Annotated in this window: 48 protein-coding genes, 5 pseudogenes and 1 riboswitch (1 of these 54 running past the window's edge); of the genes and pseudogenes, 27 read left to right on the top strand and 26 right to left on the bottom strand. The window is 68.1% G+C overall.

Features of this window, described 5'->3' with window-relative positions; all coding sequences use genetic code 11:
* The first annotated feature begins 258 nt into the window (after positions 1 to 258).
* From AB0J72_RS47655 to AB0J72_RS47665, 3 genes and pseudogenes are all read left to right on the top strand, one after another.
* On the top strand, positions 259 to 984 hold the full coding sequence (locus AB0J72_RS47655) for a hypothetical protein (RefSeq protein ID WP_363412436.1): 726 nt from the start codon (positions 259 to 261) through the stop codon (positions 982 to 984).
* A 429-nt stretch (positions 985 to 1,413) separates the two neighbouring features.
* A pseudogene (locus AB0J72_RS47660) lies at positions 1,414 to 1,485 on the top strand (NADP oxidoreductase); the annotation flags it as partial.
* A gap of 53 nt (positions 1,486 to 1,538) precedes the next feature.
* The gene (locus tag AB0J72_RS47665; RefSeq protein WP_363412544.1) at positions 1,539 to 1,814 is read left to right on the top strand and encodes a hypothetical protein; all 276 of its coding nucleotides are present in this window, start codon (positions 1,539 to 1,541) and stop codon (positions 1,812 to 1,814) included.
* A 60-nt stretch (positions 1,815 to 1,874) separates the two neighbouring features.
* Here AB0J72_RS47665 and AB0J72_RS47670 read toward each other — a convergent pair whose 3' ends face one another.
* The 3 genes from AB0J72_RS47670 to AB0J72_RS47680 form a co-directional block, all read right to left on the bottom strand.
* Positions 1,875 to 3,830, bottom strand: a complete 1,956-nt coding sequence (locus AB0J72_RS47670) for a DUF4173 domain-containing protein (RefSeq protein ID WP_363412438.1) — start codon at positions 3,828 to 3,830, stop codon at positions 1,875 to 1,877.
* Positions 3,831 to 4,285: 455 nt separating this feature from the next.
* Positions 4,286 to 4,516, bottom strand: coding sequence for a hypothetical protein (locus AB0J72_RS47675; protein WP_363412440.1), 231 nt, complete (start codon positions 4,514 to 4,516; stop codon positions 4,286 to 4,288).
* A gap of 623 nt (positions 4,517 to 5,139) precedes the next feature.
* Positions 5,140 to 5,625 (bottom strand): carboxymuconolactone decarboxylase family protein, encoded by a 486-nt coding sequence (locus AB0J72_RS47680; protein ID WP_363412442.1) that lies wholly within the window; start codon positions 5,623 to 5,625, stop codon positions 5,140 to 5,142.
* A 168-nt stretch (positions 5,626 to 5,793) separates the two neighbouring features.
* Between AB0J72_RS47680 and AB0J72_RS47685 the strand changes: the two genes are divergently transcribed.
* The 4 genes from AB0J72_RS47685 to AB0J72_RS47700 all read left to right on the top strand — a co-directional run bounded on the left by AB0J72_RS47685 (position 5,794) and on the right by AB0J72_RS47700 (position 9,005).
* A complete protein-coding gene (locus AB0J72_RS47685) occupies positions 5,794 to 6,702 on the top strand; it encodes an RNA polymerase sigma-70 factor (RefSeq protein WP_363412444.1) in 909 nt (302 codons plus the stop codon).
* A 148-nt stretch (positions 6,703 to 6,850) separates the two neighbouring features.
* Entirely contained in the window at positions 6,851 to 7,198 is a 348-nt protein-coding gene (locus tag AB0J72_RS47690; RefSeq protein ID WP_363412446.1) for a hypothetical protein, read from the top strand.
* Positions 7,199 to 7,292: 94 nt separating this feature from the next.
* A complete protein-coding gene (locus AB0J72_RS47695; protein ID WP_363412448.1) occupies positions 7,293 to 8,312 on the top strand; it encodes an integrase core domain-containing protein in 1,020 nt (339 codons plus the stop codon).
* Between the two features lie 246 nt (positions 8,313 to 8,558).
* Entirely contained in the window at positions 8,559 to 9,005 is a 447-nt protein-coding gene (locus AB0J72_RS47700) for a four-helix bundle copper-binding protein (protein ID WP_363412546.1), read from the top strand.
* 379 nt (positions 9,006 to 9,384) lie between these two features.
* On the opposite strand, the pseudogene AB0J72_RS47705 reads toward AB0J72_RS47700, so the two are convergent.
* The 3 genes and pseudogenes from AB0J72_RS47705 to AB0J72_RS47715 all read right to left on the bottom strand — a co-directional run.
* Positions 9,385 to 9,552 (bottom strand): annotated as a pseudogene (locus AB0J72_RS47705) (hypothetical protein); the annotation flags it as partial.
* A gap of 17 nt (positions 9,553 to 9,569) precedes the next feature.
* Positions 9,570 to 9,758: pseudogene (locus AB0J72_RS47710) on the bottom strand (GH25 family lysozyme); the annotation flags it as partial.
* Positions 9,733 to 10,047, bottom strand: a complete 315-nt coding sequence (locus AB0J72_RS47715; protein ID WP_363412450.1) for a GH25 family lysozyme — start codon at positions 10,045 to 10,047, stop codon at positions 9,733 to 9,735. The pseudogene AB0J72_RS47710 and the gene AB0J72_RS47715, both read right to left, overlap by 26 nt.
* A gap of 275 nt (positions 10,048 to 10,322) precedes the next feature.
* Between AB0J72_RS47715 and AB0J72_RS47720 the strand changes: the two genes are divergently transcribed.
* Complete coding sequence (locus AB0J72_RS47720) at positions 10,323 to 11,057, top strand: hypothetical protein (RefSeq protein WP_363412452.1); 735 nt, start codon at positions 10,323 to 10,325, stop codon at positions 11,055 to 11,057.
* A gap of 88 nt (positions 11,058 to 11,145) precedes the next feature.
* Here AB0J72_RS47720 and AB0J72_RS47725 read toward each other — a convergent pair whose 3' ends face one another.
* Entirely contained in the window at positions 11,146 to 11,457 is a 312-nt protein-coding gene (locus AB0J72_RS47725; protein ID WP_363412538.1) for a VOC family protein, read from the bottom strand.
* A gap of 183 nt (positions 11,458 to 11,640) precedes the next feature.
* Positions 11,641 to 12,480 (bottom strand): M15 family metallopeptidase, encoded by an 840-nt coding sequence (locus tag AB0J72_RS47730; RefSeq protein WP_363412454.1) that lies wholly within the window; start codon positions 12,478 to 12,480, stop codon positions 11,641 to 11,643.
* Between the two features lie 136 nt (positions 12,481 to 12,616).
* Here AB0J72_RS47730 and AB0J72_RS47735 point away from each other — a divergent pair, with 136 nt between their 5' ends.
* The 9 genes and pseudogenes from AB0J72_RS47735 to AB0J72_RS47775 all read left to right on the top strand — a co-directional run bounded on the left by AB0J72_RS47735 (position 12,617) and on the right by AB0J72_RS47775 (position 19,683).
* A complete protein-coding gene (locus AB0J72_RS47735) occupies positions 12,617 to 12,982 on the top strand; it encodes a hypothetical protein (protein ID WP_363412456.1) in 366 nt (121 codons plus the stop codon).
* Between the two features lie 122 nt (positions 12,983 to 13,104).
* Positions 13,105 to 13,521, top strand: a complete 417-nt coding sequence (locus tag AB0J72_RS47740; protein WP_363412548.1) for a hypothetical protein — start codon at positions 13,105 to 13,107, stop codon at positions 13,519 to 13,521.
* Positions 13,522 to 13,569: 48 nt separating this feature from the next.
* Positions 13,570 to 14,931, top strand: a complete 1,362-nt coding sequence (locus AB0J72_RS47745; protein ID WP_363412458.1) for a recombinase family protein — start codon at positions 13,570 to 13,572, stop codon at positions 14,929 to 14,931.
* Positions 14,932 to 15,369: 438 nt separating this feature from the next.
* Positions 15,370 to 16,398, top strand: coding sequence for an ISAs1 family transposase (locus tag AB0J72_RS47750; RefSeq protein ID WP_363412460.1), 1,029 nt, complete (start codon positions 15,370 to 15,372; stop codon positions 16,396 to 16,398).
* Positions 16,379 to 16,594 (top strand): hypothetical protein, encoded by a 216-nt coding sequence (locus AB0J72_RS47755; RefSeq protein ID WP_363412462.1) that lies wholly within the window; start codon positions 16,379 to 16,381, stop codon positions 16,592 to 16,594. The genes AB0J72_RS47750 and AB0J72_RS47755 overlap by 20 nt, the downstream gene beginning before the upstream one ends.
* Before the next feature lie 230 nt (positions 16,595 to 16,824).
* Positions 16,825 to 17,148, top strand: a pseudogene (locus tag AB0J72_RS47760) (nitroreductase); the annotation flags it as partial.
* 510 nt (positions 17,149 to 17,658) lie between these two features.
* Positions 17,659 to 17,973 carry a hypothetical protein gene (locus AB0J72_RS47765; RefSeq protein ID WP_360559734.1) on the top strand — a complete coding sequence of 105 codons (315 nt, stop codon included), beginning with the start codon at positions 17,659 to 17,661 and terminating at the stop codon, positions 17,971 to 17,973.
* A gap of 322 nt (positions 17,974 to 18,295) precedes the next feature.
* Positions 18,296 to 19,120: a sigma-70 family RNA polymerase sigma factor gene (locus AB0J72_RS47770; protein ID WP_363412464.1), complete on the top strand. Its 825-nt coding sequence runs from the start codon at positions 18,296 to 18,298 to the stop codon at positions 19,118 to 19,120.
* Positions 19,117 to 19,683, top strand: coding sequence for a fatty acid desaturase (locus tag AB0J72_RS47775; protein WP_363412466.1), 567 nt, complete (start codon positions 19,117 to 19,119; stop codon positions 19,681 to 19,683). The genes AB0J72_RS47770 and AB0J72_RS47775 overlap by 4 nt, the downstream gene beginning before the upstream one ends.
* A 102-nt stretch (positions 19,684 to 19,785) precedes the next feature.
* Here AB0J72_RS47775 and AB0J72_RS47780 read toward each other — a convergent pair whose 3' ends face one another.
* Positions 19,786 to 20,352, bottom strand: coding sequence for a DUF5994 family protein (locus tag AB0J72_RS47780; protein ID WP_360559736.1), 567 nt, complete (start codon positions 20,350 to 20,352; stop codon positions 19,786 to 19,788).
* Between the two features lie 372 nt (positions 20,353 to 20,724).
* Between AB0J72_RS47780 and AB0J72_RS47785 the strand changes: the two genes are divergently transcribed.
* Entirely contained in the window at positions 20,725 to 21,264 is a 540-nt protein-coding gene (locus tag AB0J72_RS47785; protein WP_363412469.1) for an inorganic diphosphatase, read from the top strand.
* A 74-nt stretch (positions 21,265 to 21,338) separates the two neighbouring features.
* On the opposite strand, the gene AB0J72_RS47790 is transcribed toward AB0J72_RS47785, so the two are convergent.
* The gene (locus AB0J72_RS47790) at positions 21,339 to 22,007 is read right to left on the bottom strand and encodes a BON domain-containing protein (RefSeq protein WP_360559737.1); all 669 of its coding nucleotides are present in this window, start codon (positions 22,005 to 22,007) and stop codon (positions 21,339 to 21,341) included.
* Between the two features lie 545 nt (positions 22,008 to 22,552).
* On the opposite strand from AB0J72_RS47790, the gene AB0J72_RS47795 reads away from it, so the two are divergent.
* The 3 genes from AB0J72_RS47795 (at position 22,553) to AB0J72_RS47805 (ending at position 25,614) form a co-directional block, all read left to right on the top strand.
* On the top strand, positions 22,553 to 23,470 hold the full coding sequence (locus tag AB0J72_RS47795) for a hypothetical protein (protein WP_363412540.1): 918 nt from the start codon (positions 22,553 to 22,555) through the stop codon (positions 23,468 to 23,470).
* Between the two features lie 226 nt (positions 23,471 to 23,696).
* Complete coding sequence (locus tag AB0J72_RS47800) at positions 23,697 to 24,044, top strand: DUF6401 family natural product biosynthesis protein (RefSeq protein ID WP_360559738.1); 348 nt, start codon at positions 23,697 to 23,699, stop codon at positions 24,042 to 24,044.
* Between the two features lie 382 nt (positions 24,045 to 24,426).
* A riboswitch (TPP riboswitch) is annotated at positions 24,427 to 24,556 on the top strand.
* 203 nt (positions 24,557 to 24,759) lie between these two features.
* Positions 24,760 to 25,614 (top strand): fumarylacetoacetate hydrolase family protein, encoded by an 855-nt coding sequence (locus tag AB0J72_RS47805; RefSeq protein ID WP_363412542.1) that lies wholly within the window; start codon positions 24,760 to 24,762, stop codon positions 25,612 to 25,614.
* A 76-nt stretch (positions 25,615 to 25,690) separates the two neighbouring features.
* On the opposite strand, the gene AB0J72_RS47810 is transcribed toward AB0J72_RS47805, so the two are convergent.
* From AB0J72_RS47810 to AB0J72_RS47845, 8 genes and pseudogenes are all read right to left on the bottom strand, one after another.
* On the bottom strand, positions 25,691 to 25,885 hold the full coding sequence (locus AB0J72_RS47810) for a universal stress protein (RefSeq protein WP_360559739.1): 195 nt from the start codon (positions 25,883 to 25,885) through the stop codon (positions 25,691 to 25,693).
* 181 nt (positions 25,886 to 26,066) lie between these two features.
* Positions 26,067 to 26,795: a GAF and ANTAR domain-containing protein gene (locus tag AB0J72_RS47815; protein ID WP_363412472.1), complete on the bottom strand. Its 729-nt coding sequence runs from the start codon at positions 26,793 to 26,795 to the stop codon at positions 26,067 to 26,069.
* Between the two features lie 40 nt (positions 26,796 to 26,835).
* Positions 26,836 to 27,468, bottom strand: coding sequence for a GAF and ANTAR domain-containing protein (locus AB0J72_RS47820; RefSeq protein WP_363412474.1), 633 nt, complete (start codon positions 27,466 to 27,468; stop codon positions 26,836 to 26,838).
* Positions 27,469 to 27,678: 210 nt separating this feature from the next.
* Positions 27,679 to 27,939, bottom strand: a complete 261-nt coding sequence (locus AB0J72_RS47825) for a hypothetical protein (RefSeq protein ID WP_363412476.1) — start codon at positions 27,937 to 27,939, stop codon at positions 27,679 to 27,681.
* Between the two features lie 152 nt (positions 27,940 to 28,091).
* Positions 28,092 to 29,165 (bottom strand): acyl-CoA desaturase, encoded by a 1,074-nt coding sequence (locus AB0J72_RS47830; protein ID WP_360559743.1) that lies wholly within the window; start codon positions 29,163 to 29,165, stop codon positions 28,092 to 28,094.
* 11 nt (positions 29,166 to 29,176) lie between these two features.
* Positions 29,177 to 30,291: pseudogene (locus AB0J72_RS47835) on the bottom strand (ferredoxin reductase).
* 98 nt (positions 30,292 to 30,389) lie between these two features.
* Positions 30,390 to 31,118 (bottom strand): GAF and ANTAR domain-containing protein, encoded by a 729-nt coding sequence (locus tag AB0J72_RS47840; RefSeq protein WP_360559744.1) that lies wholly within the window; start codon positions 31,116 to 31,118, stop codon positions 30,390 to 30,392.
* 28 nt (positions 31,119 to 31,146) lie between these two features.
* On the bottom strand, positions 31,147 to 31,842 hold the full coding sequence (locus AB0J72_RS47845; RefSeq protein WP_360559745.1) for a GAF and ANTAR domain-containing protein: 696 nt from the start codon (positions 31,840 to 31,842) through the stop codon (positions 31,147 to 31,149).
* Between the two features lie 632 nt (positions 31,843 to 32,474).
* Here AB0J72_RS47845 and AB0J72_RS47850 point away from each other — a divergent pair.
* Positions 32,475 to 32,783, top strand: a complete 309-nt coding sequence (locus AB0J72_RS47850; RefSeq protein ID WP_363412479.1) for a hypothetical protein — start codon at positions 32,475 to 32,477, stop codon at positions 32,781 to 32,783.
* A gap of 388 nt (positions 32,784 to 33,171) precedes the next feature.
* Here AB0J72_RS47850 and AB0J72_RS47855 read toward each other — a convergent pair whose 3' ends face one another.
* The 3 genes from AB0J72_RS47855 to AB0J72_RS47865 all read right to left on the bottom strand — a co-directional run bounded on the left by AB0J72_RS47855 (position 33,172) and on the right by AB0J72_RS47865 (position 39,244).
* A complete protein-coding gene (locus AB0J72_RS47855) occupies positions 33,172 to 34,200 on the bottom strand; it encodes a site-specific integrase (RefSeq protein ID WP_363412481.1) in 1,029 nt (342 codons plus the stop codon).
* Positions 34,190 to 34,687 carry a hypothetical protein gene (locus AB0J72_RS47860; protein ID WP_363412483.1) on the bottom strand — a complete coding sequence of 166 codons (498 nt, stop codon included), beginning with the start codon at positions 34,685 to 34,687 and terminating at the stop codon, positions 34,190 to 34,192. Before AB0J72_RS47860 ends, AB0J72_RS47855 begins: the two co-directional genes overlap by 11 nt.
* A gap of 378 nt (positions 34,688 to 35,065) precedes the next feature.
* Positions 35,066 to 39,244 (bottom strand): AAA domain-containing protein, encoded by a 4,179-nt coding sequence (locus AB0J72_RS47865; RefSeq protein WP_363412485.1) that lies wholly within the window; start codon positions 39,242 to 39,244, stop codon positions 35,066 to 35,068.
* A 243-nt stretch (positions 39,245 to 39,487) separates the two neighbouring features.
* On the opposite strand from AB0J72_RS47865, the gene AB0J72_RS47870 reads away from it, so the two are divergent.
* The 3 genes from AB0J72_RS47870 to AB0J72_RS47880 all read left to right on the top strand — a co-directional run bounded on the left by AB0J72_RS47870 (position 39,488) and on the right by AB0J72_RS47880 (position 45,275).
* Positions 39,488 to 40,309: a TIGR02391 family protein gene (locus tag AB0J72_RS47870; protein ID WP_363412487.1), complete on the top strand. Its 822-nt coding sequence runs from the start codon at positions 39,488 to 39,490 to the stop codon at positions 40,307 to 40,309.
* A gap of 25 nt (positions 40,310 to 40,334) precedes the next feature.
* Entirely contained in the window at positions 40,335 to 43,391 is a 3,057-nt protein-coding gene (locus AB0J72_RS47875; protein ID WP_363412489.1) for a CHAT domain-containing tetratricopeptide repeat protein, read from the top strand.
* Between the two features lie 162 nt (positions 43,392 to 43,553).
* Positions 43,554 to 45,275 carry a hypothetical protein gene (locus tag AB0J72_RS47880; protein ID WP_363412491.1) on the top strand — a complete coding sequence of 574 codons (1,722 nt, stop codon included), beginning with the start codon at positions 43,554 to 43,556 and terminating at the stop codon, positions 45,273 to 45,275.
* Between the two features lie 67 nt (positions 45,276 to 45,342).
* Here the strand turns inward: AB0J72_RS47880 and AB0J72_RS47885 are convergent, their stop codons facing one another.
* Entirely contained in the window at positions 45,343 to 45,849 is a 507-nt protein-coding gene (locus tag AB0J72_RS47885; RefSeq protein WP_363412493.1) for an integrase core domain-containing protein, read from the bottom strand.
* Between AB0J72_RS47885 and AB0J72_RS47890 the strand changes: the two genes are divergently transcribed.
* Positions 45,730 to 46,329, top strand: a complete 600-nt coding sequence (locus AB0J72_RS47890) for a Dyp-type peroxidase domain-containing protein (RefSeq protein WP_363412495.1) — start codon at positions 45,730 to 45,732, stop codon at positions 46,327 to 46,329. The two genes, AB0J72_RS47885 and AB0J72_RS47890, sit on opposite strands and share 120 nt — an antisense overlap.
* On the opposite strand, the gene AB0J72_RS47895 is transcribed toward AB0J72_RS47890, so the two are convergent.
* Together AB0J72_RS47895 and AB0J72_RS47900 are read right to left on the bottom strand one after the other, a co-directional pair.
* Entirely contained in the window at positions 46,265 to 51,070 is a 4,806-nt protein-coding gene (locus tag AB0J72_RS47895) for a hypothetical protein (RefSeq protein WP_363412497.1), read from the bottom strand. The genes AB0J72_RS47890 and AB0J72_RS47895 overlap by 65 nt on opposite strands.
* A 420-nt stretch (positions 51,071 to 51,490) precedes the next feature.
* Positions 51,491 to 55,777 (bottom strand): hypothetical protein, encoded by a 4,287-nt coding sequence (locus tag AB0J72_RS47900; RefSeq protein WP_363412499.1) that lies wholly within the window; start codon positions 55,775 to 55,777, stop codon positions 51,491 to 51,493.
* Positions 55,778 to 56,477: 700 nt separating this feature from the next.
* Between AB0J72_RS47900 and AB0J72_RS47905 the strand changes: the two genes are divergently transcribed.
* The gene (locus AB0J72_RS47905) at positions 56,478 to 56,894 is read left to right on the top strand and encodes a hypothetical protein (protein ID WP_363412501.1); all 417 of its coding nucleotides are present in this window, start codon (positions 56,478 to 56,480) and stop codon (positions 56,892 to 56,894) included.
* Between the two features lie 19 nt (positions 56,895 to 56,913).
* Here AB0J72_RS47905 and AB0J72_RS47910 read toward each other — a convergent pair whose 3' ends face one another.
* A complete protein-coding gene (locus AB0J72_RS47910) occupies positions 56,914 to 57,174 on the bottom strand; it encodes a helix-turn-helix domain-containing protein (RefSeq protein WP_363412503.1) in 261 nt (86 codons plus the stop codon).
* 131 nt (positions 57,175 to 57,305) lie between these two features.
* Positions 57,306 to 57,671 carry the 3' end of a site-specific integrase gene (locus AB0J72_RS47915; RefSeq protein WP_363412505.1) on the bottom strand. Its footprint extends 633 nt past the window's final position, so 366 of the gene's 999 nt are visible here — the last part of the coding sequence; its start codon lies beyond the right edge, outside the window — the gene reads right to left on this strand; the stop codon is at positions 57,306 to 57,308.

A 57,671-nucleotide genomic window follows, 5' to 3' on the forward strand; every position in this document is an offset into this window, starting at 1 on the left:
CCCACCGGGGCCGCGTCTGCGGGCGCCCGCCCGGCGGTGTTTACAGACCGCCTGGGGGGGGGCCGGCAGGTTGGGGGGTCGGGGGGCCGGGCCCCCCGGCGACGGTGACCGGATGCGAAACGGGGGCATCCGGTCACCGTCCGTCTCGAGCGCGGCATCGACGGGTTTGCACGTGAAATGCACGGGTGCTGAAACCGGAGGCGGCCACGCTGGCGGCGCAAGCTGCAGTGTGCGTCCGAGACTTCGAGGACCATCATTTTGCGACAATTTCTGCACGCCGCCGTCGCGGCGCTGCTGCTGGCCCTCGGCGCGGGGCTGGTGGTGCCGGCGGTCCCGGCACATGCGGCGCTGAACTGCAACGTCCCCGACCCGCCGCCGAAGTGCGAGGACCCGCCCGAGCCGATCGACCCGTCAGGCGCGCTGACCGGGGCGACCCGGGTGCCCGCCGGGGTGAGGGTCGTCGGGTGGGCCACCCACCCGGACCGGCGTCCGGTGACGATCAGTGTCCTGGTCGTCGGCGCCTTCGTCGGCACGGTGACCACCGGTACGAGTGGGGGCTTCACCGGGACGGTGCCGGCGCGGGCCGGAGACCGGGTGTGCGCCGTCGCGCACAACACGGGCCCGATCGTCGGGAGCGCCGACATCGGCTGCATCGCGCACGCCGTCGCGGTCGACCCGGTCGTCGCGGTCGACCAGTTCGACCGGTCCGGGACCGACCTGGTCCTGAAGGGCTGGGCGGTCGACGGCGACACGACCGGCGCGCTGGATCTGCACGTGTACCAGGACGGCGCCTTCACCGGTTCGGCCCGGGCCGACGGTCCGCTGGCCGTGCCGCCGGCCGGGTACCCGGAGTACGGCACCGCACACGGGTACACGATCCGGATCCCGGAGCGGGGGGACGGGCGCACACGATCTGCGTCTACGCCCTCAACGTCGGCGCGGGCAGCGTCAACACGCAGCTGGGGTGCCGGCAGTACACCGTGAAGCACGAGCCGTTCGGCGCGCTGGACGGCGTGACGCGGACCGGCGACAAGCTGCGCGTGTGGGGCTGGTCGGTCGACCCGGACGAGCCGCGGACCCCGACCGACGTGCACCTGTACGACAGCGGCGTGTACGTCGGTGCCTTCACCGCGAAACGGGAACCGGCCCGACCTGCCCGCCGAGTACGGCGCGGCGCACGGCTACGACCTGACCCTGCCGGCGAACATGGCGACGGGCGACCACTCGTTCTGCGCGTACGCGATCAACCGCTCGTACGGCAGCACCAACACCCTGCGCGGGTGCCGGCCCTACAACGTGCCGGCGCCGGTCGTCGCCCCGACGATCCTGGCGCTTCAGGACTGGGACCTGACCTCCAAGGCGGTCGACCTGGAGTGGACGGACAACTCGGGCAGCGAGACCGGCTACCGCGTGGTGATCGCGAACTCGCGGGGGCCGGAGACGCTGTCGGCGCTCGTCGAGGATCTCGGCCCGGCCGCCCGGGCGGCGACCGCGCAGGAGGCTGGAGCAGCCGGCGACGTCGTGGTCGTCACGGTGCCGTGGTCAAGGCCTTCAACCACATCGGCGCCGCCGACATCACGACCGACGGTTCCCCGTCCGGCACGCCGGGCCGGCGCGCCCTGGTGGTGTCCTCGGACCATCCCGACGCGGCCGACTTCGCCAGGGACCTCTACGACCGGATCGGCTTCGACACGGTCGACGTCAGCCCGCTGAGCGAGTCGTGGCGCGTCGAGCGCGACCGGCCGGCGTATGTCGTCAAGCAGACGAAGGCCGAGCTGGAGGCGAACCTCGCGAAGGCGACCCGCACGGTCTGAACGCAGCCGAACGGCCCGGACCGGGCCGCCGCCGTGCTGGGGCGGCCCGGGGGCGGCGCGTCAGCGTGTCTTCGGCAGGTCGAACTGGTCGGCCCGTTGGCAGTCGCTCGAGCCGCCGATGCCGGACGAGCCCACGCGGTCCAGGGCGTCGCGGGCGTTTTCGCGGCCGAGGTTCCAGCCGTACCACGGGTCCGGCTCGTCCAGGTCGTCGACGATCCAGCTCAGCACGCAGCGGCGGACCGAGTCCGGGAGGGTCGACAGGGCCGGGGTGGCGTCGGAGGACAGGGCGCGCAGGTACCAGGCGTCGATCTTGTCGGTCTCCTGGTAGCGCGCGATGTTGCGGCGGGCCGCGTAGTCCTCCGGGTTGAGCACCGCGAGGGTGAGCAGCATGACGACCGCGAGACCGACGGTCGTCGACGGGATCCAGGCGCCGCGCCACCGGATGCCGGCCACCATGATCATGATGAACACGGTGCCGAGGAGCAGCTCGAACGCCATCACGAAGATGCGCTCGCCGGTGAAGCTGTAGACCTTCTGGTAGGTGTACATGCGGGACAGTGCCGACACCACGATCACGATGCTCAGCGACGAGAGCAGGCCGAGCAGCGTGCGCAGCAGGATGCGGTCGACCCGGTCCTCGCGGCTGGCCCAGCGGGTCACGCCGCCCAGCACGGCGATCGTCAGTACGGTGACGGTCGCCAGCTGCCAGAAGCCGCTGCGGGCGTATTCGGCGTAGCTGAGGCCGGCGGTCTGCAGCACGTGGTGCTGGCCGCCGAACAGGACGGTGGCCTGCACGACGACGAATCCGCTGTACAGCAGGACCAGCGCCCCGATCGGCAGCCCCCACTCCAGGCGGCGCAGCCGCGCGGTGCCCGGCTTGTCGATGGTGGACAGGTCCGGCGGCGCGGCGACGGTGTAGACGGCCGCGACGGCGATCAGCGCGCACAGGATGAACAGGAACACGCGGCCGACGCTGACCGTCGGCACGACGGCGGACAGTACCTGCGAGAACGCGGCGTCGGCGGAGGAGAGCAGCGCGCCGAAGACCAGCACGAACAGGACCGTGATGACGACCGACCAGACGACGCGCTGGGTGTGGCGGGGCTTGCCCTGCCGGTCGCCGGTGGCGCTGAGGTGCTTGGCCACCCACGGGATGCCGCGCAAGGCCGCGAACGGCGCCGCCACGAGGCTGAACAGTATGGAGCGGACGCGTTGGCCGCCGACGATGGCCAGGGCGGCGCAGCCGAGCGCGCCCAGCACACAGAACGTGACGAGCCACCAGGCGTTGCGGAACGCCAGCACCGACAGCAGGACGACCGCGGAGCCGGCCCAGACAGCCCGCATCGCACGGTCGGCCTTCGGCAGCGCTGCGGCGGCCGGCCAGATGCCGGCGATGACGGCGGCGACGAGCGCGAACCCGCCGAGGAGCCAGCCGATGCCGACCCGCGTGCCGGGCAGGACGATCGCGGCGGCGAGTCCGCCGGCGAGCACGGCGACCGGTACGCGCCAGCCGCTCGCGGGCTCCGGCCCGGGCCAACGTGCTTTCAGGAACCCGGGCGGCAGCGGTCGCGGCGGCCCCATGACCCGCGGAACGGTCTGATAGGGCCGGAACGGGGGCACCGCAGGATGCGGCGGGAAGGGCGCGCCAGACGGCGGCGCGAAGGGCCGTGTTCCCGACTGGTGCTGCACCAGCGGCGGTGCGACAGCCTCCTCCTCCTCGTCCTCTTGTTCCTCGGCCTCTTCGAGCTCGTCGTCCGGCAGCTCCTCAACAGGCGCGGCGGCTGTGGCCACAACGGGCGTGACTGGCTCGGGCTCAACGGGCGCGGCGGTCATGCCCTCGACAGGCTTGACCGCCGCGCCCGGGACCAGCGGCACGAACACGGCGAATCCCGGGGTTCCCGCGGGAATCGTCACCGGAATCGCCCACGTCGTCTGCCCCTCGGCGGTGCCGGGCCAGGCGACCGGCTGCGGCCGTCCATCGCCGCCGGGCATGACCAGCAGATACGGTACGGCCACGGGCGGTTGGACGGTTGGATCGATTTCGTCGGGTACGGCATCGGTCATTGGGTAGCTCCACGTGTCGGTGGACAGTTGCCGGACCACGCCCGTGCTCACCGTCCGTCGCCGTCCCGCCGATGAGCCCAGATCGGCGGGTTGTCACGAATAGTGACGGCGCGTAAGACGGCAGTGCGGAGATGGCGGGGCGTGGCGCCAACTGGCGCTTTGGTCCGGACCGGATTTTCCCTGCATGGCCCGGCGGCAGGGATCATGGCACGGCGGCGCGGCCGCGGACCAGCCCGTGGCGCACACCTGGGACGGTGGGACGTTGCACCACCGTCCACCTGCGAAAACGCGGCTTCCCGGGACGAGGCGCCGGGCAGTCCAGTGCGGAGAACCGGCGGTGTGCGCCAGCAGCCCGACGATGCTCCGCTGTGAGGCGGGCAGGGTGAGGCGCTGGAAGAACTGCCACATCAGGGTGTTGGCGCCGATCTCCTGGGTGGTGGTGCCGTTGCCGGGGAAGGCGGCCGGGCGCAGGCGGCGGCCGACGTCATCCGGCCGCCGCCGGAGTACCAGGTGCCGTAGACGCGGGTCGGGACGGCGCACGGCGCGGAGGTCGCGGTGGTGAGAACTGCCTCCAGGAAGCCGACGTTGTCGCGGGCGCCCGCCGGTGGGGTGCCGACGCCGGGCACGTTCGCGAGCATCGGTGCGGGCCGCCCGGGCGGCGGAGTGCACGGCGTCGGCTTACCAGCCCACACCACTGGCGGCGACGACTGCTACATCGGCCCAACCGTCGATCAGGTGCCGACCGAGGGCGGAACCTGGCGCGGCGGCACGATGTGCCGAACAAGGGACGGCGAGTGGAGGGATCCCGAACCTCGCATTCGACCCGAACAACGCCGGCAACGCCGACGCCGCCTTCAGATCGCAGACGGCTCTGGACCTTCGGCCGCGACTCATCGCGCAGCTCCCGTCCACCCACCACGACCCGCGGCTCACGGCAGCGGGCCGGCGGCAGCTCACCGCTGAACCAGCCAAGCCGGAAATTGTTGCCGTCGACAGTGAGCGTGAGTCCGACCTCGTGAACGGCGTGCCCGGCAGTTGCCGGGACTGGCCGCCGGAGCTGCTGGTGCGATGGCACCAGGCGCTCGCCCAGCTGCGTCCCGACCGATCGGTCATTCGGCAGTAGGGCAAGGAGCCGCCGGCGCTGGCGGCCGAGTTGGCGTGGGTCGACGAGCGGGGGGTTTGGTATAGCCGACCGGGCCCGCGCGGACCTGGGCGGGCCCGGCCCGGATCGCGTGATCCTGGGCCGGGCTCCGCGTGGCGGTCAGGCCGAGGCGGTGTCGAACGTGCCGTGCTGGTAGGCGCCGCCCTTCAGGTGGAGGATCACGCCGAGCCGGTTGGCAGCGTTGATCATGGCGACCAGGTACACCAGCGCGGCGATCTGGTCGTCGTCGTAGTGTTTGCGGACCTGGGCCCAGGTGTCGTCGGACACGCCGCGGTGGGCGTCGGCGAGGCGGGTGCCCTCCTCGGCGAGCGCGAGCGCGGCCTGCTCGGCCTCGGTGTACACGGTGGACTCGCGCCAGGCGGCGACCAGGTTGATCCGGACCGCGGGCTCGCCCGCCGCCGCGAGCTCCTTGGTGTGCGCGTCGGTGCAGTAGCCGCAGCCGTTGATCTGGCTGGCGCGCAGCTCCACCAGCTCGATCGTGGCCTTCGGCAGCGACGACTGCAGGATCGCCAGGCTGGTGTTCGCAAACCGCTTGCCGATCTTCGCGCCGAGCGCGTTGTCGTTCAGGTTGAAACGGGGCTCCATGACGTCGTCCTCCTCGTGGTGCTGTCTCGAACGACCACAAGACGGCGGCGTCGCGATCCGCATAACGGCGGCGCACACGTGACGTGAACCACTACGTTGCTGGTGTTACGCAACGGCGGGATCCGGCGTCTGGTGGGCGACCGAGTTGAGCGCAACCAGGAGTCACCCATGGACGACACGACGCAGAGCACCCCCGACAGGCACCAGGACGCCACCGAGGCGTTTGTCGCGCACCGCAACCTGCTGTTCACCGTCGCCTACGAGATGCTCGGCTCGGCCGCCGACGCCGAAGACGTCCTGCAGGAGACCTGGCTGCGCTGGGCGGGCGTCGACCTGGCGACGGTACGGGATCAGCGGGCGTATCTGGTCCGGATCACGACCCGCCAGTCCCTGGATCGGTTGCGGGCGCTCGGGCGCCGCAAGGAGTCCTATGTCGGCCCCTGGCTGCCCGAGCCGCTGTTGACGGCGCCCGACGTCGCCGCGGACGTCGAGCTGGCCGACAGCGTCTCGATGGCGATGCTGCTGGTCCTGGAGACGCTCGTACCGATCGAGCGGGCGGTGTTCGTGCTGCGCGAGGTGTTCGACCTGGGGTACGAGGAGATCGCCGAGGCGGTCGACAAGAGCCCGGCCGCTGTCCGTCAGCTCGCCTACCGGGCGCGGTCACATGTCGCCGCGCGCCGGCCGCGCGGGGTCGTGTCCGCGGCCGAGACCCGCAGCGCGCTCGAGGCGTTCCAGCGGGCGGTCGAGACCGGCGAGCTCCAGAGCCTGCTCGACATCCTTGCCCCGGACGTCGTCTTCCTCGGCGACGGCGGCGGCGTCGCCCAGGCCGCCCTGACGCCCATCGTCGGGGCCGACGCGGTGGGCGGCGTGCTCGCCGCCGGGCTGGCCAACCTGGTCGCGCGGTCGCCGCAGCTGGCCCACGTCAACGGCTACCCGGCACTGATCCTGCGGCTCGACGGCGACATCGACACCGTCTTGGCCGTACGCATCGACGAAGGCATCATCACCGGGCTGTACTCGGTACGCAACCCCCAGAAGCTGTCACGCCTGCAGCACGAGACCACGCTGCGACGCTGAGCCCGGACCTCTCCATCGTCTCGCGGAGATCAGGGCCGGGACAGTGCGCGGAAGACGTCGACGGTTTCCTGTTCATCCTGTTCGGTGCCGTAGTCGCTGAGTTCGACGATCACGGTGTGGGTGGCCGGGTTGACGTAGATGTATGGCCGTGGATACCGACGGCCGAGTAGTCGGTGCCGATACCGCCCGGCGGGTGCCACCACTGGCCGGAGTAGCCCCACGCGCCGATCTCGTGCGCGGCCGGGGTGGCGATGCGGGTGATCCAGGCGGTGGGGATGACCTGTTGGTCGCCGGCTCTGCCGTTGTCGAGGACGAGTTGGCCGATGCGGGCGAAGTCGCGGGTGGCGGCGTTGATGCAGCAGAACGCCTTCTCGACGCCGTCCGGCTGGTCGAGGTTCCAGGTGGCGGTGTGTTCGGCGCCGATGGGCTGCCAGATGCGTTCGGTGAGCAGGTCGGTCAGCGTGTGCAGCTCGTAAATTCGGTTCGGTGGCTGTGACGTGCGGATTCGTCTGTGGCTCAGCTACCGGTAGCGGGATGATTCAGGGCGTGGCAGCCTCGCTGGTGTACCGCTCCTACGTCAGATCTTGCAGATGCTCACGCAACTCGCCCGCGACGGCGGCGCGAAGGACGTCGAATTGCTCGTGTTGCGACATCAGGTGGCGGTACTGCGTCGGCAGGTGCGTCGACCCGACCTGCAGCCCGCGGATCGGGTGGTGCTGGCGGTGTTGTCCCGGTTCCTGCCCCGACGGCAGTGGTCGGCGTTCTTCGTCACTCCGGCCACGCTGTTGCGCTGGCATCGGCAGCTGATCGCCCGGCACTGGACGTATCCGCATGCGCGTCCCGGCCGGCCGCCAGTCGACCGGGAGCTCCGTGATCTGGTGCTGCGTCTGGCCGCGGAGAACCCGGCCCGGGGTCATCGCCGCGTGCAGGGTGAGCTGGCGCGTCTGGGTTACCGGATCGCGGCCAGCACGGTCTGGAGGATCCTGCACCGGGCCGGCGTCGACCCGGCACCACGCCGGACCGGACCCACCTGGCAGCAGTTCCTGACCGCCCAGGCCCACACGATCGTGGCGTGCGACTTCTTCACCGTCGACACCATGCTGCTGCAACGGATCTATGTACTGTTCTTCATCGAACTCGCCACCCGACAGGTCCACATCGCCGGGGTCACCGCCCACCCGACCGGCGACTGGGTCACGCAACAGGCCCGGAATCTGCTCATGAACCTCGACCAGCACGCCAGCAGGCTGCGCTTCCTGCTACGAGCCCGAGACACGAAGTTCACCGCCGCGTTCGACGTGGTCTTCACCGCCGCGGGTATCGACGTGCTGCGCACACCGCCACAGGCACCGAAGGCGAACGCCTTCGTAGAGCGCTGGGTCGGCACCGTCTGCCGGGAATGCACCGACCGGATCCTGATCGCTGGCGAACGGCATCTCTTGAGGGTGCTGACCGAGTACACCGAGCACTACAACCGCCACCGCCCACACCAGTCACTGGACCAGCAACCGCCGAATCCACCACCGCCGGTCGCCGATCTCGGCGCTGCGCGGGTCCGACGACGCCCGGTCCTGGACGGGCTGATCAACGAATACTCGCAGGCAGCGTAAGCCAAACCCAATTTACGAGCCGCACAGGTCAACGGGCTGCATGTGCTTGTGCCTGGCCGGACACGAAGTGCGCCGTGAGGCCGTGGATCGGTGGTCGGCGGCCTTGCCATGTCGGGGCGGAAGGCGTTCGTGGTACCTTGCCGCGTCGCTGGCTGCGGTTGATGGCTGGTCAGCCGGCGGTTCGTGTGCAGATGCACGTCGTAATGGCTGTCGTGGAGCGGGTTTGAGGCGTCGCTGCCGTGGTAGGTGCGGGTGGTCGTCGAATCTGACATCGGGAGGGTTGCCATGTCGCAGACCAGGGATCTGCTCGACACCGTTGCCGTGCGTGTTCGTCCGCAGGTGAGCAGCGAGCGGCTGGCGGCCGTGATCGACGCGATGGCGGCGTGCGACGAGGCGGTCACCGCCTGCGCCGCCGCCATGGTCGCCGAGGACGACGTGCGGGGGCTCCGAGACGCGATCATCCAGGATCTCAACTGCGCGGACGTGGTGGCGGCGGCCCGCCGGGTGGTCAGTCGCGGCGCAGATGCCGCGTCGCTGGGTCCGCTGCTGGAGGCGTGTGTGACGGCCTGCGAGCACAGCGCCGAGCTGTGTGGCGCGCATGCTCACCACCACGAGCACTGCCGGCTGTGCTCGCAGGCGACGTCGCGGTGTGCGGAGATGTGCCGAGCGGTGCTGGACGGGCTGCACGGCTGACCACGCTCGGATCTGCCGCAGCGACGGGCCCCGGGCTGTGGATCTGACCGCGGTCCTGCTGTTGGGACTGACCACGGGTGGCGCGTCGTGCGCGGTCGTCCAGGGCGGTCTGCTCGCCGCGGTCGCCACCCGACACACCGGGTGCGGTTCGCCGGAGCCTGCGTGCACCGGCACGCGGCCGGCGGCGGCGGGCTCGGGTGCCATACCGGTGGCCGCCCCGCACGATCCGGACCGCGCCCGCGCGGAACTCCGGATCGAATCGGCGTCTCGTCTCAGCCATGAACCTCAATCCCTCAAGTCCTGGCCTCCACGTTACGAGGGGAACCACATCCTCATATCCCTGCTGATTGCGGAGCACCCACCGCCAGGCGGAGGTCATGCCGAGCAGACCGGCATAGTGCTGATCCGTTCGGCTTGGCACCGAATCCGACACCCAATGGCGAAGCGGCGGCCGTTGCCGCGGATCGAAGGAAACCTCGACCGTGCCGTCGTCCGGGTCAACCTCCACGTGGAGGTATCCCTCGTCGAAGCGGAACCGTCCGTGCACGGATTCCAACAGTACGTGTTGGTGTAGATCATCGGTTTCCGGTCGATCCCGGCTTGGATCCGGTCGATGAACGTACGGATCCAGGCGCGCATCTGTTGCGGGTTCAGGTTGTAGCAGTCGTCGATGCGTATGCCGGCGTAGGGCCATTCCAGGTCGACGAACGGCACCAGGGTCTGCGCGTCACGAGTGAATCCGGCGTGGCGCAGGAAGTGCTCGGCCTGACCGACGGGGTTGCCGCGATCGGGGCGGGGCGTAGACGTAGGCGCCGACGTACCGGCCGACGGCCCGGGCGGCCGCGTAGTCGGCGACGAAGTGCGGGTTCATGTACGTTGTGCCCTCCGTGGGCTTGACATAGACGAACTGGCTCCCCGCGGCCACTTCGGTACGCCAGTGCACGGTGAAGCGCCGGTGGTCGTGGCTGGAGAGGTCGATGCCGCCGACCGGGTAGCGGGCCGGGCGCCCGGCCCGGATCTCGGCCACCGCCTGCGGCGACACCGGCTTCAGGGGCGGCAGCGTGGTCTGTCTCAGTGGTGCGGAGTTGACCGCCCACTCGGCGCTGGTGAGCAGGGTGAGTGTGATCGCGACGTCGCGCGGCGCCGGCGGGGCGGCATCGTCGCGCGACGTCGCACAGTCGTTGCCACATGGCGATCAGGCGCTCCGGCATCATCTCAGTGTGCATGCCGGGCCGAGCACGGAAGGAGCGCGCAAGACTGGTAGATGAGTCGAACACGCCGAGTTACTGGCGCGGGGCGCGGGGAAGAGAACAGGGGATGGTGTCGGCCACGGTGGTGTCGGCGGTGGTGTCGGCCAGGAGGTGTTCCGTGCTGATGAAGGATGTCCGGGCGCCGGACGCGGTTCCGATGTTGTCGCGAGGCAAGCATCGCCATCCGGGCAAGGGTGCCTGCTTCATGGAACTGGCGTCGTTTCTGGCCGGTGGGCGGTGGAGCGACCATCCGGTCTGCACCCACCCGTTGCTCGCCGGGGTGGCCCGTCTCGTCAACGACAACACCTCCGATGCCGGCCGTCAGCAGCTGGCCGGCCTGGTCCCGTCGGTGATCGGGTTGGTCAGTGCCGACCTGCGTGTCGACGCGCGGATCGCGCTCCGGCTGGCGACGGCGGCGCTGCCGGTCGTGGCCGCGGAGCGGCAGTGCGCCATGGCGGTCTCCGTGCTGGCCTGTGATCACATGCTCGCCGTTCTCGACGGGCGGTCGCCGGACACGCTGGAGAAGCGCTCTCAGGAGGCGCTGGCGCAGGCCCCCAGGGCCACCCGGTGGGCCGGGAAGTTCACCCATGGCGTGCCTGCGGCATCGGCGGCGGCCTTCCGCCGGCGGGTCGCGCCGCACGCCGTCCGCTCGGCGGTGGAAGGGGTCGCCGCGACCTGCACGCCGCATCGGGACCGCCTGCTGCGCGCGCTGCTCGTGGACGCGATCGAGGAGTGCGCCGCCTGGGTCGGGCGGGAGGAGGAGCGTCGCGACGCGCGGTCGTCCGGAGCCGGCCGCAGCTGAGCCGATCAGCTGCGCCGGCAGGTGGCGGCAGCGGCAGCGGTGGCTCGCGTTGCGGTGCTGCGGCCGTCCGGAGCGCCGGCGCCGACGTTCATCGCGGGTCGCGCCGCAGCGGGTGGTCGGCAGGGACCTCGACGAGCACGATCGGCACGCGGTCCGGGTCCTCGATCCACACCTCGACCAGCCCCCACGACTCCCGCCGGGGATCCCGGAGGACCGTCACCCCCGCGGCCCGCAGGCGCTCGTACTCGGCCCGGACGTCACGGACCTGCAGCCACAACCGCAGCGGTCCGCCGGGCTCATCGTGCGAACCGGACACTTCGAGGAGCCCCTGGCCGAGGAAGAAGACCACGCCCGGGTGCTCGGCCGGTCCGAATTCACGGTAGCTCGCCAGGCCGAGGATGTCGCGGTAGAAGCTCCGGCTGCGCCCGAATCGGCCGGGCGCAGCAGAATGCGGCTGCTCAGTACCTCCACGGCTCGATCATCCCCGCCCTCCGGCCACTCCGCAGCGGATCCACGTGGTGCACGCGGCGACCGGTCGGTCGGCGAACGGGCATGGATGCTCCTCGCCGGTGCGAGGGTGTCGCTACGCCACCGGGAAGTCAAAATATGTGCTTGGATACGGCTCGTTGTCGAGCGTGTAGTGCCACCATTCCTTCGGGTAGTTGGTGAACCCGCCTTGTGCCATCAGGCCGGTGAGCAGCGCCCGGTTGTTCCTCGCCAAGCCGCTCAGGCCCGCGGTGATCGTGTGTGCGAGTGGGTCGAAGCAGTCGAAGCCGGTTCCCATGTCGATGCTGTTGTCGGGAAACCGCTGCGCCGCCGGCGCGGTGCAGGGCAGGAGCGGTTCGCCCGTCCGGTAGGAGGGTTCCGCGCGCGAGGGGGTGGCGACCAGTGTCAGGTCCATCGTGCTGCCCCGGCTGTGCGCGGTGGGCCCGCCGATGTATCCGTCGTCGAACAGCACGGACTTGTCGACCTCGGGGTAGAACTCCGCCTTCATCCGCTGGTCGGCTGTCGTCGCCCAGTGCACGAAGTCGTCGACGCCCTGCTGGGGCCGGTAGCAGTCGTACACCTTGAGGCTGTACCCCTTGCTGAGCGCGGTTGTCTGCACCCGGTGCAGCGCCTCGGCGGCCTGGCGGGTGAGCAGGCAGCGTGGCCGCTGGTAGCCGGTGATCGGCCGGCCGACGAAGTTGTGGGCGGTGGCGTAACGGATGTCGGTCAGGATGCTGGGATCGATGTCGGGCAGCGAGACGAATCCCGGCGGGAGCTGAGCCGCGGCGGCCGTGGACGGGCTCGGCGGTGCCGGCGGGGACGTGTCGCCCGCGGCGGCCGGGGACGACTCGCGGGCCGGCGCCGGGATCGTCGGGTCGGGCGGCGGTTGCGTCGGCCGGGCAGGTCCGCCGCACGCGGCGATCAGTGTGCAGGCCACAGCGGCGGCCAGAACGCGGACGCAGCGCCCGGCACGCCGGCCTGCGCCGGCCCCGGTCGCCGCCGCCCGACCGGACGCTATGGGCCCGCCTGTCGTGAGGTACATGCGCAGATTATTGTGCTTTGTACGGTGGTCGATGCCCGCGAGCCGCGCGGTCGGCGCCCCTCCCACCTGCCGCAGGGCGGTGCTGCCACCTGGTCGCTCCGGGCCGCAGCGGCTCGGGCGCTCGCCTGCGGTTCGTCCGGAGACCACGTTCAAGGCCCTGCGCGGAGTCGGCTGGCATCGGATAGACGATCACGGCGTCGAGGTCGGGACGCGCCACCACCAGGACACGGTCTCCGTCGAGCAACCCCACGGCGTGCCGGGCCTCGGCCGGCACGCGGACATGTCCCTGCTTCGTGACGGCAAGGCCGGCTCCTACGGCTCGAACCTGGGCACGACAAACTTCATCGGGTTCGTGTCCGGCCCACTGAACTACGGCGGAAAGTCGCCGTGCCCGTGATCGGCTGACCGCACGAGAGCCATGTGGGCCCCGGATCGTCGCATCGCCGGACGATCCGGGGCCCACTTCGATAACGACCTGGGGGATCGATAGTGGCGGGTTTACATAGGGGTGGCATCCTGTTGCCGCTGCTGGCCAACATTGCGCTGTTGGTACTCGACGAGTATCTGATGGCGCCGTGGAAGCCGGGGCGGGACGATGTCCACCAGCGTTCGTCGCAACTACCGGCGCAGCACGGCAGCTTCGCGGTGGCGGTGGCGGACCGCACGCCGCCGATCCTGGTGCTGCCGGCCGCCGTCTCCGCCGACGCGCCCTCGCCGCGCGGCGCCGTCGTGAACTACGGCGCGAGCGCCGTCGACGCGGTCGACGGTCCAGTGACCGCGTCGTGCACACCGGTCGCGCGGACGTGCATCGTGCGTTCCGCGGTCTTCGCCATCCCACCCGGCTGCCCCGACGGCGGATGGATCGGCCAGACCTTGCTGGGATGGCGACGGCAGACCGCGCTTCAGATCGGACTCGATGTGCGTCGGTGTAGGTAGGGCCGGGCGTCAATGAAGTCATCGGCTTCCCGTAGAGCGAGGATCGCGATGGACGTCGTCGTGGGGCGGACGGGCGGTGATCTGCTGTCGGCGTGGATCGGCCAGGTGACGGCGCCGGGATCACTGGTGGCACCCGCGGAAGGGCTACGGTTCGCGTTCTACGGACGGGTGTCGACGGCGGACTTTCAGGAGCGGGAGTCGTCGCGTCGGTGGCAGCGTGATGTGGCCGAAGATCTGATCGACGGGCATGGCGGGATCGTGGCGGAGTTCTTCGACGTCTCCCGCAGCCGGCGGCAGTCCTGGCGGAATAGGCCGCAGGCATCCGCCCTGTTGGACGCCATCGCCGACCCGGACCGCGGGTTCGACGCAGTAGTGGTGGGGGAGTACGAGCGGGCCTTCTGTGGCAACCAACTGCTGACCCTCGTGCCCGTGTTCGAAGCGCACGGCGTGCAGCTGTGGCTGCCCGAGGTGCACGGCCGGCTTGACCTGGCCGACGCCGCGCACCAGGCGCTGATCATGCTGCTCGGGGCGCAGTCGCGGCGCGAGGTGTTGCGGGCACGGTGGCGTGCCTTGCGCGCGATGCAGGCGCAGACCCGCGACGAACGTAGGTTTCTGGGCGGCCGCCCGCCGTACGGCTATCGCCTGGTGGATGCCGGTCCGCACCCGAATCCGATGCATGCGATGTGGGGTCGGCGGTTGCAGCGGCTGGACCCGGATCCGGTGACATCTCCGATCGTCCGGTGGATCTTTGCGGAGCGGCTGGCTGGTCGGAGCGTGGCCGGGATCGCGGCGGCGTTGAACGAGCGGGGCGTGTCGTGTCCATCGGAGACGGAGGGGTCCCGATATCGGCATCGGGCGACGGCCGGCTGGGCGACGACGACGGTGCGGTCGATGCTCGGCAACGCGAAGTACACCGGCCGGCAGGTGTGGAACCGGCAGCCGGCCCGGTACGCGCCGCCGCAGCTGCCGGGGCCGTTCCGGACGCAGTGCTGGGTGGGTCCGGATCAATGGGTGGTGTCGGTGCAGGTGGCGCATCCGCCGCTGGTATCGGAAGCCGACTTTGTTGCGGTGCAACAGCTCGCCGCTGGCTCTTCAGCTGGGCGCGGTGTCGCCCACTGCTATCAGCTGGCGGGTCGCCTGCGGTGCGGGCGTTGCGGTCGTGCGTTCGAGTCGTGTTGGTCGCATGGGCGGCCTGCCTATCGCTGCCGTCACGGGCAGACGAGCGCACGACCGAGGCACAACCGGACGAGGAACCTCTATGTCCGCGAAGATCGGATCATCACGATGCTTCGAGGCCTAATTCCCGAATGTGGTGACGACCAATCCGGGTTGCGGCTCGCCGAGCACCTGCGCCAGCGGGGCATCGTCATGCTCTGCACCGAGGCGGTATGCACGCTCGCACCAGAGTGACCCATTTGCGCAAAATGTCTGCGCGTGGGGTTTGTGTCGAAGGGGGGATGTGAACCCCCACCCATGCATCCCTGCAAGAAGCAGGGATGCATGCGTTCGACCATATCGACGAAGAGTCGTTCCTTCAAGCGTGTGGACGGTGACTCATTCTGTGGTCGTGGTTCGACTCGTGGATTGGATCGGCGCTGGCGTGGTCGCCCCGATCGTCGCGAGCCGCACAAACGGGGCGCAGTTGCGCGGTAGGGGTGTCGGTGGGTCCGAGGAAAACCGATGGCGTGCGAGGTGAACCAGGGCGATTCTGTAGTCTGAGGGCGGGCCTTTGAGCTGGGGTTTCGCCGGGGTGGGTGGCCTCTTTGGAGACGAAGGGGGCGGGTGGGATCACGTCGGTGATCATGAAGTTCTCTACGCCACACGAAGCCCCGAGGACCTCACCCGCCGATGGCATCATCGCTCATTGCCGCACTGACCGTCACGACACCCCACGCCGCCGTTCCGCCCGCTCCGATCACTGATGGTGAGCGCAACGGCCTGCTGGCGGTGCTGTCGAAGGTTCCGGATCCGCGCGACCCACGCGGGATCCGGTACCCGCTGTCCGCGGTGCTCACCGTCGCGGTGTGCGCGGTCATGGCAGGGGCCTCAACGTTCGCGGCGATCACCGACTGGCTCCATGACCTCGACGAACACGCCCGTACCCGCCTCGGTTTCGTCGGCGGCGTGCCCGCCGGCACGACGGTGTGGCGGCTGTTGATCCGGCTCGATGCCGAGATCCTGTCGAGGGTCCTGGCCGGCTGGCTGCACGCCCGGACCGACCCACCGGACCCGCCGAGTTCGTGGTCTGTTCGCCGGTACCGCAGAGTGATCGCGGTGGACGGCAAGGCGCTGTGCGGCGCCCGCCGCGAGGACGGCCGTCACGTCCATCTGCTGTCCGCGCTGGACACCGGCACCGGCGTCGTGCTCGCCCAGGTCGCCGTGGACGCGAAGTCGAACGAGATCCCCGCGTTCGCGCCGCTGCTGGACGCCGTCGAGACGGTGCTCGGCACCCTCGCCGGAGTGCTGTTCATCGCCGATACCCTGCACACCCAGACCCGTCACGCCGACGAGGTCACCGCCCGCCAAGCACACCTCATGGTCCAGGTGAAAGCCAACCAGCCGACCCTGTTCAACCAGCTCAAACGACTGCCCTGGGCGCAGATTCCCGTCGGGGACCGCACCCGCGACCGCGGTCACGGCCGCCGCGAGACCCGCACCGTCAAAGCCGTCACCGTTCGCACGCCCGGCGGCATCGCGTTCCCACACGCGCAGCAGGCCGTCCGGATCACCCGCACCCGTATCGTCGCTGGCAAGACCAGCCGCGAAACCGCCTACCTGACCGTGTCACTACCCACCGGTCAAGCCCTGCCCCGCGACCTGCAGACCTGGATCCGCAGGCACTGGCACATCGAGGAACATGATCCACCACGTCCGTGACGTGACGTTCCGTGAAGACCTGCACCAAGCCCGAACCAGCAACGGACCGGCCGTCATGGCCACCCTGCGTAACACCGCGATCGGCTGGCACCGCACCACCGGCGCGACCAACATCGCCCGCGCCATCCGCCAGGCCAATCGCCGCTCACACGACCTGATTACCACCGTGACCAGCGGTTACCCGAGAACGCAATGACCCTGAACCGGGACGGAGCCACGCCCCGGTCGCGATCACCACCGTCGACGGCGACCGGGACAACGGGGCTCGTGGACCTGCGGGCGCCGGTAGCCGAATTGACGAGGCCCCCGAACGACCAGTTGGTCAATACGCCTCCGCTGACCGTACAGGCGTCGATGAGATCGGATGGTGCTGCCCATGCCGGAAGTTCTCAACACCCCGCAACGCGAGGGCCTGGAGACACAACCATGAGTGAGATGCAGCGGCAGGCGTCGTTGTCGGCCGGGGATGTGTTGTACGAGGCGGCCCGCGTGGCGTGTCTGGCCCCGTCGATCGAGAACTCCCAGCCGTGGCGCTGGCGCATCCGCGGCAACACCCTCGAACCGCACGCGGATCGCTCCAGCCAGTTGACCGCCACCGACCCGGAGGGTCGGTTGATGATCGTCAGCTGCGGTGCGGTCCTGCACCATGCCACCGTCGTGCTCGCCGCCCTCGGGGCCGCCGCCACCGTCGAACGGATCGACGATCCAGCCGATCCGGACCTGCTCGCCAGGCTGACACTCATCGGCCGCCACCAGGTGACAGCCGAGGACATGCGCCTGCATCATGCGTTGCGCACTCGTTGCACGACGAGACCTAGCGTGTCGCCGGCGCCCAGTAGCGCGAGGCGATCAGGACGGCGGCGTGGGGGAGGTGCTCGCTCGTCTCCGGGTCGTGTGCGATCGGGTGAACAGGCGTAGGGTGAAGACGCTGCTCCGGACCCCGGTGGCCGACAGTCCGTCGTTGATGGACGCGTTCCACTGATCGAGGTCGTCTCTTGTGCGATGTGCATGAATTGTCATCCTGGCGCGGGAGGCCACCGCTGCCGCGCCGTCTGCGTCGGCCGGCTCGGACCCATTGGAACTGCCCGCGGTACCGAATGGAAAGCCGGTCCCGTCGGCCAGGGCGTAGTCGCCCGTCCGTGTTCGAACCTCGACCTTCCAAGAGACCCAACCGGCCCGCCGCACACGCCGGCGAGTGAGAGCCATGACCGCGTGAGCCGACGTTTCGCCGTCGGCGGTCCACTGATCGGAAGGTGCGAGATGGCTGTCCGGTACGGGTTTCTCGGCCCCGGCGTGCTCACCGAGACGGTCGTCGGCAGCATCCTGGTCCTCGCCACCACTTTCCCGCACGCCGTCGAACCGCTCAGTGACGGGCGCGGAGTGCTTGTGCCGCATCGGAACCCGGCCGCCTTGGCGACCGCCATCCGTCGGATCCTCATCGATCCCGCCACGGCCGCTCGCCTGTCCCGGCCTCGTGGGCCAGTCGTGCGCTCGCCTGCGGGCGCTGCACAGTACGAGGTGCTCGCGGGCCGGCTCATCGCCACACCGGCAGCCACCCGCGGCTCTGAACCGTAGCCCGTACGGTCCCGGCCGTGAGCGACTCGGTCTTGGTGTCGCGGCATGATCCTGGGCCTGACCCCAGATCCGCGACCGGTCATCATCAAGCTCTTCATGCCCGGCGAGCACGCCGTGCTGGTCCGCCGCCGTACGCACGCCTTGGTCGATCCTGCAGCGGTCCCGTCCACGACGGTGTCCTGTGACTGTCCCTACGGAGCCAGCAACATCCGCGTCGGCTTCGCCGCTGTCACCCCCACCGCACTCATCGCGGCGATGAAGCGTCCCAAACGCTCGCTGCGACCTGACCCCGAAGGGGGCGTTGATCCCTATGGCTCTTCTCATGGCACCGACCGTCCACATTGCTGCTCCCGCAGAAAGAGGTCTTCGGGCCGACCGGGAGGTGACCACGGAACAGCTGCTCCGTGCCCTCAGGAATCTACCGGCCGGTCATCCTGATCGGGAACCGCTGCGTGCACGGGCGATCGAAGCGAACCTGCCGCTGGCCAACCGGCTGGCGCAGCGCTACGCCGGCCGAGGCGAGCGCCCCGACGACCTCGCGCAGGTCGCCGCGCTGGCACTGGTCAAAGCGGTCGACGGCTACGACCCGGACCGGCTCGCACCGTTCGCCAGCTACGCCGTCCCGACGATCGTCGGCGCGCTCAAACGGCATTTCCGGGACACCGCGTGGGGCATGCGTGTCCCGCGCACCACGCAGGAACTGGTGCTCGGCGTGCGAGAGGCGACCGGCGACCTCGAGCAACTGCGTGGTCGCACCCCGACGGCCATCGAGCTCGCCGCACACCTGCGCGTCGATGTCGATGTACTCTCGGACGCGATCATCGCCTCGCAGGTGTACCGCCTGCAGTCGCTCAACGGGCCCTGCACCGGCAACGACGGCACCGAACCTGTCGATCTGATCGGCCGTGTCGACCCACGCTTTGCCCGCATCGATGAGCGGCTGTCACATGGGGAGCTCGGCCGGCTCGTCGCGGCGCTGCCGCTGCGCGAGCGACGCATCCTCGCCATGCGGTTCTCCGACGAGATGACCCAGGCCGCCATCGCCGCCGAGCTCGGCATCTCGCAGATGCATGTCTCCCGGCTGTTGAGGGGGTCCCTCAACCGACTCCGGGTCGGCCTCCTCACTTCGGTCGAGCCGACGGCATGACCGAGAACAACGAGCACACCGGTCGGCCCGCCAGATCTGGAGCATCACCGCGGCCGTCACGGCGGAGGACACACGGCTGCACACCGTGTCCGCAGACCAGGTCCCCGAACTCGCCACCGCAGCCGACCACGCCCGACGCGCCGAAACCGGCGAACCCGCCTCGCGCGCCGACCTGTCCTACTGGACTGGCGGCGACCGGCATTCCCGACCCCGCGATCCCAGCCCGCGCCACACAGACCACCGTCCCCGGCCACCACGGGGACCTGACCGGCAGCGCCGAGCACGACACAGCGGCAACTTTCGTCATGCTCCACGGCCCCGCCGGCGAACCCGGCGGATGGCTCGTCGACCTCGCCCTCGGCGGCTTGAACTACCAGATCGAGCACCACCTGTTCCCGGGCATGCCCCGGCCGAACCTGCGCCGCGCCCAGCCCCTCGTACGGTCGTTCTGCCAGCAGCACGACGTGTCGTACTGCGAGACCACCCTGCTGCGCTCCTACGCCCAGACCCTCCACCACCTCCACCACGCCGGCCGACCACTACGCACCACAAGCGCAACCTGACCCTCGTCAGGCCGTGACGACGATCTTGCCGGGGGCGAGCTTCCTTGGGGACGAGCATCCGCGGAACCTCGATCAGGCCGAACCGGCGGTTCCGAACGCAGGTCATGAGGCGTTCGCCGGCTGGGCTGGGACATGCCGTCGCGAGGGCTCCCGGGCGCTGTGGCCGCCTTCGTTGTCCCAAACGGTGCTGGGGTCGACGCCTTCATTGCGTTCGGCGGCTGGTGCGGTGCGGGACGCGGCGAGGATGGCCGGAGCGTGCAGTTGGTTGGCCGGGTCGGCGGCCGTGGCCATGGCGATGGCTGCGGCGGCGGCGTTGGCCTCGGGGGGCACGACGAGCAGGTCGATCTGGTCGCCGCGCTCGGTGGTGGCGATGAGCATGCCGGGGTCGACGGTGCTGAACCACCCGGCCCGCACCACGCGGGTGCCGACCGCGAGGCGCCGGAAGTGGCTATCCCAGCTGTGGCTGTTGAGCATCAGTTGACGGATCGGTCCGTACCGTTCGTTCAGGGCCAGGATCAACCCCGGCAGTTCCGCCACCGGGTCCCTGGAGCGGGGCCACCACCCGCCGTCGAGGACGGCTCGTGTGGCCCGCACGGCGGTGAGCGACAGCCGCGGCTGGGTCGGTGGTCCTGGCGCAACGACGGTGACGCGTTGGGCGGCGGTGAACATGACTGGCCCCTCTCCCGACCTGCGGCTGCCTCCGGGAGGTGACCGGTATGGGAAACCTGCCGCTTTGCGTCGGCGTGACTCGGTCCGCGCTGCGCCGACCGTGGTCCGTCGGCGGTGCACATTTCGGTCACCGGGGTCTCGAGTGCCCAGAGCCAACTCTACGCCTGCAGCACGAGAACGACGGGATGCCTCGTCGACGTTCCTGACGACCCCTGCGATCTCAGCGTCACGGGTTTGTCGGGGGAGTGGAGGTGCCGGCCGCTGTACCGTCGGAAGCGCCGTCGCGGCGAGCGATGGTCAACGGATCCGGCCGCAGCGCCGCACGATTCCCCGGTTGAGGCGGTGGCGGAGAGGCATGCGAGGGCGGAGCGTATGGAGTTCGACGTGACGGTCGAGAGTCCCAAGGGAACGCGCAACAAGTACGAGGTGGACCGCCGCACCGGCCGGATCCGGTTGGACCGCACCCTGTTCACCGCCACCCAGTACCCGGAGGACTACGGCTTCATCGAGCACACGCTCGGCGAGGACGCCGAACCCCTCGATGCGCTCGTGCTGGTCCGGGAACCGACCTTTCCGGGCTGCCAGATCCGCTGTCGGGCATTCGGCATGTTCCGCATGCTCGACCCGAAAGGCCCGGACCCGAAGGTGCTCTGCGTCCCGATCGCCGACCCGCGCCTGGCCTACCTGGTGGACCTGCCCGACCTGGAAACGTTCCACAAGCTGGAGATCCAACACTTCTTCGAGATTTACCAGGATCTCGAACCGGGCAAGACCATCGACGCCGAGCACGGCGTCTGGGCCGACCGCGCCGAGGCCGAGACGGAGATCACCCGATCGCGCCACCGTGCCGTCCACGCCGCAGACCGGTCCGGAGACGGGACGGGAACCGAGAGGACCACAGCGCGCCGCTGAGACCAGCGTCGGCGCGTAGAGACAGCGAACGGCCGCGGGCGCGGATGCGCTCGCAGCCGTTGATCACAGCCGGGTCAGGACGCGATGTGCAGTTCGTTCCGAACGCTGGTCACGCCGGCGGCACTCCAGGCGGATCGCTCCGCCTCGCGCAGCTCCGACCACGACCCGACGCTGCCGTGCAGCGTCAGTTCGGATCCGTCGAGGTCGATCGTGATCCACCGCGGGTTCAGCATGGCGTTGCGTCGCATCGCGGCCTCGGCCGCTGCCTTGGTGTCGGCGGTCGGCGGCTGCGACTCGAGCGAGATCTCGTTGCTGATCTGCGTCACGCCCTTGAGGTACATGACCGCCCGCACTGCGGCGTTGCGCTGGTACTCCCATGTCACCTCACCCGAGAGGGTGACCTTGCGGTCGCAGACATGGGCGGTGACCGCGTTGGGCGGGACGTCGACTGCCCATGCAAGGACCTGCCGGGCGGCTTGGGCGATGTCCTGGTCGTTCATGCCCTGGGCCGTGGGGGCGCGGACGTTGGTCTTGTTCGTGACATTCTTGACGCCGCCGACCCGGATGGCGGCGTGCTTCGCCGCGAGCCGTTCCGGCAGGCTGGCGACCTCGCCGGACAACGTCACCGTTCCGTCGCTGACCTGCACTTCGACGCCGGATGCGTCGACGCTCGGGGTGTATTGCAGTTCCTCGATTACGGCAGTCTTCAGTTCCTGGTCGGTCTTGTGCGGTGTCTGTGCCACAAGCCCCACGATGCCCCACATCCGGAGTGGGCGCCAGCCCAATTCGGTCCATATTGCTGAGATCTTTTATGATCTGCGATAAACGCCCAATTTTATGGCTATATAGGCACTTCATTCGGGCAAGGTATTTGGCCTTGAGTATTGGGCCGGCAACGGTTGCTCCAGGCCCCGGCAGCGTGCTCCGCGCTCAATCGGTGGTTTGCACGCGTTCTGCCTCAGCCGAGGCCCGGCGCACGTGGCGACCAGCCTGGTGGATTCGCACCGAGGGCGCTGCACCACGTGCAGACAGTCGGCCGGGATGACCGGCCAGGCAGGCCAGCCAGCTGGTGGAGTCCAACGGTTCGTGCAGCGCCAGGTGGCACTCCGCCGAAGGCGACACGGCCCCGCGAACAACGTCGCCGACCCTCGGTGATCACCACGACACATCATGTGTGCTGCGGTTCCGGGTGCTCCGGGTGACGGGCTGGTGTGGTGATTTGTGGTTTTCGGGTGATTGATCGGGTATACGGGTTAGCCCAGTCACTGTCCACAAATGAGGAGTCATGATGTCCCAATACCTTGCCGTGCGGAGCGTGGACATCGGCAGCCCGCTCAGCAACATGCTTCGGTCCGCGGCTGCCTTCCTCCCCCGAGCGATCGCGTTCATTGTCGTCCTGATCGTCGGGTATCTGGTGGCTCGCCTGCTGCGCGCGGCGGTCGACAAGTTGCTGGAGCGTGTGGGATTCGACCGGCTCGTGGAGCGCGGCGGTCTCAAGACGGCGCTTGCCCGGTCCCGCTACGACGCCTCCGGCATCGTCGCTCAGCTCGTCTTCTACGCGGTGCTGCTGATCACCCTGCGGATAGCGTTCGACATCTGGGGCCCGAACGCGGTTTCCACGCTCATCACGGCTGTGATCGCCTGGCTGCCGCGGCTCTTTGTCGCAATCCTGATCGTCGTGGTCGCCGCGGCGATCGCCTCCGCGGTGAAAGACATCGTGTCTACAGCATTGGGGGGACTCTCCTACGGTCGCGCGGTGGCGAACATCGCCTTCGTGTTCATCCTCGGTATCGGCGTCATCGCCGCGCTCAACCAGATCGGGGTGGCGACCACTGTCACGACCCCGGTGCTGATCGCGGTTCTCGCCACTGTGGCCGGCATCTTGATCGTCGGCGTCGGCGGCGGGCTGGTGAAGCCGATGCAGGCGCGCTGGGACCGATGGCTGGACCGGGCGGAGACAGAGTCGGCCCGCCGCTCCGAACTCCCGAAGGCGTACGCGGCCGGCCAGAGCGACGCCGAGCGGCTGATGGCAGAAAAGCAGCGGCCCGCCGCCGCGCCGGTCGCCGCCGGCCAGCAAGCGTCTTCGGCGTACCGCGACCAGTCCGTCGGCCAGCGTGCCCGCCCGCCGTCGGCACCGTCCGCGGCGGACGACGACACGCGGGCCGTGCCTCCGCAGACCGGTCAACGGCCGCCGGCGACCCGGTAGCGCCGGTGCTCGACTGCGGCGGTGATTGCGACCCTCCCGGGCCGTGCCACCGCCGTCCCTGGTGAGCGGCAACCCGGCAGTCCCGGCATACCGGGTTGCCGGGTCCGGCGGATCGTCCCGGACTCGCCCGATCGGCCAGTCGGTCGGCAGCCGAACGGTCAGGATGCCGGTAAAGGAGCGGTTGCGGCATTTTCGCCCCGGTACGCCGTCTCTATGGTCGTACTTCATGAACATCCCCGCCTCGAACCTGGGCACCGACCACGCGACCGTGCAGATGCTGCTCGACCGCCTCCACCGCCGCATCGGCGCCGCCGGCCTCGCGGCAGCAGCTATGGTTCCCAGCCTGTCGGCGCGGGTGGACCAGCACGCAGCCGAGGTGCGGGACCTGCTCGGCGTCCGCGGCCGCCGGCCGACGCCCGCAGCGTTGGCGAGCTACGCCGACGGCCTACTGGACGGGGCCACCGACCGCGGATGGCAGCCGCCGCAGCACGATCTGGCCGGCTGGGTCGACGCCGACGGTGTGACGGTCCGGCTCGTGGCCCTGTGCGACTTGGCCTGCAGCGCCATGGCGTAGCGGCAGAAGCAACGTTTCGCCTCCTGCTGCTCAGTGAAGGGGCGCTGTACTCCTCGCGCATCGTCGAGTGGCGGCGGGCCCGCGACGCCAGCGCTCTGGCCGGGGTGGCCGACGAGCCGCGCCTGGTTTACCGACCTCGGCCCAGGCTTCTACGACACCCGCGTCAATCCCGAACGCCGCAAACGCAACCACATCCGCCAGTTCGAAGCTCTCGGCTACACCGTCACTCTCGCCCCAGCCGCCCGACCGGCCCGTAGTAAGCAGCATCCCAGCTGCGCCGGGATGCTGCCGCCTGCCCTCTCACCCTGCATTTTCGGATCAGCTTCACCCGAGCTCTCACCCTGCACCTGCCGGTTTCCGGCGTAGCGTATGTGAGTGCCTGCGGGACAAGCGGGAGAGCGAAGCTATTAGCCCAGCGGAGCTGAGAGGCCGAAAGATCGGAGAGGTTGGACGGCGATCCCCATTCACCTGATCCGGACAATGCCGGCGCAGGAAAATTGCCTCGCAGGTTATTCATCTGCACCGACCACTCGGCGCGCCGTCTTTGATGATGTCAACGGCCATGGCGATGTGGCGTGACGCATGTTGCGTGATCGGGATCAAGACTACTGCCGGTGAGGATCGCCGGGGTGGATGCCGCGCGCGATCCCGTGCAACGCGCCCTGCCGCGTCGTCGCCCAGATGACGAACTTCATCTCGCACGTCGACGAACTTCATCTCGCACGTCAAGGACACGGGCGGCAAGCCCGAGACGGTCCCGTTGACGTTCTTCCGCAAGACGTCGGGCTCGATCAGCGGCCCGTTCGACGACGTGGTCCGCCCCGGCCACGTGCGGCTGCTGGACTACGAGGTGGAGATCGGACTGGTCTTCGGCCGCCAGATGCCGGTCGGCACGACGGTCACCGCGGACAACCTCGCCGACTACGTCGCGGGCATGGTGGTTGCCAACGACATCGCGGCGCGTGACGTCCAGCTTCCGCAGACCCAGCTCTACGAGGCCAAGCCCAGCTCTACGAGGCCAAGTCGTCGAGACCGCCGTCGCCACCGACGACGGCGCGATCGACCTCGGCCGGCAGCGCACGGTCGTGAGGTACGCCCGATGACCGGGGACCTGCTGTGGCCGTACTACGCCGCGCCCGATGACCTGGCCACGATCGAAGCCGTACCGCTCAGGGCGCGGGGCCTGCCCGAATCGACCTACGCACCAAGCGGTCGCCCGCGACGGCCTGCTCGACGCCGTCCTCGTCCTGCGGCCCACCGAGGCAGCAGGCGCGCCCCCAGCCGCTGCCCGCCGTCGAGGGCGCACGGCGATCCTGGCCGAGGGCTACGGGCTGAGCGAGGCGTCCTGCGCGAGCGCGCGCAGCTTCCCGGAAGCGCCGCGGCCGCATTCGGTCGGGCAGTGCCCGCCCTACCAGCAGATGAGGGTGGTGCGTGCCGGCGCCGACGGAACCTGGGAGGACGTGCCCGCTGGGGGGAGAGGGGCTTGCTGGGGATCAGCGGCCCTACCGTCTTCCGGGGTTACGTCACCGGCCGCGGCGAGAACGGCCACGTCCTCAGGTGCCGCCGGTAGCATTGCCCGGGGCCGGGTCAGCCGGCCGGTGATCTGTTCGACCATCCGTAGGTCGCTGCCGCCCCAGGTCGCGGGTTCATGATGCTGCCTTCTCGGCATGAACGCGCGACGGGACGACGACGACCGGGCAGGGTGCGTGTTGCACGCAGTGTTGGCTGACCGAGCCGAGCAGGATCCCGGTGAACGTGCCGTGCCCGCGGCTGCCCACCACGAGGAGTTCGGCGCCGTTCGCGGCGTCCAGTAGGACCTTCGCCGGGTGGCCCTGCACCACCCGGGTGACGACATCGACGGTGGTGGCGTGCTGGGCGTTGACATCCGCGACGGTGTCGGCGAGGGTCTGATCGCCCTCGGCTGAGCCTCGAGAGTGTCACGGCGGGGCACCTGCACGTGGGCACGTACTCGCGGCGGCATTCCACAGTCCGGCGGGCAGGTCGTCGCGCCTGCGCACCGGGTCAATCAGCGGTGAGGTCGGGCAGGCTGGTCACGTCGGTGAGCACGCGAAGGGCGACGTCGCTGAGGCGGCGGTGGGTGCGCCGGGCGTGGGCCCGGATCAGCTCGAAGGCCGCGTCGACGGAGACGTGGTGCGCCTGCGCGACGGCCCCTTTGGCCTGTTCGATGATGATTCGGTTGTTCAACGCGCCCTGCAGCTGCTCGGTGAGCACCTCGCCGTGGTGGATCGCCCGTTCCTGCAGCAGGCCGATCGCGGCGACGTCGGCCAGTGCCTGCACGATCTGCACGTCGGCGTCGTCGAGGTCGTTGCGGCCGGTGCCGAAGACGCCCATCGCGCCGATGACGTCGTCGCGCAGTCGTAGCGGGAACGCGTGCACCGAGCGGAACCCGGCGGAGGTGGCGTAGCGCGCGAACTGCGGCCAGCGGGGGCTTGCGGTGGACAGATCGGCGTTGACGACCGGCGCCGCGCCGCGGAATGCGTCCAGGCATGGCCCGTCCCGCCATTGCAGCTGCAGCAGCTCCAGCAGTGTGGTCGTCTCGTCCGAGGCGGCCATGAAGTGCAACCGGTCCTGCTCGTCGGCAAGCAGCAGGCCGACGGTGGTGTCGGTGACCAGCCCGGCGACGCGGTCGGCGAGCATCTGCATGAACTCGATCAGGTCGAACCCGCCGACCAGGGTGTCGGCCACCTCGACGAAGATCGTCGCCAGACGTTGTTCGGATACGGTGGTCATGACGGCTTCCCGGCCTTTCGTGCGGTGTTCGTGCCACTGTTCATGGATGGTCGGTGTCGAGGCGGAGCCGGTGGGCGAGGATGTCCGCGGCCACCTCGCTCAACGGCCGGTCGGTGGCGTAGGCGTAGGCCCGGATCCGCGCCAGCGCCTCCGCGAGGGAGGTGCGCAACTGAACCATCACCATGCCCTGGGCCTGGAACAGTGCGGCACGGTGCTCGAATGCCTCGTCGAGCTCGTCCGTGCCGGTGGTCCGTTCCTGACCGTCCAACAAGGTCGTCACGACCTGGTCGGCGAGCGTCAGCGCCCGGCCCAGCTCCGGTCTGGACATCGCCCCGGAGCGGGCCCGGAACACGTCGAGGACGCCGAGGCGAGCCGCCCCGACCTGCAGGGGAAACGCGAACACCGCCCGGATCCCCTCGTCCAGGACCGCAGCGGCGTACATCGGCCATCGGCGCATCGCCCCATCGGTCAGGTCCGGCACCAGCACCGGGCGGCCGGCCGCGGCCGCGTCGATGCACGGGCCTTCCCCGAAGGTGAACTGCAGCTCCTCGATCCGCGCGGTGTCCGGGTCGGACGCCGCTGCCATGCCGTGAGTGCCGTCGGAGGCCATCAGGCTCACCCCGACCCCGCAGGCCGACAAGGCCTGCGCAGCGTCGACGCAGACCCGTTCCATCAGCTCCACTGTGCCGCCCACTGTAGAGATGTCCGGTGACGAGCCCGACCGGTACGGCCGCCGCTCGATCGTGACCCACGCCGGTCACGGCGACAGAACAACGTCGCGCGGCCGCAACTCGGCGCGGCAACGTGGGCGGCGGCTGGGGTTTCTGAGGACAGCCGCTTTCGACCGGACGCCGGACCAGCATCACTCCTGGTAAGGCTACCCTCACGCGTTCGGCTGGACAACGATGGCGACGCGGCCGGTGAAGTCCGGCCCCGCTTTGAGGACTGCATGGATCACGAGCGCGGCCTGGCCGAACGTGACGGCGAGGAAGGCGGCCGTCACCGCTGCCACCAGGACGATCCGGATGAGGAAGAACGCCTTCCAGCCGCCGAGGAACATGAGCGTGACGAGGCTCAGCCGGGCGAGGTAGTAGGCGGGCCGGCGCTGCCGCAGCCCCTCGGCGCCGATCCTGCGGGCCAGCACGGCGAAGTCGCTGCCGGGCGTCGTCCGTTGACGGCGTCGACGTGATCGCCGGTGTCATGGTGATTGCATGCTTCTATCGAACCGCCCGAGGCCGGCGTTGTCAGGAGCGCTACGTTCCGGGGCCCCGATGGTGCTGGCACCCCATAAAGCCCTCACTGGCCGGCTGGGCCTCGGCCGGGCAGGGCGAGGCGGACGATGGTTTTCCAGACGCTGGCGGTCTGGTGGGCGAGGGAGCCGGTGTTGTACCGCAGCCCGAACCGTTCGCAGAGGTCGCGGACCATCGGGGCGATCTCCGCGTAGCGATTGCTGGGCAGGTCGGGGAAGAGGTGGTGCTCGATCTGATGGCTGAGGTTGCCGGACAGGAGGTGGAACAGCGGGCCGCCGTCGATGTCGGACGAGCCCAGCAGTTGCCGCACGTACCATTCGCCGCGGGTCTCGCCGTCGAGCTGGTCCTCGGTGAACACCTCGGAGCCCTCGGGGAAGTGGCCGCAGAAGATGATGGTGTGTGACCACACGTTGCGGGCCACGTTCGCGAGGAGGTTGCCGAGCAGGGCCGGCACGAACGACGGTCCGGCCAGCAGCGGGAACGCCACGTAGTCCTTGATGATCTGGCGGCGGGCCTTGCGCAGCACCCCGCGCAGCTGGGTCAGTGCCTCACCCCAGCGTTTCTCGCCGCGCCAGGCACGCTCCAGCTCGACGTCGTAGATGGCGATGCCCCACTCGAAGACGACGGCCAGTGCGGCGTTGTAGAGCGGCTGGGCGAGGTAGATGGGGTGCCAGGGCTGCTCGGGGCTGACCCGCATCGCGCTGTATCCGATGTCGCGGTCCTTGCCCAGCACGTTGGTGTAGGTGTGGTGCACAACGTTGTGCGAGTGTTTCCACATGTCGGCCGGCGCGGCGTGGTCCCATTCCCAGGTGGTGGAGTGGATGTCTGGGTCGCGCATCCAGTCCCACTGACCGTGCAGGACGTTGTGGCCGATCTCCATGTTCTCCAAGATCTTGGCGACGGCCAGTGCCGCGGTGCCGGCCAGCCAGGCCGGCGGCAGGATCGAGATCGCCAGCAGGGTGCGGCCGCCCGCCTCCAGGACCCGCTGGACGGCGATGACCCGGCGGATGTAGCGGGCGTCGTGGTCGCCCAGGCTGGCGGCCACCTCGTCACGGATCCGGTCGAGTTCGCGGCCGATCTCCTTGATGTCGACCTCGGTGAGATGTTCGGGCACAGGCACAGGTGGATCTCCTACACATCGATCTCGACGGGACCGGCCGCCGCGCTGACGCAGGTCTGGATGAGTTCACCCTCGTCGCCGTGCTCGCGTCCGGTGCGCAGGTCGCGGATCCGGCCGGCCCGCAGCCGCACCACGCAGCTGTGGCAGATGCCCATGCGACACCCGCTGGGTATGAGCACACCGGCGTGCTCGCCGACCGCCAGCAGTGGTGTGCCGCCGTCGGCGTCGGCCAGACGTCCGCTCGTGACGAAGCTGACCCGGCCGCCGGCACCCCCGGGCATCCGGGCGGTCCGGAAGCGCTCGATCCGCAGGCGGTCGCCGGCTCCCGCCCGCCGCCAGTGCCGTTGCGCGTCGTCGAGCATCCCGGCCGGGCCGCACGCCCACGTGTGGCGTTCACGCCAGTCGGGGCAGATGTCACGAACCTGCGCCATCGTGATCCGGCCGCCGGTGCGGGTGTGCCGCTCGTACAACCGCAAGCTCTTCCAACCTGCGGCGAGGGCCCGCAGGTCCGGGCCGAGGATGACCTCCTCGGACGTCGGCGCGGACAGCACCAGTACTACGTCCGGCATACGATCCTGGGTGGCCAGGCTGTGCAGCATCGCCGCTACCGGCGTGACCCCGCTACCCGCGGTCAGGAACAACAGTCGTTGGGGCGCCGGGTCGGGTAGCACGAAGTCACCCTCGGCCGGGGTGAGGTGCACGATCGTGCCGGGCGTCACGCGGCGCACCACGTATGGCGCCACCAGCCCGTCCGGGGCGGCCTTGACGGTGATCGTGAGGCGTCCGTCGGGGCCGTGCGGTGGCGAGGACAGCGAGAAGGGCCGCCAGTGCCGGACACCGTCGATGTCGACCCCGACCCGCACGTAATGACCGGCGCGGTGACCTGTCCAGCCGATCCCGGGCGGATCACCAGGCACGCCGCGGAGGTGGTCTCCGGCCGCACCTGCTCGACCCGGCCACGCAGTCGCCGCAGCGACCACAGCGGATTGACCAGCCCGAGATAGTCATCGGGCAGCAGCGGCGTGCTCAGCCAGGACGCCGCGTCCAGCACGCCCCGACGTACCGTCGACCGGAGGCTGTGGTCGCTGCGGCGACTGGCAGAGGCGTAGAACGACGACCGGTGCACGCGTCGCTTCTACCCCTCTGTACCGGCGCTAACCTCGGCAGCCGGAGCGGCCACCACGAAGCACCGTCCGGCTTGCGTGAGTCCGGCCGTGCGTCCGGTCAGTCGGCGGTGAGGTTGTGCAGGGCGCTCAGGTCGGTGATCACGAGGCTAGCGACATCGCTGAGGCGGCTGTTGTTGCGTCGGGCGTAGGCTCGGAGCAGGTCGAAGGCGGCGTCGATCGAGACATGGTGTGCCTGTGCGACGGCCCCCTTGGCCTGCTCGATGACGATGCGGGTGTTCAGGGCGCCCTGGAGCTGTTCGGTGAGGACCTCGCCGCGGTGGATGGTTCGTTCCTGGAGCATGCCGATCGCGGCGACGTCGGCCAGTGCCTGGACGATCTGCACATCGGCCTCGTCGAGGGCCGTGTCGCGGATGCCGAAGACGCCCATGGCGCCGATCACGTCGCTGCGCAGCCGCAGCGGGAACGCGTGTACCGAGCGGAATCCGGCGGTGGCGGCGTAGGGCGCGAACCGCGGCCAGCGGGCGCTCGCCGCGCTCAGGTCGGCGTTGACGACGGGCTCGCCGGAACGGAATGCGTCCAGGCACGGGCCGTCATGCCACTGCAGCTGGAACAGTTCCAGCAGCTTGGTCGTCTCGTCCGAGGCGGCCATGAACCGCAGCCGGTCCTGTTCGTCGGCCAGGAGTAGGCCCACCGTGGCGGCCTCGACGAGGCCGGCCGTGCGGTCAGCGAGCATCTGCAGGAACTCGATCACGTCGAACTCATCGACCAGAGTGTCGGCGACCTCGACAAAGATCCTCGCCAGGCGTTGCTCGGATACGGTGGTCATGACAGTGTCCCGGCCCTTCCATCAGTGGTCATGTGCGGTCGGTGTCGAGCCGGAGGCGACGGGCGACGATGTCCGCGGCCACGTCACTCAGCGAACGGTTCCTGGCGTAGGCATAGGCCCGGATCCGAATCAGGGCATCCGCAAGCGGGATTCCCAGCTGGACCATGACCATGCCCTGGGCCTGGAACAGCTCGGCCCGGCTCTCGAACGCCTCGCCCCAGTCGGCGCCCCATGCCGCCCGGTCGATGTCGGCGGTGCGCGCCTGGTCGTCCAGCAGCGTCATCACCATCAGGTCGGCGAAGGTGAACGCCTGGCCCAGCTCGTCCCTGGACAGCGGCCCGGGACGGGCACGGAACACATCCAGTACCCCGAGGCGGGCCGCACCGATCTGCAACGGGAATGCGAACACCGCCCGCACCCCCACATCCTGGACCGCCGGGGCGTACACAGGCCATCGGCTGGTCGCCCCGTCGGCCAGATCCGAGACGAGGACCGGCCGGCCCGTCGTGTACGCCTCGATGCACGGGCCCTCCCCGAAGGTGAACTGCAGTTCCTCGATCCCCGCCGTGGCCGGGTCCGAGGATGCGCCCATCCCGCGCACACCATTGCCGGCCATCACGCTCATGCCCACCCCGGAGGCGGACAGCGCTCGCATGGCGTCGGCGCAAACCTGCTGCAGAACGTCAGCCACCCTGTCGGCCTCGGGGCCGACGCCGCGGAACACGAAGAGCGTCTCGCGCGCCGACGTTGACCGTGTTGGCGACCGGGACCATGGGCGGCATGCGGTTGCCTGTCGGTGCCGGGCCCTGCTCGTCGGGTCGGTCTCGGTGCTCGATCATCGCCGCATCCTTCCGAGACAGGCATTGCAGGCTTCCGAGACAGGCGTTGCAGGGGCCGGGCAGCCGGACGCCCGGTGAGGCACCGCACCGAGAACGCTACTCCCGGCTGCGCCTTGACGACAGCGCCGCTCGTGTGTATGGGCGTTTGCCCCCGCTACGCGGCGCGACCGGCCGCACCGCTGCGTCCGGCAACCGCGGCCGCCGGCGGACGGGGGTTACGAGCGGAGCTCTCGCAACCGGGCCGGTGAAAGGTCGTCCGTGGGGATGATGCCGAGGGCGAGCGCGACGTGCCACGCGTCGCGCCGGGTGCGTACCGCGAGCTTGCGGCAGATCGACGCGATGTGGGTCTTGACGGGCCAGCACCTTCGTGATGCCGTGGAGGATGTTCAGGGCATCGGCACCGGCGTAGATCTTGCGGTACAGCTGCCGGTAGGCGTCGTCGTAGACGGTCTTGAACGCGGCGCTGGCGAGGAGCGTTCCTTGAGCTTGTGGCCGCCCATCCCGGCGAAGCCGCGCCTTGACATCGACGTGGACCCAGGCCCAGGCCGTCCTGGCCAACGAGGGCCGGCTGGTCCTGGTCGGATTGGCACCCCAACCGCTGGCGATCCACCAGACCACCCTGTTCAGCTTCCTGAAGCAGCAGGTCCGCGGCCACTACGGCAGCGCACCCGAGCACGTCGAGCAGCTCGTCTCCCTGGTGGGCCACCACCGCCTTGACCTTTCCGGGTCGATCAGTGATGTGCTGCCGCTGGCCGAGGCGCCCCGATGCGTCGAACGGATTGTGAAGAAGGAGGGCGGCCCGATCCGGCTGGTCCTCAAGCCCTGATCGCTGTTGCGGGAGGTGAGGTTCAGGCCTCCCGCACGCTGCGGTCGACGCCGGCGTGCCCGCAGGTTGGGCGGTCCGTCGGCTCAGCCTGCCGATCCGCCGCGACATCGGTCGAGGAGGCCGAGCGCGGCGGTTCGCCCGGCGTGCGCGGGCCGGTTCTGCCGCCGCGGTCGACCGGGCCGCGGCTTCTTCACGTCGTCGAGGACCTCGTCGCGCGGGGCACGCGAGACGGGGGCCGTCAGGCTTGACAGCCGCCCGCCGCGGCGATCGAGGCCGGCGACAGCAGCGCCTGCCGGCTGCCGCTCGTCCATGCCGCCCCCGCTGGGTCGGGGGTGCATTCGGCGACGACACACCGCAGCGCTGCGACGCAGGCGTGTTCAAAGCTTCGCTAGACCACCCGATCGTCGTCGATGGGTTGCGCGAGTGGGTGCGGCTGACCGGTCATCGCAGCGAGCGCGGCGGCGACGGCTTGCAGGTTGGCCCGGATGTAGGTCGTGGTGGCCGGCCCGGTGGTGTCGGTGTGGCCGGCGTAGGCGCGGGCGGTGCCGTACCCGAAGTGCCGCTCCACCCAGGTCAGCGTGGTGTGACGCAGCCAGTGTGCGGTGACGCCCTGCGCGGCGACCCACGGCAGGTGCCGGCCGATGCGGCGCCACAGCTCGTCGTAGCGGCGGCTGGTCAAGGCGCGACCGTTCCGGTAGCGCAGCAGCGCGTCGGTAGGCAGGAGCGCGCCGCGGACCGCGGCGTGCTGGACGAGGCTGCCGGCCAGGTCAAGGCTGATCGGCTGCCAGCGCACGGTGCCGCCCTTCTCGCGTAGGAGAAGTAGGCCGCGGCCGGCGTCGAGGTCCTGCAGCCGCAGGCCCAGGGCCCCGGCGCGCCGGCAGGCTGTCTCGGTGTGCAGGCGCAGCAGCAGTGCGTCGAGGACGGTGTCGTTGCCGGTGGTGCGGGCGATCTGGTTGATCTCGGTCAGTTCGTCAGGTGTCAGCGCCCGCCGGGTGCTGGGCAGCCGACGGGGCTTGCGGACCCGGTGGGCTGGGCTGTCCGCGGCCTGGATGAGACCGTCGGCGATGGCCTGGTTGTAGAGGGCGCGGGCGGCGGCGATGAGCAGCTCGCCGGCGTGGCGGCCGCCGCGGTTGTTGCGGCGGGCTCGTGCGTTGGCCACGATGCGCCGCTGAAGCGCCTGGATGTCGCTGGCGGTAACCGTGTCGATGGCGAGGCCGCCCCATGCCGTGGTCATCCGCTGCCAGTAGCTGCGGTAGGCGCGCAGCGCGCCCGGGCCGGCTGCGGCGAGCACCTGCGGCAGGTACTCGTCGAAGGTGGGCACTGCCGGTCGGGCGTCGCGTTGCAGATCGGCGAGGGTGACGCCGAGCTCGGCCAGGGCCGTCCAGGCGGCGTCGAGCCGCTGACGGTCAGCCGGCATTGCCAGCGGCGAACTGGCCGGCGAGGAGCCGGGCGACGGTTCGAGCGGGGTGGATGAGCAGCAGGTCGCGGCCGGGTTGGGCGAGGAGGACGACGAGGTCGCCGGCGGTGAGGTGACACAGCTGCCGGATCGGCGCCGGGGTGGCGAGGAGACCGGTGGCGCCGATGGTGTGTCGTCCGGCCGGGTCGGAGGTCGCGGTGATGACGCCGGCCGTGATGTCGAACTGGATGCGGTGTCCGGGTGGCCAGCCCAGCAGGTGCAGTAATGCGCGGGCCGAGATCCGGCCGGACGGGTCGAGCCGGCCGACGTCAAGGTGCGCCTCGGCCTGGTCGGGCCTGGTGGGAGGGTGGGGCAGGTCGGGCAGCGGTGGCCGTGGCGGGCGCGGGGGAGCGGCGCGGGGATGATCGCCGCGATCACCTGCTCGGCCGGGGCCGGAATGCTGCGCCGCACGCGGGTCATCGTCGCCGCCGGGGCGCGGTCCGGACATGCCGAAACCCGACCGGGTGATCACCCGGTCGGGTCTGATGCAGCGATGCTACGAGATCCACGATCTTGGTAAACATTCACCAAGACCAGTGTCGAAGGGGGGACGCGAGCCTCCATTTGTGGGATACGTGCCCGAAGCACGTGTCCATGCGCAAAGTCTAGCAATGTCGATACGCTGAATCAACTGGGTGTATTAGCAGCTAGAAGGTGGTTCGAGAGGACTTCGCTGCTGATGTAGTCACAGGTCAACCCGTCTGTCGGCGAGGGTGGGTCCAAGCGGCGAGTGAACCCGGATCCATGGATTACATGCGCAAGGCGTACGCCTATTTGTACTCTAACTACGATGGAGTTCAGGTCAACTGTTCCTATTAGATTGCTGTTACGGGGACGTCGTATTGCTCGCTGGCTCGATCGGCGCGGGATCGATTCCTCGGGCGTGTAACTGAGCCCATAGGGCTTCGAGTGCGATGGCCTGGTCGAACCGGAAATCGCTCTCTCGGAGGTGAACGAAGGCCCAGCCGCAGCGGCGGAGCTCTAGCTCGCGGTCGACGTCTGCGGCGAGCGATTCGGGCGTGGTCAGCTCCCGTGGACCGTCGCATACGACGGCCAGCCGCCCGCGGTCGCCGATGACGACCAGGTCGATGTGGCCGTCCCGGACGGCGAACCATGGCTTGACGGTGAATCCGCGCTGCCGGAGCACACCGTAGACGTCCTGGTGGAACTGTGACCGGAACGGCGGGCGGTATCGGCCGGTCGGTAGCCGGTCTAGCTGCGGATCGGTGTCGACGGACGGCCGGGCGTCACGGAAGTAGGTGAGCAACGCTATGCGCATGTCCCGGTCGGACGCCCGCGCGTCGGGCGGGATTGAGCTGAACAGCCAGAGCTGGTCCTTGGCTCGGCTGACTGCGACGTTGTACCGCTGGCGGTGCCGGCGTGCGGCACACACCTCCTTGTCGGCTTCCGCATAGGTCATCGACAGCAGCACGACGCTGCGCTGGTCACCCTGGAACGCGGGTGGTTCGCCCACACGGATCTGCAGGCGTTTGAAGTCCTCGGTACGGATTCGCCGGCGCACTTGAGCTTCCAGTTCGACGGCCTGGGCCTTGCTGTGCAAGGCGATGACACCGATGCTGCGACCGTGGTAGGCGGGGTCCGTCACCATCTTTTCGATCTGCTCGGCGATCGCCGCTGCCTCGGCGTGATTCACCGCGTCTTCGCCGGCGCCCTGCGTCTCGCCCTTGACCGGGAAGAACACCAGCGGTTCCAGCCGGTCGGCTCCGTACTGGCGCAGCGGCATGAGGTTGCCGTCGTAGAACCGTTCGGAGGACCAGCCGATGATCTCGGGCATGGATCGGAAATGTTCGGTCAGGCGGATGACCCGTGGCACGCGGGCGGACATCAGTTCGTACAGGCTCCGGCCTGGGATGAAGCCGCCACCGCGGTGCGACGGCATGCCCTGCAGGTGGTGGTCGATGGCGTCGAGGTCGCCTTGCTTGTCTTTGCCCTCGCCCGGCGTGCATTGCTGCTCGTCGCCGACGATGATCATCCGCGGTGCGAGCCACAACAGCAGCAGCCATTCGATGCCGACCTGGCTGGCCTCGTCAACGATGATGACGTCGAACCCATTCGGCTCTGGCTCGACGTGCTCGGCGATCGCGTCGAGTGGCATCACCCACGCCGGCACGGCTGCCCGGGCGGCGCGCATGGCACTGGCCGCGTCGGCGGCATGCCGTTCGGTGAAGTTTCCGGCTTTGAGCCCCAGCGCTGCCCGGGCGATCTGATAGTCCTGCAGTGCCTGCCGTTGCTCTTCGCCGACTCTGCCGAGGTAGTGCCGGAGTCCTTCGGCGCCGGCCAGCTCGGCGGTCACCTCGCGCAGCGCGTCGTCGAGCTCGTCAATCCGGTCGGCGCCGATGTCGGACGTTTCACCGGATCGAACCGTTTGGTAGTACGCCACGGCACACGCCCAGGTCCACGCATCATCCAGTGCCGGAAGCCGGCTGTCCCATGCGGGATCGGTGGCGGTTTCCAGCATCGTGCCGGCCAGTTCTGGGTGTGTGGCAGCCAACCGGGCGAGCAAATCAGTCTCGCGGCGATGCTCGGCGTGCAGCTGCTGCGCCGCCAGGAGCTTGTCCATGGCAATGCGGTAACGCTCAGAGTCCCCAGCTTCGATCGCCTCAATGAGCTCGGCGGCCTCGGGCGCGGCTGACGCCGTGCGGGTGAATGGGCGGAGGGCGGCGCATGCGCCCATCAGCATCCGGCGAGCCTCTTGTGCCGCGAGTACCACGTCGACGTTGCGCACCACGCGGATGAGGGCGTCCCATCGGTCGACGGTGTTGACCACGTACCGCAGCCCTGCGCGGCTCACGATCTGCTGGACCGCGTCGCGGATCGCCACCAGTCGGCGGACTGCGTCGACGCCGGCGGCGAGGTGGTCAAGTTGCGCTAAACGCATGCCGAGGCTGCCGCGCCTTGTGGGCACATTGGCTGCGGCCCATTCGCCCAGCGTGCTGCTGAGCGCGATCTCGCAGCGCAGCGTCGTGATCACCACGTTCAGGTCACCGGTAGTCCGCGGTGGGCCACCATCGATGGTGCACGTCTGCAGGAGTTCAGCCGCGTTGAGCTGAGCCCGGGCGGGCGGCCACCACCGGCGTATCCGTCCGCCACGGGCCAGGTGCTCCCGCAGCCCCAGCGCCTGGCCGAGCAGCAGGTTCGCGGTGGCGGGAGTGACGATCGGGTCGAACACCACCAACCGGCCGGTGGTTTTGAACTCATCGCGGAGCGCGGCTGCACTGTCCACTGCAGCGAACAGTCCGGTCCACAGACCTCCGTCGCGGCGTGCGAGCAGCGCCTCGACGGCGGTGCGGCGCCAGTCGTCGGGCGGCCAGTCCGCGAGTACCTCGCCCAGACCGACGTCAGCTAAGGCGCCGAACGCTGTGTCGGCCTGGTGGCGCAGGTCGTGCAGGACGGCGTCCGGAAGTTCGGTGAAGCTCGTCATGGTCGCCAGGTCCAGGGAACCGCCGACCAGTGCCTCGTGGGCGGCGATCCGGTCGCAGGCGTCGTGTACCGCCTCGGGCGTTGGCGCGATGTCCGGTGCCGGCACATGCTGACCACCCCGCACGGTACGAAGATCCGTACGGGTGCGGAGCAGTTGCAGCAGTTCGGTCGCCTCCGTAGCGGTGAGCGGCGGAGTCACCTGCGCGCCGGCCGGGAGGTCACCGACCCATCCGTGCAGGTCGCGGCGCTCGGCGATCGCGGCCGCTAGATCGCGGAGAGTGCCTTGGTACGGCAGGCCCAGCGCACGGTGCCGGGAGTGCTCTTGTTCCCGGCCTGCGCGCAGCGCCCCGACCGCCGTGGCGCGGACCTCCAACAGGTGTTCGCGGCGCTGTCGCAATGTGCTGATCTCGTGGTCCAGGCGAGCGGTTGATTGCATCGCTGCCAGCTCTGACAGGGCGCGAATGCTGCGTTCGAGGTCTTTCTCGCCGCGCTCAGTGTTCATCTGCACGCAGAGCCGACGGACCTGCTCAGGCAACTGGTCCCGGATGACGGCTAGAGCGGCGCCGTGCTTGCTGGTCACGAGGACCCGCTGCCCGTTGGCGAGCAGAGCGCTCATCAGGTTGGCGATGGTGTGTGTCTTGCCGGTACCCGGCGGCCCCTGCACGACGACGACGCTGTCCTCGCGCAACGCGCGGAGCACCTCGCGCTGCTCGACGTTGGTACGCAGCGGAAACAGCGGATCCGAGCTTATCGGTGGTGCTCCGGCAGCCGCGAGCCAGCGCTGCCGGTCCGCCGGTTCGATCGGCACGACCAGCTGCGCCAGCCCCAGCGGAACAACCGCGTCGGCCGGCTCCAGGGAGCGCGCCATCCGTTCATAGAACGCGGCCTTGTCGCCGCTGCCCGTTCGTCGCGTCAGCAGCGCCGGGGCGAGCGTCAGCGACGGCAGGTCGACGTCCGTCGGGTCCGGAGCGACCCACTGGGCGGGCTCCGAGCGAACCGGGACCCGCCACGCAGCCTGCACGTACTCGGACAGCCAGGCAACGAGCTCGTCACCGAAGGGATGCACACGGGCCAGACCATGATCGTCATACCGGCCGACAAGGGCATCGTCGGCCTTCTGACGCAGGACACGATCGTCAAGGCGAATCTGGGCGTCTGCCACCAGGGTGACGCGCAGGGTGCCATCACGGTCGCGATGCGCCGACACGGGGACGCTCAGGAGGTGACGCCGCACCGTGACCTTGCCGCGGTGAACCATCGTCACCAGGCCGAACCCGAGCACCAGTGCGGCGCCACGGGCCCGCCTGGCTTCGGCGATCGTCCGCTCGAGATCGCCATACGCGTGTTGCAACTGTTCTGCCCGCACCTCGGCGCGCGCCCACGCCCGCTGTTCGACCAGCCAGTTCTCGAACACGGCGCGGACATCGGCCGGATGGTCGCCAGACCGCAGTTTGGGGGCCGCGCCGCGGGAATCGGCGGCGACGGCAGAATCGAGCCGACCGACGAGAACCTCCGGCGGTGGAGGTGCCGGCACGAACGACGGCTTGGGCAACTCCAGCAGCACGCTCGACCTGGCCGGCCCGAGGACGTCCCGAAGATCACTCAGCCACAACGGACCGCTCATAGCCTCGTCCGACCTGGGACTGGACTCGTCGGTCCGTTCCCGCAGCATGCGAACGAGGCCCCGGGTCAGCCGGACAACCTCCGAGTCGCGGCCAGTGATCGGTCTCGTCACGTTGCCCCCTCCGCACGAGTTCCGACTTAACAGATTGCGGCACGGGCAATACTATGTGCAACAGTGACATCTATGAGTGGACCGCCGCAGTGGCCCGGTGCCAACCTCAAGGCCGTCGTCGATGTGCTGGCCAGCACCGATCCTCCAGGCCTGAGCAACGGCGAGATCGAGCAACTCCTCATGCTGGCCGGCATCGGTGATCCGGCGCCCGGCAAGTCGAAGCGGATCAGGCTCCTGGCTGCGCTGCAGCAACAGCAACAGAGCGAGGGCTCGGCCAACCCGATCGAACGGTTCATGGCCGAAGCCATGTCCGTCGCTCGATATCTCAACGACGAGGCCCGCTTCGACGCGCTGCTTACGGCGCTCCGCCGACCGCTGGCGCTGCTCGGACTTGACCTCGACGACGGCGGTCGACTCATTAAGGCGGAGTCGGTCGCATACTCGCTGGACGACGTCGCCAAACTCACCGACCGGCTCCGATCCGAGCTGCGCCGCCGTGGCGTGCACCCGCAGGTGCTGTACTACTGCGAGGAGGAGCTTGTCCGGAAATCGCTCTTCCACGCAGTGTTCGAGGCGACCAAAGGAGTCAGTGACCGGCTGCGACGCATGACCGGGCTGCGGACCGACGGTGGACCACTGGTCCGGGAGGCGTTCGGTGGCAACGCGCCGCTTGTGCGGCTCAACGGGCTCTCGCATCACACCGATCTCAGCGAACAGAGCGGCTTCAGCAACTTCCTCACGGGCGTCTTCGGCATGTTCCGCAATCCGCCTGCCCACAGCACACGAGTCGACCCCACCTGGGCGCTTACGGAGACTGACGCGCTAGACCTGTTCACCGTACTGTCGCTCGTACACCGCCGCCTCGATGCAGCCCGTGTGGTTCCGACAGGATAGAGCTCAGCTCTGGCAAGGTGGGTGAGTGGATGGGCGTGTAGTTGAGGTCCGGGCGGCCTTCGAGCAATGTGGTGCATACTTTCGAGACACCACGCTTGCACGTGGCGTTCTTGAGATGAATCGGCCGGGCATATTGCTGCGCGAGCCAACGTACTGTGACGCGTCGCGACTACCTGGTGGCTTTGTTGCTCCGCACCGCTACCTGATCTTCTCCGCCAATGCCCGGACGCTCGGCGGTGACACGCCCGACGACTGGGGTCTGCGCCTCTGGCCGAGAGGCCGGATCTTCAAGGTTATTGACCGGATCATCGACCAGCAGCGTGCACAGATCACCCTGCTGGAGATACCGGAACATCTGGTCAATCTGTTTCTTGACATGCAACCGAACGGGATCGAGCTGACCTATGTCCAGCACGGCCGAGATCTGTTCTATGAGCTACATAACGCACCGCCGGTGGCAGGCCTTGACTCAGACGCCTGGCGGGACCGTCTGGTATACCCGGTGGGCATCGACGACGCGCACAAATACTTTCCGATGTACGGCCCCGACGCCTATGCCAACGACGAGACGGAGCCGACAATCGCGCGGGTCGCCCAACACCTCGCGAGCGTTCACATGCGCGCCAACGCCACTGCGGAGGCAGAGGCCGTCCTGCGGCCTGCGATCGAGGGCCTCCAGTCCGCGGCGCACCGCATGCCCGAGGACTTCGCACACCTGCTGGTGACGAGAGCCGATTTGCGTGTTCAGATTGCTGACTATCGAGGCGCCGAGTCTGACCTGCATGAAGCTTTTCGACTATGCCAACAGCTTGGCCAGGGCGGCCGGCTACAGGTCGCTGTGATCCTGACACGACTGGGCCACCTGTATCAGGCCATGGGGAGCAGCGTAGCTGCGGAGCGGTTCTACCAGCACGCGCTGCAGATCAGGCGCAGTGCTTCCGGAGAACGCAGCGCCCCGCAGATCCCGATTCTCGTATCACTCGGTGCACTGCACGAGCGAACCAACCGGCTCGACACCGCCGGTGCCTACCTGCTCGAGGCTCTGGCCATTGCCCACGAGCACGACAAGCCTGACGATCCCACCCTCCTGAACAACCTCTCTCGCGTCCATCACGCCAACGGGCAACTCGATGACGCGTTGAGGACGGCGGAGGCGGCCCTCGCCGCGATCGAACCCGAGGACATCGAAGGCACTCAACGCGCTACCCTGCTTGCCAATCTGGCTGAGATTCACGCTGCTCAGGGAAGCCACGAGGCGGCTCTACGACTGCTCGTAGAGGTCCTGCACAGCCAGCGCAAGCTGATCGAACAGGTACGGTCGTTCGGGTCACACGAGCAGCGGCTACTGCTGCTGCAGGCTGCGCGAAGCAGGCTCAACCAGTACGTGTCGCTCATCTTGGCCCGATTCGCCGATTCACCTGCCCGCCTCCTGGACCTGGCCAACGCGGTAGTCGAGCGCAAGGGCATGGGCGTTGACGCGTTCGCGCGTGAACGCGCGGCTGTACATGCCGGAGACCACCCGCTGTTACGCGAGCATCTTGAAGAGCTCAGAATTCGGCGCAGCTTTATCGCAGACCAACGCCTGTCTGGTCCGGATTACGCCAATCCCGACCAATTCCAGGAGACGCTGCGCACGGCTACGAAGCAGCTCGAGGCATTGGAATTGGAGCTCACTCGCTCGCTGCCCAACTTGGATGACCACGGCGCGGTGGACTGCGTGACTATCGCTCGGTCCATCCCACCCGACACGACCGCCGTCGAGTTCCAGCGCTTCCGACCGTTCAACTACGACGCCATACGCGCCCACGGGGAAAAACCATGGGGTGCTGACAGGTATGTCGCCATCGTCCTGACGCCGGCTCACCCCAATCAGCCCACGGTGGTCGACCTCGGTGACGCCGACGCCATCGACGTAGACGTCGCTGCCCTCCGAGCCCAGATCGCCAGCACTTCCGGCTTGCCTTCCCAGCCGGGCGGCACCCACCTGACGCACCCGACCGGCTACGAGGACATCGCCACCCACCTGTACGACGTCCTCATCGTTCCGTTGCTGTCTGCCATCGGCGATGTTCGCCATCTTGTACTTGCCCCTGATGGCGACCTGTGCCGGCTGCCGTTCGGAGTCCTACGCACAGCCGACGGTCGACTGCTTATCGACGACTACACGATCAGCTACCTCACCGCGACACGTGATCTCCTACGACTTGCCAATCCGCCGAGGTCACAAGGCGGGCCGCCGGTTGTTGTCGCCACCCCGGATTTCAACCTCGGCGGCACGCCCTTGTGTCATAAACCCTACAGCCGGCTGCCTGGCGCACGAATGGAAGGCATAGAGGTCGCCCAGTATCTCGGCATCGCACCCGTCCTCGGCAGTGAGGCGACCAAGGCAGCCGTCCAGCAAGCGCACTCACCGTCGATTCTGCACATCGCCACTCATGGCTTCTTCGAAGATCGTGAACCGCCTCTTGAGCCTGGCGACCTCAAGGTCGGCATGACCTTTCGCTTCATCGATCACGATCGCGAAAGCATCGTGTTGGACGGCATCCTTGCCACGCCCGTGGAGCTCATCAGCACAGGCGACAGCGAGTTCGGCAGGAGACGAGGTCGACACCTTGACAACCCGCTGTTACGCAGTGGCCTTGCCTTCGCTGGTGCGAACACATGGAGCAACGACGGTGATCCGCCACACGGAAATGGTCTGCTCACCGCATTCGAAGTTGCCGAACTGGACCTCCAAGGCACGCAGCTCGTAGTCCTTTCTGCTTGCGACACAGGGCTCGGAGAAATCGAAAGCGGCGAGGGCGTGTTCGGTCTTCAACGCGCCTTCCACCTCGCCGGCGCCCGTACCCTCGTCATGAGCCTTTGGAAGGTGCCTGACGAGTCCACAAAGGAACTCATGGCGCACATGTATCGACTGCTCGCAGCCGGCGCAACGCGTGCCGACGCCCTTCGCGAAGCACAACGGCTCGTCCGTGTACACCACCCGAACCCCCTGGACTGGGCCGCATTCATTTGCCAAGGAGACCCGGGCCGTCTACCGAAACCGCCAGCAGGCTCAGTACCAGCGGCGCCTAGCCTGTAGACGCCCTACAGCGACCGACGCCGACGCCCAGCCGTCGGTCCAACCCGATGCTCACCCCACAAGTGCGGCCCGTCGGGCGGGGCGGACCAAGGGCGCGACGAGAGTTGCAACCACTGCGCGTGGCGTTGTTCTGCATGGGCGAATGTCGGAGACACTCGATGTGTGAGTGCGATCGACTGGGCGGTGCTGGGCAGCGTCGGTGGGGACGGCGTCGAAAGCTTTGCGGCCGCCTGCCTGCGGCAGCGGTACCCGGATGCCATCCAGACCAGGCCCGCGCAGGGTGACGGCGGGATCGATGTCTACCGCGAGACCGCGGAAGGGCTGGTCGTCTGGCAGATCAAGAAGTTCACCACGCCGCTCGACGCCAGTCAGAAACGTCAGATCATCCGATCGTGGAAGCGTTTCTGGGACACGCACGTCGTCACCGGCGCGACGATCGCCCGGTACCACCTGGCGACACCGTGGACACCGACGGACCCGATGCAAGCCTGGTTCAAGACCAAGGTCGTTGCCGGCGCGGGGTTTCCGTGCCAATGGGACGGGGCGGCGTTCTTCGACGCCCTGTCGGCCGACTACCCGGCGACGTACGACCGCTTCTTCAAAGGCCCGGACATGTTGAACAACCTGGTCCTGGCGAAAGCAGTACTTGCCGGCTCTCCGATCGAGTCCGGAGAACCCGCGACTATGCTGGCCGCGGCCCGCTGTCGTGAGGACGCCGTCCGCACGATCCGTGACCTCGCCAGCGACACGTACTACGTCAACAGCGGCACCGTCAGTACCCGCGACGGCTCCTTCCCTCTTCCGGGGCCGAATGACGCTGGCGTGGCCTTCCGCTACGAGTCGCTCGGCGACAACCGGTTCCGTGTCGAGTCGGTCGTGCCGAAGACCGCGCAGTCGCTGGAGCTCGATCCGATCCAGCTGGAACTGAGACTCCAGCAGGACGCCGATGCGCGCGACATGCAGAGTATGCAGGACTGGCAAGCATGGGGGATCCCATTCACGGATGTCCGGCTGCAGGTGCAGCGCCTGGGCGGTCCGCTGGGCGGAGGGGAGCCGAGCGATGAGCTCGTCTCCTTTGTCTTGTCGCCCGCGGGTGGCGACTACCCGAACGTCGAACTGCGGACCGTGAGCGCCGACGGTTCGTTCAAGGACCGCGTCGTGTTGCGGCCCACGGAGGTCACACACGGCGTCGCCGGAGACGGGCTCCGGATCGTCGCGGCAAGTCCGAGCGCAGTGTTCGGGCTGGAAGCGCGAATGGGGTCGAGCGTGCAACCGGATCGCACGCAGATCACATTCTTGTGCGCGGCAGAAGCGGAGCCGGCGCTGGTCCAGCACGATCTGGCGGTGCTCGCTGCGATCGGTGCGGCAGAGACGTTCGAGTTCGCGATCGAGAACGGACCGGCGTTGGCGGCAGGATGCGGATTGCCCGATGCGCCGATCGCCAGGATGTTGATGCGCGTCGCAGCAGGCCTTGCTGAACTGCAGCACAGCTCGACTGCCTCGTTCGCTATGCCTGACATCGCCGAGGTCACCCACGCGCAGCTGGAGCAACTGGAACGCCTGGTGGACATCTACCGCGGCAACGCCGTCACCACGACCTGGTCACGGCTGGTACTGACAATCACCGAAGACGGCGGCTTCGATCCGACCCCGATCGAACTGGGTCACTTCCTCTGCGTGGTCGAACGCCCGACGTTCTGGCCCGGAAGCCGCGAGTATCAGGTCACTAAGCGGCTCGCGCGAACGTACACGCATACGTGTCTGGCAGCGGGAGTTGATCCGGCGTTGCTGCGTGCTGGAGATGAGGTGGAGCTTGTGCCGGGAACGGGCGCGCAGCTTGTCGTTGCGATGATCGTGGACGACAACGTAGTCGGTGCTGCTTGAGCTGGCTTCCGGACAGGGCGTGAGCTGGCTGTTGGCCCGAACGCTCGGCAGCGGATCAACGAACGACCTACGACCTACGAGGTTCGCAGGGCCTGGTGGACTCAGAGGGCGGGGCTTCGCCCCTGATCTTGGACACGCATAATGCGGCTTGGGGCAGCGTAGCTGAGGTCGGTCGGGTGGCCGTTTCGTAGGCGATCGGTGATTGGTGGCCGAGCCGGGAGTGGCGGCGGACGGTGTTGTAGCGGTGCAGCCATCGGAACGTGGTGAGTCGGGCGTCGTGTTCGTCGGTGAAGGCGCGGCGGCCTTGCAGCGTCTCGCATTTGAGGCTGGCGTTGAACGATTCCGCGGCTGCGTTGTCCGTGCTGCTGCCGATGGCGCTCATCGACTGCCGGACGCCGGCGGCGGTGCAGGCGGCGGCGAACGCTTTCGACGTGTATTGGTCCCTGTCGCTGTGGTGAATCAGCTGGCCGTCGCGGACGTCACGCGACCAGATGCCGTCCTCGAGCGCGGCCAGGATCAGATCGGTGTCACAGCGGTTCGAGGTCTTCCAGCCCACGATCCGCCGGGAGAACACGTCCCGGATGCCGCGCTTACCGTTACGGTCGGCTTCGGACCGCCGCTGTTCGCGGAGGGTCGGTTCGGGCTGGCGGGCCGGAGCCCGGCGGCGCTGGTCGAGCTGCCCGCGTTTTCCCGGTCAGTTCCTCGAACCGGCTGTCGGCGGCGGCTGCCTTGGCGGGATCGCCCGAACGCTGCGTTGTTGCTGGCGGCCATCGCCGACTCTGACCGCGGCTTCGACGCGGTTGTGGTGGGGGAGTACGAGCGGGCGTTCGACGGCGATCAGGTGTTGTCGTTGCTGCCGCTATTTGAGCAGCACGGCGTGCAGCTGTGGCTGCCGGAGGCGCACGGCCCGGTCAATTCTGCTGAGCCGGCGCGCCGGGCGTCGCTGATGCTGCTCGGGGCGCAGTCGAAGCGGGAGGTGGCTGACTGCGTCAGTGGAACATGTCTTCCATGCGTTCGGCCATGTGTATGGCCTGGTTCCAGCCGGCGCGTATGAAGGTTTCGAGGAGTTTGCGTACGGCGGTTGTGCATTCGGGGTCTCCGAGGACGAGGTCTCGATGGTCGGCCAGGTATCGGGTGATGAGTTGAAGGACGGCGTCCACAGCGAGTGGTTCTTGGGCGTAGGCGCGGTCGTCGGCGGCGGACCGGACGGCGGCGATGAGGACAGCTTTGGGCTGTTCGGCGCTGATGTGATCCAGAGTCTGGATGATGTGATGGGTAACGGCTGGGTGGTGGATGTGGCCGTAGGCTTCGAGTAGAGGGACTGCGCGTTCGGCGAACCTGGTTGGTTTGCCGCGTGCAGGGCGAGACGTAGCCGGTTTCTGGTCGTCGAATGCTCCGCTGGCGAAATACAACTGTTGTGTGGCGTGGTGGGCGACGACGGCGACGTTGCTCGCGGCCTGCTTGAGTCGTTCGTCGGCTGTGGTGGCCTGCGTGACCTGCTGCCAAATGGCGTGTGCTTGTTCGAGTGGCAGAGCCAGCAGCGCGAACGCCCGTTCCTGCGTCTGATCGAGGGTTGAGTCGGCGGGGTTCAAGTAGTCGCGCAGCCAGGAACATACGCGAGATGCCCGATTGGGGTGGTTGGCCGGCAATGACAGCCAGGTTTGGATGGTGCGGCTTGCGAAGGCGGTGGATTCAGTAGTGGCGAGGATGGTTAGGGCGCCTACCGCTTGGTGTGTATGGTCGTTGCCGCCAAGGGCGTCGTCGCCGCTAGTGTCTCCGGCGAGCACGGCCCACTGGGGGGAGTCGGCCATGTTCTGGAGGATCTGATCCATCGCGGCGGGTTCGGATCTCAGGTAGCGGTTGGCGGTCGTCACGATGAGTTGTGTGAGGATGTGCTTGTCGGTTTCGGTGATCAGGCGGTGTCTCAGCTGGCTTCGGAGATCGTCGGGTTCTTCGAAGATTGCCGCGATGGCATCGAGGCTCAACAGTCGGTAGACGAGGCTGTCGGAGTCCAGGAGTGGTTGCACAAGGCGGCGAAGCTTGTGCCCGTGCGCGGTTCGCCAGGCAGGTTGTCGCAGGAGGGCAGTAAGTCCCTGTAATGCAGTCGTGGATGGGGTAACGGCATAGGCCCCGTTCCAGTCGCTGTCGGCCGCATCGCCGCGGCGTGTTTTCGCTGCTGGAGGGCATGCCGCCATGAGTGCATCCAGCACCTGCGTGCCGAAGACCGAACCAACGTCGACCTGGCGTGATCGGGCGAGTTGGAGCGCCGCCTCAAGCAACGTCCGATGTGCTTCCCCTAGATCGCTACCGCCGTCAGAGACGGCGATTTCGGTGTGGAGCCGTACCCAGCTGGCCGGGAGTCTGTGGCCGGCTTGCTCTCTGACGGCTGGGTCGTCGTGGTTGAGTTGGCGCAGGTGCTCAGCGACCTCGTAAAGCGCTGTGGTGAGCGGACCACCTGGTGTCGGCGAGTCATCTGGTTCTGGTTCCCAGGCTGCGTCCGGTGCCCTGTCGGGCTCCGGCATTTCCGGAAGAACTGATAGTGGCCTGCCGCTGGCTGTCATCTCGGTGAGGTGCCGCTCGACGACCGGGTCGCTGACCTTCGTCCGGTCGAGCGCGGCAACGAGGATGTCCCTCCGCCTTTGCTGCCGGGCGTTCGCACGGTTTCTCCACCCCGGGTCGTCTGCGTCGTCGCTGTCGTCTGGTTCTGGTTCGGTCGCGGCAAGGATCGCTGCCTCGACGGCTAGGTGGTCTGTCGGGTCGATGAAGGCCGAAACCCGTTTGGTGAGGTGCCCTGCATAGACCCAGGTCTCGGAGCTGGAAAACAGGGCCTCAGAGGCCAGCGCGGGCGCGAGTGCGAGAGCCAACGTCGGCGATTCGGCAGTCACTGCACGGTGAAGGAGCGACTGCCAGACCTCGCAGTGGGTCAACCCGCCGATCAGAAGCGCGGCAACGGGGCCTAGAGCCGTCGGTTGTGGCGGCAAAGAGGTCTTGTCCTGCTCGGCACTTTCAAGATCTTCGGACGCTGCAAGGCGGCCGAGCGTGTCGACCAATGCCGCAGTCATGGTCTGCGCTGCGTCGTGTCCTCCTGAATACCGCAGCGTTTCACCGAATCGAATGTGAGGCCGGGCCGCCGACGGTCTGCTGTGGTCCCACCGGAACATCCGTGGGGCTTCGACGACGCGGATGAGCAACCTGGCGGCGGCCTCGGGATCGACGGCGGCGACCGCCTGAAACTTGGTGCCGACGCTGTAGCGAGCGGTGTCAAGATCTTGAGCTCGGGTGCTGGTGAGCGACATGATCCTACTGTCGTTGATGCTTGTCTTCTCTGTGCTGGTCTCGTCGAGCTCCCATATGCTTGCACCGATTTCCACGGCGAGGTCCGGCGCTTGGCGTGCAATATCTGGAAGACGGTCGACGAGGCGTAGAACAACAGTCGTTCCCCAGGCCTGCATGGTGGAGCGTGCGATGACGGCAACGGCGGCCGATGCGGTCGTCGCAGCGTCGAGGACCACAGCGATGGCGAAGATGCGGCTGCTGACATCAGCAAGCTGCCTGCGAGATGCATCATGCGGGCCGCGAAGCGCGATCGTCATACAGGCGGCCGCGGCGCGCGTCCAGTGATGTGCAGCTGGTGTGTTCGGGTCCGGTTCGTTGGTGCCGTGCACTCGGCCCAACAGCTGGGCGGCGAGTAGCGCGAGATCGATGTCGTCACGGGCTTGGGCGAGAATGGCGAGATCGTATGCCGCTGCGCTGACTGCTTCAAAGGCTATGGATCTGGTCGTGCTGTGGACCCCGACCGCAGCCGCGACCAGGAACATGAGTCGTTGTGCGCCGGATGCGGTCCAGCGGCCGCCGGCGGAGTCGGCCCCGGTACAGGCTCTGGTGAGGTGCCGCAGGTCATCTGCCGACGCAAGGTGTTGAGCGGCGATCGAGGCCGCGGCGGCAGCGGCCAGTTCATGGCCCGCATCGCCAGCGGCGAGTCGTAGGGCGAGCTGCCAGAATGAGGTTCGGCTCGGGTCAGTGCGCCACGAAATCCCCAGCCGATAGTCAAGGCTTGGCCGGACGATCATCGAAAGGTTCGGGTCATCATCGAGCCTGTCCGCCAAACTGTCGGCAACTGTGACGTCCCCCAAGGCGAGGACAGCAACCGCATAGTCGAACAGGACGGGGTGGGCGAGCGCGATCGGCGGGTTCGGATAGCCAGGCTTGCGCGGCAGCTCCCGCACGACGCCGTCGCGGATCAGTTCGCGCAGAGCGGTACGAGCCGCTCCGTCGATGCGCAGCGTGGCAGGATCACCCACCTGCTGGCGGCGGTCAGTGACCATATGTTCGATGGTCGCCCGCAGAGCGCAGGTGCGGTCGTAGCTGTTCCCGCTGTCACCGGTCACCCGGTACAGCCAATATTGATCCAAGAGGTCGATGCGGCTGGTAACCAGGTCGAGGCCGGTGAGCAGGCCCGCGGCCAGCAGTTTCCCGGCAATGTCGATATTGAAGGGATTCGCCATGATCTGCCGCACCCGCGGGTCAGCTGCCTGAATGACGCGAGCCATGTGGGGACTCGCCTCGAGCAAGGGGCCGAGTTCTTCGTCGTCGAGGTCTTCGACAAGGAGGTGCCGGATGTCGTGAAGGTCCAGGTCTGAGTGCTGGGCGTCGACGGGCTCGCCGCCGAACATCTCCTTCCAGCGACGCCCTTGCCGCAGGTCGAAGCTTCTGATGCTCGCCACGATCCGCCATCGTGTGCCCCGCAACTGGCTCGCGAGGTGTGAGAGCCATCCAGAGGCGTCGGCGCCCCGAGTCTGATCAAGTCCATCGAGCAGCAGCACTCCGCGTCTTGGCCCCGGCCAGCCGCGCAGCACCTCGATGAGGTCATGTCGCAGATTCAGCTCCTGTCGGGTCTGCCCTGCGGAACCCCGCAACTCGTCGGCCCGCAACACGACGAGATCCGCTTGGCGGCCGATCTCCGACGCGTACGCGGACATCAGGGCACTCTTGCCGCTGCCGGGAGCACCGGTGATTGCCACATTTCCGGTTGCGACCGCAAGTAGCGGCCCGACGGATCTGGAGAGTGTGACCGGCCCGTCCGGTGTGGTGATGCTGACGTCTGCGGCCAGCGACTGGACGTTCTGAGCGGCCAACTGGCGAAGTTGTTGGATGTCGCGCCGGAGTCGCGTCGGCGCTTGAAAGTGGAAGCCTTCGCTCTCAAGCGCGGCGACGAGCGTGTCACGGTCAACCCACACCTGATCTTCGGCCATACGTTGGCACATGGTTGCTAGTGCGGCCCACAGTTTGCCGGCTTCATCCTGATCCAGGACAAGATCGACGAGCATCAGGCGGGCGGCCTGGTGATCCGCACCGCCGTCCCGCAGGTGCATGGCACGGACTCGGAGCGGGCGAACCAGCCGACGAAGCGTTGCGTCGTCAAGTTCGGTGCTGTTGCGTTCACGCCACAGTCGCTTCAGGTGTGAGCGGAGAGCGGCCAGGGCGTCTCGTTCATGAGTGTTGGTAGCCGCCTCATCCAGCGGTACCTCTTCAGGCCAGCCGGCGAGCCGGTGCGTCACGTCGGCCAGAGCCTGCCGTACCGTCTTGGGTGCACGATCGTCGGCCAGCACCAGAATTCGGTCTCTGGAAACGTCGATCGGACGCAGTACGTCCTGATGTGGCGGACAATCAGGAACGCCGGCCGCGAGCACGTCGACCAGCTGCCGCAACGCCTCTGCGAGAGCGCCGGTCGACGACAACTCTAGACGCAGACCCTGCTTCGCCTGAATCATCACCCAGCCGCCGTCGTCGGTCACGATGCCGACATCGTCAACCGGCCGCCCAGTCTGACCTCCCACGCCTGACACGCGATGGCCCGACGCCCAGGACGGCAGGCGCTGCTCCACGAGCAGATGTGCAGCGGCCCAAGCCAGACATCGTCCCTCGTGCCCGACGCCCCCAGCGTTGCTCGACCCGCCCTTCGACGACCGCGTCAAGACCGATCACCTCGCATCACTCGCGCGAACAGGAGCCCATACTGCACCGCCGTGCCCGTTCGGAACGGACTGACGTGCCAACGGACCGAACCTCGACAGGCGTCCTTCAGACCGGCGCGGCAACGGTGGGACGAAGCAGTCCTACCGTACGTCCGGTACCGCGCCCCGCTGCGGGCCCGACGTTGACTGGTTACTGGCGCTTGGCGCGGGCATCGCCGAGAGCTGACCCGAGCGAATGGATCAAGGTGATCCACCAATGTGTGTTGCCCGGATGCGCCGGCGCGACCAGCTGCTGGGTGTGGGAAGGTTACCGTTGATGACTAGCGCCGCAACGATTGACGGAGCCTCTGGATTTGTGAGGCCATGCAGGTCCGGCGTCAACGTCCACAGATAGTTCTCCGCGGTTGCGATGGGGCTGGCCTTGAGGCTCATGTCAAGGACGCAGAGGATAGACAGCCGGGCACCGTCTGCGGACGCGTACTGGGTTGGCTGGCCGATGTATTTGGTGATGTTGGCCGGGGTTACGGCGGTCTTCGAGACCTTCAGCTCGGCGGTGATGCCGTCGTGGCGAACGTCGACGAAGCCGAGGGCGAGGCGGGTGCCTCGCTCGACCCGTCCCCCGAGCTCATGATTCTTCATGAGGCGTTGGTGAAGGTCGTCGTGGAACTGTCGCTCGGTGACCTTGGTGCCACGCCTGTAGCGCGTCTCGAACGTCATGGCATGGCCGGCCGCAGAGATGGCGGTGAGCAGCCGGCAGAAGCCTTGGATCTGATCCTCGTCGTAGCCAGCGCCGTGCAGGTGTTCGTACAGCTTGAGGAGTCGCTCGTCGACCACGGGATACTTGGTCTTGGCGTCTCGGGACGCGTCGAACGGGCGCATGCGGAGCTGCACATGGCCGGCGATCTCGCACCGCTGATGGCGGCGTTCCCCGTCGCGATCACCCCGATAGGACAGCGCGACCCGGAACGGCGGTGCTGGACGTCCGGCCGCCAGACGGAAGCGGAGGACCAACGTGCCCTCACCCGCTAGCGTGCCGGGGACATGAGCATCCTGAGGCGGTCGGGACCACGTGAAGGACGGCATTTCTATCTCGGCATCGCTGAGATGGCTGACGAACTCAGCGTCAAGCCGGTCAGCCCAGTCGGGCCACCCATCAGTCCGGACTTCGAGACGAAGGGTGTAGACCGTCGTGGGTCGTAGCACCAGAGGCCCGGTGACCAGCATGTCGTCGATGTGGGTGATCACTACCGCGACTTTTGCCGGATCTGTCGGCTTCGGCGATGGTTGCGAGCGACCCGCCGGGACGTGTGGCCCGTGCACGAACAGCAGCGGCATGGGCAGCGCGGCCCACCGCACCAGCATCGGACCTACCTGGTCACCGGTGGTGATGGACGCCGCTTCGTCGAGGGCCGAGCGAACACGGGTACCAAGCGGATCATGTCCGTCCAACGCTCTGGAGACTTGCGCTGCGGCCGCTTGGGCGCGCCGCGTCGCGGCGGTATGTTGTGCGCGCGCCTGGGCGGCTTCAGCGTTGAGTTCGGCCGCGTCATAGCGCAGGAGATGGGCAGCAACGGTGCAAAGGGCTGCATAGGCTCGCATGTAGGCGGCAGTTGGAGTCTGACGCGCCACGTGCTGCGCCAGGTGCTGCGCGACCCCCGAAAGAGCGTCCGCCCGCTGCAGCAGATCGTCTACCTCGTCGTTCGCTGACGCAGGTTCGGCAGAGGCTGGCTGCGAGCTCCGTTCACCCGATGTCGAGTCGTCGAAGCTCGGCAGCGCCGGCATGGGCTGATTCGCAAGGAGCGCCCGTGCGCGCAAGCGCGGACTGATCTGCTGCCCGAGTTCGCGAAGATAGGGCAACCAGTCGCCGCTGTCATCCGCGGCCAGCGCCGCGCAGGCGTCGATCGCAGCCTGCCACTCAGGTCCAGCTTGTGCAGTGGTGCCAGCGACGCTGTCGAGAGCTGCCATAGCGCCGATTGCCGTCGCGACCAGCCGGTGGTACTCGAACGCCGGCCGGTCCGGGATCGCTCGCACAATGGCGGTCATGATGTCCGCCGCGTCATGTGCACGCGCGGCACGCCAGGCGACTTCGGCGTACTGTGCCGCCACGAAGCTCATGTCTGGGCCGAGCTCCACCGCAGCTGCACGCAATTCGGCAGTCGGCACGGCCAACAAGCCCGCACCGCACTCGAGCAGCGCAGTCAGCTCACTGTCCTCGCGATCGTTTACCCGATCGCCTACGTCGGGATCGCGCGCCTGTGCCAGCCGCAAGGCGGCCATCTGTGCGCTGCGCTGCACTTCTGGGTGCCACCGATGCTGAAGTACGATCTCCAACTCGTACGAGTCCAAGTACTGACACTTTTCCAGCACCACGTACTCGGCGCGTGCTTGATATTCCTGACCTTGCGAAAGGGCCAGGATCGCCTGGACTGCCGCTTGTAGGGTGTCAGTGTCGGGCGCCCCGTCCGCCACGCCAAACGCGTGCGCCAGCAGCCGCGTTCGATCGGCGTCCGTCCAATCAAGACCTACGGCCGCCGTCAGCAACGATCGGGCGACGATGGCGTAGCGGTCCTGCAGCAGGGCCGGCAGAAGGTCGCCGAGGCTGGACGGCACGGGATGGCGACGCCCGACTTCAGCCCATGCACTCAACGCGCGCGCCCGGGTCAGCACATCCGTACCCAGAAGGTACGTGTACAGACGTGGAAGTATCTTGTTCAACGCGCCCGGTTCGTGGCCATGTAGTCGGCCGAGCCGGCCGAGCAGCGGAACGAGAGTGCGAGCGATTGTCGGCTCGGTCGTTCTGGACTCGTCGATGGCAAGGATCTCAACCATAGCGGCAAGGACGCCGTGGAGATCTTGTGTCGCTAGGCGCTCCAGCACGTCGAGCAGCCGTTGCACGACACCACCCAGCCGACGTTGCCGAGCGGCTCGTTCCAGCTCGACCAGTTCGGCAGGCCTCGGATCCACCACGTGTAGGGGTGTGGGAGGCGGCCCTGCATTGATGGCGTCGATGGTCAGTACGACCGCTCCGGCGACAGCAGGTAGATCGTCGATCATCCATGCCGCCTCGTCGGAAGCCAGACTCTTCAACAGGTCGGCTGCATCTAGCGCGACCTTGTCGCCCCAGTCGCCACCGAGGCGTGCAAAGGAATGGTCGACAACGCCCCTGAAGCAGGACCTACGGTCCGCCTCGGCGAGGACGGGATCCCCTGGTTCACGCCACCGCTCTTGTCGATCGAGCAGCGAGCGTACACGGCTGAACACGCCGAACAGACGTCGCCGAACCTGTTCGTCGGCTTCCCCGGCAGCGCCGAGGACGGCGGTAGCGACATCGCCGACCCCACGCACGAGCATCACGGCCAGCGTGTACTGCACGTCGGCGATCGGATGGGAGCCGTGTGGATCTTCATCAACGCTGAGATTAGAGACGAGCGGAAAAGCCAAGCCACTTGCGAGCTCGGCGTGTGTAGCCGCCAGTCGCCGAACAGCGCCGGCAGCGGCGCACCGATCGCTGTCGCTGGCCGCAGTGATCGCGGCGGCTCGACTGGAGCCTGCTGGAAGGATTAGGGGGGACTTCGGCCGCGGCAAGCGCAACAGCTCGGACAGAACCTGCGAAACGCGATCCGGGACCACATCAGCGGCAAGGCGCAACGGCGATGCATCTGTGCTAACGATGGCAGGGCGGTACGCCCCGACACCCAGGACTTGCGGCGACCCGACGAGCCGAATCAGATTCGCGACTACCGAGGGGGTGAAGAGGTCCTCACTCACCTGTTCCGGGAAGCTGGCGACACAACGGCCAGCATCCCGGTTCAACCTGCCATCGAGGGTATGAAATGCAAGAGAGACCGCCAACGGCCGATGTTGCGGTAGCGCGCTGGCGAGAAGACGTAGCGGCTCCAGCAGGCTCACGAGCCGCTGGTCCTGGATCAACGAGGCCACGTGCTCGACGACGTCATCGGCGAACAGCTCAGGTGCGCGAGCTGCTAGTGCTTTCAGTCGTTCACAGGCCGCCGTCGCCGCTTCCCAGCCGCCATCGGCCAGCGGGTCGAGGTCGACGAGGCCGACGTCTTCCAAGGCGGCCGCCATGGCCGGATTGGCACCCACCGCCAACGCGCGCCGCCGCTCGACCCGCGTGGCCCATTGGGTATGGTCCGCGGCCGCCTGTTGCTGCGACTCCAGTTCCCGCCGGGCGTCGGCTGCGTCTAGCTCCTCCACGAAGCCAGCCAGCGTCGGCAGGCGGCCTGTCGGGCTGCGATGGGCACAGCCGACGCAGTTTGATCGGTAGAACCCAACGGCGAGAAACTCCAGGTTCATACCGCCCGTGGTCGTGGCCGACGCTGAACCATATGCACAGTGCACTCGCCGCATGCTGATCGGCAGGCCGGTCTGCGCTTCAACCTCGCTGTAACCGCCGATCTGATGAAACTCGACGTGCAGGCAATGATTGCGCGAAAGATCGACGACCCGCTGGTTGCGCTTGCCTATCGCAACCGCATCGTCGTACACACGCTCAAGTCGGCTCGTCACCACGCCAGTGTGCCGGAGGGGTACGACAAAAAGGCTGCCGGCGGTAGCGCTCCAGCGACGGCCATCTCCTGCGACCGACCGGATCAAGATCATCCGAAGGGAAGGGCTGGGCACAAAGCTATACGGATGCGCAGGTGCCAGCAGGCGTCGACCTTATTGGACTGGACGCGGGATGAGGTCGAGCCTGTCCCTACTCCGGGTGCTCAGCTTGTCGTTGCGATGGTGGTGGATGACAACGTCGCGGATACCCCTGAGCTGACCTCCGGATATGCCTCCGCTTCGTGACCTGGACACCCGACCTCGTTAGGTCGAACGGAACACACGCGTAGGTCACCAGCTGTTGCCGCCGCGCGAGTGGGTTCGCTATAGCTCGCTCGACCGTACTGACGACCCGCCATGACAGTGATGGGCCTCCAGCGCTTCGCCATGTGGCACCCCCTGGCACATGGCGAGAGTCGATGGGACCGAGCACCGTTGGAGCATGGTCACGACATCAAGCTCCGGTCAGCCCGCATCGGACTGTCGGCCGGACTTCGCTGCACTGTTTCCCATCGTCGAGCGAGCTGGCGAGCCGCAACTGACACCGCGGACCGCATCGTCCCTGTACACCGCGCTCTGTCTCCTCGCTGATGGTGCTGACCTTGACGTGGACGATCGTGATAGCGCTCCGATCAGACGGCGAGACACGGACGAGTGGAGAGTGCTCCACAGACTGCCCCGTATCTCCTGGCAGCAGAATAGTTCGTGGCGTCGGCGAGCCGCGGACGCCGCACGAAAGCTTGCCGACGATGTCGCCAACGGTCGACTGGTCAAGGCTCGATGCGTTGCCGAGGACCTGTTCCTTCGGCTCGCCATGGAAGACGCCGAGGATGACGCTCTGGACGCCGTCAACGACCCCGGTCATCCGAGCCATGCGCTGCCGATGCATCTTGACGACTACCTCTGGGACCTTGACGATGTCCTTCTTCTCCGCGACAGCGACCTGCTGCTGCTCGATGATCCGCGCAGCGCAACGTCTGTTGATCCCGGCGCGTGGGCAACTGCTGCGTACAGGTCGGGCGCGGTCGCGCCTGACCTGTGGTTTGAGCCGTTCCCGCGCGGCCTGCGCTACGCGTGAGGACAGTAGAAGGTGCAGCTCAACTAGGTCGACGTCGCGTACGTTGCCGTCGAGGGGGAGTGGCTGTGCTCTGCATTGGCTCGACTACCCGGAACGCCGAGAGCAGGTCTTCGTCGGTGAACCGAACCAGCCGACCGCCCAGTTTGTGGTGGCGCATGATGCCGTTGGCGACCCACTTGCGTATCGCGGACTCGGAGACGCCCAGCTTTTTTGCGGCCTCGCAGTATGTGTAGAAAACGAGCCCTTCCATCTGCCGCCCTCCAGTCGATCGCCTGTTCATTGAATGAACGAATGCTTCGGTCGCTCGTGGCGAGATTTGTGTTCGACTTAACAGAATTCGCCTGATTGGTGGTGGGTGAAGGGTTCGATTCCCTTCATCCGGGCCAGTGCCAAACGATGCTACCGGGCAGGTCAAAGGGTCGCTGGTGTCGACGGTGCGAGCGGGTGGGGTTCCCCGGTGAGCGCCGTGACGGCCAGGGCGACTTCGTAGATGTCGGCGCGGACGTACGTGGCGGTCGTGCCAGCGTCGCTCCGGCCGGTGTGGCCGGCGAACGTCTTGGCGACGGCGTAACTGAAGCGTCGTTCGACCCAGGTGAGCGTGGTGTGCCGAATCCAATGCGTGCTGATCTGCTGGATCTGGACCCAGGGCAGGTGCTTGCCGATCCTGGTCCAGAGGTAGTCGTACCGGCGGCGGGTGATGGGTTTGCTGTTGCGGTAGCGCAGGACCTTGTCGTTGGCGTCCATGGCACCGCGCTGCGCGGCGTGGTCGGCCAGGTC

Origin of the sequence: Dactylosporangium sp. NPDC049742 (assembly GCF_040674675.1) — a bacterium.
Classification (GTDB): Bacteria; Actinomycetota; Actinomycetes; order Mycobacteriales; family Micromonosporaceae; genus Dactylosporangium; species Dactylosporangium maewongense.

What these genes read in the sequence shown, in the direction of transcription:
- AB0J72_RS47780 (WP_360559736.1), bottom strand. Translation starts at nt 20,352, where the DNA reads ATGTTCACCGCCGCCCAACGCGTCACCGTCGTTGCGCCAGGACCACCG.
- AB0J72_RS47695 (WP_363412448.1), top strand. Translation starts at nt 7,293, where the DNA reads ATGCTCACGCAACTCGCCCGCGACGGCGGCGCGAAGGACGTCGAATTG.
- AB0J72_RS47745 (WP_363412458.1), top strand. Translation starts at nt 13,570, where the DNA reads ATGGACGTCGTCGTGGGGCGGACGGGCGGTGATCTGCTGTCGGCGTGG.
- AB0J72_RS47815 (WP_363412472.1), bottom strand. Translation starts at nt 26,795, where the DNA reads ATGACCACCGTATCCGAACAACGTCTGGCGACGATCTTCGTCGAGGTG.
- AB0J72_RS47765 (WP_360559734.1), top strand. Translation starts at nt 17,659, where the DNA reads ATGGCTGTCCGGTACGGGTTTCTCGGCCCCGGCGTGCTCACCGAGACG.
- AB0J72_RS47770 (WP_363412464.1), top strand. Translation starts at nt 18,296, where the DNA reads ATGGCACCGACCGTCCACATTGCTGCTCCCGCAGAAAGAGGTCTTCGG.
- AB0J72_RS47675 (WP_363412440.1), bottom strand. Translation starts at nt 4,516, where the DNA reads ATGCTCGCGAACGTGCCCGGCGTCGGCACCCCACCGGCGGGCGCCCGC.
- AB0J72_RS47795 (WP_363412540.1), top strand. Translation starts at nt 22,553, where the DNA reads ATGTCCCAATACCTTGCCGTGCGGAGCGTGGACATCGGCAGCCCGCTC.
- AB0J72_RS47735 (WP_363412456.1), top strand. Translation starts at nt 12,617, where the DNA reads ATGCCCGCGAGCCGCGCGGTCGGCGCCCCTCCCACCTGCCGCAGGGCG.
- AB0J72_RS47820 (WP_363412474.1), bottom strand. Translation starts at nt 27,468, where the DNA reads ATGGAACGGGTCTGCGTCGACGCTGCGCAGGCCTTGTCGGCCTGCGGG.
- AB0J72_RS47800 (WP_360559738.1), top strand. Translation starts at nt 23,697, where the DNA reads ATGAACATCCCCGCCTCGAACCTGGGCACCGACCACGCGACCGTGCAG.
- AB0J72_RS47910 (WP_363412503.1), bottom strand. Translation starts at nt 57,174, where the DNA reads ATGAACAGGCGATCGACTGGAGGGCGGCAGATGGAAGGGCTCGTTTTC.
- AB0J72_RS47855 (WP_363412481.1), bottom strand. Translation starts at nt 34,200, where the DNA reads ATGCCGGCTGACCGTCAGCGGCTCGACGCCGCCTGGACGGCCCTGGCC.
- AB0J72_RS47685 (WP_363412444.1), top strand. Translation starts at nt 5,794, where the DNA reads ATGGACGACACGACGCAGAGCACCCCCGACAGGCACCAGGACGCCACC.
- AB0J72_RS47750 (WP_363412460.1), top strand. Translation starts at nt 15,370, where the DNA reads ATGGCATCATCGCTCATTGCCGCACTGACCGTCACGACACCCCACGCC.
- AB0J72_RS47870 (WP_363412487.1), top strand. Translation starts at nt 39,488, where the DNA reads ATGAGTGGACCGCCGCAGTGGCCCGGTGCCAACCTCAAGGCCGTCGTC.
- AB0J72_RS47775 (WP_363412466.1), top strand. Translation starts at nt 19,117, where the DNA reads ATGACCGAGAACAACGAGCACACCGGTCGGCCCGCCAGATCTGGAGCA.
- AB0J72_RS47720 (WP_363412452.1), top strand. Translation starts at nt 10,323, where the DNA reads ATGGTGTCGGCCACGGTGGTGTCGGCGGTGGTGTCGGCCAGGAGGTGT.
- AB0J72_RS47860 (WP_363412483.1), bottom strand. Translation starts at nt 34,687, where the DNA reads ATGTCCGGACCGCGCCCCGGCGGCGACGATGACCCGCGTGCGGCGCAG.
- AB0J72_RS47840 (WP_360559744.1), bottom strand. Translation starts at nt 31,118, where the DNA reads ATGACCACCGTATCCGAGCAACGCCTGGCGAGGATCTTTGTCGAGGTC.
- AB0J72_RS47755 (WP_363412462.1), top strand. Translation starts at nt 16,379, where the DNA reads ATGATCCACCACGTCCGTGACGTGACGTTCCGTGAAGACCTGCACCAA.
- AB0J72_RS47680 (WP_363412442.1), bottom strand. Translation starts at nt 5,625, where the DNA reads ATGGAGCCCCGTTTCAACCTGAACGACAACGCGCTCGGCGCGAAGATC.
- AB0J72_RS47785 (WP_363412469.1), top strand. Translation starts at nt 20,725, where the DNA reads ATGGAGTTCGACGTGACGGTCGAGAGTCCCAAGGGAACGCGCAACAAG.